Origin of the sequence: Legionella steelei (assembly GCF_001468005.1) — a bacterium.
In the GTDB taxonomy this organism is placed as follows: domain Bacteria; phylum Pseudomonadota; class Gammaproteobacteria; order Legionellales; family Legionellaceae; genus Legionella; species Legionella steelei.
In genome coordinates, this window is the sequence record NZ_LNYY01000021.1 from 750,364 (window position 1) to 808,034 (window position 57,671).

Sequence of the window (57,671 nt, forward strand, 5' to 3'; positions counted from 1 at the left end):
ACTAGGAGTGACCTTTGTTATTGCTCCATGGAATTATCCTTACCTTACCGCAGTGAATGCGATTATCCCGGCTATTATGGCCGGAAATGTTGTCTTACTGAAGCATTCAGCGCAAACACCACTTGTTGCGGAACGATTTGCCCAAGCATTTAGAGAGGCAAATCTCCCTGAAGGGGTATTTCAGTATTTGCATCTAACTCATGCAGATACAGAAAAGGTTTTGTATCACCCTGCAATAAATAATGTTGCTTTTACGGGTTCGGTTGCTGGTGGCGAGATGGTGGAGCGTGTTACGGCAGGACGTTTTTTGAATATTGGCTTAGAACTTGGGGGAAAAGATCCTGGATATGTACGTTTCGATGCTGATATTGATCACGCGGTAGAAACACTTGTGGATGGTGCATTTTTTAATTCAGGCCAATCGTGTTGTGGTATTGAGCGTATCTACGTCCACCGAGATGTTTATGAGCAGTTTGTTAATAAAGCAGTAGCGTTGACGATGCAGTATCGACTTGGACGTCCTGATGATCCGAATACAACTTTAGGACCACTCGTGCGCTCCTCTGCCGCAGAGTTTGTTCGTGGCCAGATTCGAGAAGCGTTGGCACAAGGTGCTGTAGCCCATATCGATAGCCAAAAATTTGTTATGGATCAACCCGGATCTGCGTACATGGCTCCGCAGATTTTAACGGAAGTAAACCATAAAATGCGGATAATGACTGAAGAAACATTTGGACCCGTAGTAGGTATTATGCCTGTTGATAGCGACGATGAAGCGATTGCACTAATGAATGACAGTGATTATGGTTTAACAGCCGCTGTTTTTACTCAAGATATAGAGCAGGGAATTGCCATTGGCGAACAGCTCCAAACAGGAACATTTTTTATCAATCGTTGTGATTATTTGGATCCTGCGTTGGCTTGGACTGGAGTCAAAAATTCTGGACGTGGGTGTACGCTTTCTTCTATAGGATATGAGGTATTAACCAGACCTAAGTCTTTTCATATAAAAACAAACAATTAGGGGTTATTTTACAATTCCCTCGGACTTGAACTGGGGGAATTGTAAACAGACTCCAGAAAAGGATCTATAAATGAGTACATCATCATTAAAGGCTAACTGGAATTATCCCACCTCAATAAAGGTGGGGGCAGGGCGTGCATGCGAACTTGTCGATGCGTGCCATACTCTGGGGATGAAATCCCCTTTGTTAGTCACAGACAGCAATCTTGCAAAATTACCTATGATTGAATCAGCATTAGCGAACTGTCGTAATGCGGGTTTGCATGGTGCTTTATTTTCGGATGTAAAAGCAAACCCAACAGGTGAAAATGTCTTTGCTGGCGTGGAAGCTTATCGAAGTGGCCAACATGATGGAATTATTGCTTTTGGAGGCGGTTCTGCTTTAGACGCAGGCAAAGCAATTGCATTAATGATTGGACAAAACCGTCCCCTATGGGACTTTGAAGACATTGGAGATAATTGGCAACGAGTGAATGTTGCAGGTATCGCCCCTATTATAGCACTACCAACCACGGCAGGTACTGGTTCGGAAGTTGGGCGTGCTTCGGTGATAACCGATATGCAGCACCAACGCAAGAAGATTATTTTTCATCCAAAGATGTTACCTTCCATCGTTATTTTAGATCCTGAATTAACGGTCGCTTTACCACCGAAGATTACTGCAGCAACGGGTATGGATGCATTATCTCATTGTCTAGAGGCCTATTGTGCACCCAATTATCATCCCATGGCAGAGGGGATTGCTCTTGAAGGGATACGTTTAATAAAAGAACATTTGCCGCAAGTCATGCGTAATGGCAATGATTTAGATTCCAGAACACAAATGCTTGTTGCTTCGATGATGGGAGCAACAGCGTTTCAGCGTGGGTTAGGTGCAATGCATGCGCTCGCTCATCCATTGGGTGCAATCTATGATGCGCATCATGGCCGATTAAATGCAATTTTAATGCCGTATGTAGTGCAAGCCAATCGTTCCGTAATTGAACAAAAAATAGTGCGCTTAGCGAATTACTTAGCAATTGATAATGGATTTGCTGGATTTCTGGAATGGATATTACATTTACGTCGTGAATTAGGTATCGAGCACAGTTTGCTTGAAATTGGTATTGATGCGCATGATGTGGCTCGTATTGCGACAATGGCGACAGAAGATCCTTCCGCACAAAGTAATCCAATTCTTTTTGATGATTTGCAATATAAAAATATTCTTACGGCAGCTATCCATGGGGATCCATATCCTTTGTAGACTAGTGATTAGATTGGCAGAAGCACCTTAAAGGAGCGACATGAATATTGGAATCTTGCAATGTGATCAAGTCGAGACAGAATTGGTTGCGACTTATGGCACTTATCAAGACATGTATATCAAGCTACTACAGCAAGTAGCGTCGAATTTGACATTCACTGTTTATGATGTGCGTTGTGATGAATTACCAAGTCATCTCGATGCTGCTGATGCTTATATTATTACTGGTAGCCGTCATGGTGTTAACGATGGTTTCCCTTGGATTACAGGTCTTGAAGAGTTTGTATTGCGGCTTCATGAAGCAAACAAAAAGGTTATAGGGATTTGTTTTGGTCATCAGCTTATTGCGAAAGCCTTAGGAGGTCAGGTTATAAAATCGCCTAAGGGTTGGGGGGTAGGAATGTCCGTTAATAAAATGACCCAACGCAAAGCATGGATGTCTCCATCCCTTAATCAGCTTAACTTGATTGTGAGCCATCAGGATCAAGTTTTAGTTCTTCCTTCTGAAGCAGAGGTTCTGGCTGCAAGTGATTTTTGTCCGTTTTATATGCTGCAAATTCGTGACAACCTGCTTACTGTGCAAGGTCATCCTGAATTTAGTAAAGTTTATTCCCAAGCATTGATTGAAATGCGGAAAAACAGACTTGGTGAGGAGTTAGTCGAGTGTGGATTAAAATCACTACAGCAACCATGTGATGATGCCGTATTTGCCCAATGGATTGTTAATTTTTTAGACTATTAAAATAAGATAGTGCTACAGGCTTTGACTTTTTTGTTGAAATATCAACAGGTCATGGTTGAATTTAAATTTATTTGCTAGAATCTAAAGGGATTTAAAAAAAATATTAATCTATAGGGAGAATGTAATGAATCGTTTCGCAATAATTGCAGCAACTGGGTTTTTAGCGCTTGCTTTAACTGCATGCGGTCAGCAAGGTAATAAGCAACCGACTGCTGGAACTGAAAATAATACCACTACAACAACACAACCAGCTCAACCTGCTGGTGGAACCCAAAACCAAACACAACACTAAGATTTTAACCTGGGTGACGGCGTAAGCCATAACCCAGGAATATTTCTGGTATATTTATGAATCCTTTTGACAATCTCATCAAAGAAATTGCTGCTATTTTAAAGAAAAAGAACTGGCAATTAGTTACTGCTGAATCATGTACTGGCGGACTTGTTGCAAGCTATCTCACAGACATTCCTGGAAGTTCAGTTTGGTTTGAGCGTGGATTTGTTACGTACAGTAATCTTGCTAAAGAAGAGTTATTGTCTATTCCTAAACAATTAATCGAAGAATATGGTGCAGTGAGTGAGCCTGTTGCTCAAGCTATGGCGACTGGTGCCTTACAACATAGTGCGGGACATGTGGCTGTCTCAGTTACTGGTATTGCTGGTCCAGATGGAGGCAGTCTTGAAAAGCCAGTAGGAACTGTGTGTTTTGGGTGGGCAGCTAAAGACATAAATTCTAAAGTAGTAAGAAAACAATTCACTGGAAACCGACAAGATATACGCTTGGCTGCATGCGAAGTCGTGTTATCAGGCCTTCTGTCCTATATTAAAAATGGATAAAAATTTTTACTAGGTACTTTATTTTCGTGGAACGATGCTGGTTAAATCATTAGCTATCTCGAATCCTTTTTGTTTCAGTTCAACTTGAGTACGATCTATAAAGCTTACTCTTGATTCATCTGCTGTAGGAAAAAATAGATGCTTAGCAGAACGAGTAATATTCATTACCGCGCGCTCAGCGCATAATGCCGTGGATGCGACATTAGAAATTAGTGACGGTTGTTCATGTTTACTTTGCATAGTTGCCACCCTTCGTTTGTTTTAAAATTATACCATTTAATGAAATTTAGATCAATAATTGTGATATTGACTTGGAAGAAATGCTTCTTAACAAAAGAATTAAAGATAATATTTTCTGGGGTGATTAATTTTATAATTTCTGTGTCCTGCTTAGGTTACCAGTTAAATGAAGTAGTAGGGCAAAAAGATGATTTTCTATACAACTTTGCGTGGCTCGGGCTTGAGTGAAAAAACTCATTTTAAACCTGTGAATCAATTTGCTGCTTGTTCCTATCTGTGTGATAATTTTACCCTTGCAAACTACCTGGAAAATATTATGGAAGAAAATAAACAAAAAGCATTATCAGCCGCTCTCTCGCAAATTGAACGTCAATTTGGTAAAGGATCAGTGATGCGTATGGGCGACAGCACCGTATCCCGAGACATCGAAGCCATTTCAACAGGATCGTTAGGCTTGGACATTGCATTGGGAATTGGTGGCTTACCCAAAGGACGTGTCGTTGAAATTTATGGACCAGAGTCTTCTGGTAAAACCACGCTAACTTTACAAGTTATTGCCGAGTGTCAAAAAATGGGTGGTACGGCCGCATTTATTGACGCAGAACATGCATTAGATCCAAGCTATGCACAAAAGCTGGGTGTTAATGTGGATGAGTTATTGGTTTCTCAGCCTGATACTGGAGAACAAGCTCTAGAAATTACCGACATGTTGGTACGTTCAGCAGCTGTGGATGTAATTATTGTTGACTCTGTTGCTGCATTGACTCCCAAAGCGGAAATCGAAGGAGAAATGGGGGATTCACATGTTGGTTTACAAGCTCGACTCATGTCACAAGCGTTACGTAAATTAACTGCTAATATTAAACGGTCTAATACCCTAGTTATTTTTATTAACCAGATTCGTATGAAAATTGGTGTCATGTTTGGCAGCCCTGAAACAACTACTGGTGGTAACGCATTGAAGTTCTATGCTTCTGTTCGCTTAGATATTCGCCGCATTGGGTCAATTAAGAAAGGTGAGGAAATCTTAGGAAGCGAAACACGAGTTAAAGTAGTGAAGAATAAAGTGGCCCCACCATTCAAGATGACAGAATTTGATATTCTCTATAACGAAGGTATTTCTCGTGAAAGTGAAATCATCAATTTGGGTGTTCAACTCAATCTGATTGAAAAATCTGGTGCTTGGTACAGTTATAAAGGAGAGAAAATTGGCCAAGGCAAAGATAATGTTCGCTTGTATTTGAAGGAGAATCCTCAAGTTGCAGTAACTCTTGAGCAGCTCATTCGTACTGAGCTCTTAGAGAAGAAATTACCTATGCTTGCGGCAGCCAGTGCGGAAGAATTTGAGACCGCCGATGACTAAAGCATTTGATAGTGCTGTGCGCCTGTTGTCTAGGCGCGAGCACGGTGCACTAGAACTGTATGAGAAGTTAAAACAAAAAGGATATAGTGTAGTTGAAGTAAACAACGCATTGGATGAATGCCGGCGCTTGGATTTACAAAGTGATCGACGTTTTGTAGAAATATACAGTCGTTCACGTATACGGCAGGGTTATGGACCTTTAAAAATAAGCCAGGAATTGAGCAGTAAAGGAATTGATAAGGAATTAATTCAGCAGTTCATGCGACAAGAAGAAGATAATTGGTTGACTTATGCATTAGATGTTTGGCATAAAAAAAGTAAAGGACAACTTGATCTTTCTTTTGATGAATTGCAAAAACAACAGCGTTTTTTGCTGTATCGTGGATTTGGAATGGATACCATTGTTCAAGTGAAAAAAGAATTGAAAAGATAAAAATGAGATCGTAGTCTTTGGGGAATGAAAAAAATAGCTTTGTAGCCTGGGTGCAGCGTAGCGAAACCTGGGACGTTATCCCTTGCTGTGCTTGGGATGATGAAGAGTACTGCACCCAGGCTACAGATAAAAATTAACTCAAATTGGTATTGAATTAGAAAATGAAAAGTTCTGAAATTAGACAAGCATTCTTTGATTATTTCACACAACGTGGCCATCAACTCGTGGAGTCCAGCTCTTTAGTTCCTGCTAATGATCCTACTTTATTATTTACCAATGCAGGTATGGTGCAATTTAAGGATTTATTTTTAGGACTTGAAACCCGCTCTTATCAACGGGCAGTCACTGCACAACGTTGTGTGCGTGCAGGCGGTAAGCACAACGATTTGGAAAACGTGGGTTATACAGCAAGACACCATACCTTTTTTGAAATGTTAGGTAATTTTAGTTTTGGTGATTATTTCAAGCGTGAGGCCATAAAATTTGCTTGGGAATTTTTGACTCAAGTTCTGCGTTTACCTGAAGAACGTTTGTGGGTGACTGTTTATAAAGACGATCAGGAAGCAGAAGATATTTGGCTAAAAGAAATGAACGTTTCAGCCACACGTTTCTCACGGTGTGGTGAAAAAGATAATTTTTGGTCTATGGGCGATACCGGTCCTTGCGGCCCTTGCACTGAAATTTTTTATGATCATGGTCCTCAAATCCCAGGTGGTCCTCCAGGAAGCCCTGATGAAGATGGCGACCGGTATATAGAAATCTGGAATCTAGTTTTTATGCAGTTTAATCGCGATAAAGATGGGAATCTGCATCCTCTACCTAAACCATCCGTGGATACAGGTATGGGACTTGAGCGACTTGCTGCAGTAGTTCAAGGCGTACACAGCAATTATGAAACCGATATATTCCAATATTTGATTCAATCTACTGCGCAACTTGGAAATAATATCGATTTAAACCATACCTCGCTAAAAGTCATCGCCGATCATATTCGATCATGTGCGTTTCTAATTGCTGATGGAGTGATTCCTGGCAATGAAGGACGAGGGTATGTGCTGAGAAGAATTATTAGAAGAGCAATAAGACATGGTAATAAGTTAGGTTTACCAACACCGTTTTTTTCAAAGTTAGTTGAGCCCTTAATTAAAGTCATGGGTGATGCTTATCCTGAATTGATAAAATATAAGAGCCATGTAGAGAAAATTCTTACTCAAGAAGAGAATCAGTTTGCTCGTACGCTTGATCAGGGTTTGCGTTTATTACAAGAGCAAATGCATTCTCTGGGTGGCCACGAAATATCTGGGGAAATCGCGTTTAAACTGTATGATACTTATGGTTTCCCTGTTGATTTGACAGCGGATATAGCCAGAGAACAAAATCTTTATGTAGATATGGATGGCTTTAATCAATTGATGCGACAACAACGAGAGCAATCTCAGGCAGCCAGCCAATTCAGTGTTGATTATAGTACTAGTGCACAATTAGATTACCAATCTGATTTTCATGGGTATGAAAAAAAGGAAATGGAATCAAAAATTATTGCCTTACTTCAGGAAGGAAAAGAAGTAAACACCTTAAATAAAGGTATGAAAGGGGCTGTGGTCCTTGACCATACACCGTTTTATGCGGAAAGTGGAGGGCAGGTAGGTGATAAGGGCATTTTAACTGGTGCAGGTTTACGTTTTCGTGTCGATGACACACAAAAGAAAGGCCAAGCCATAGTGCATTATGGAGAAGTAGTTGAAGGCACTGGTACTTTAGATCTGTTGGTTAAAGCACAAATTGATAATGAACGCCGCGAGGCTATTCGTTTAAATCATACCGCAACGCACTTATTGCACGCCGCACTTAAAACAGTCATCGGGCCACAAGTACAGCAAAAAGGATCTTTGGTAGATGCAGAGCGTGCGCGTTTTGACTTTTCTCATTTTGAATCATTAACTGCAGAGCAAATACAAGAAGTTGAACTATTAGTTAATGATCAAATTCGTGCGAATCATGAAGTTGTAACCCGAGTTATGGATATTGAATCGGCTAAAGAAAGTGGTGCTGTTGCTCTTTTCGGAGAAAAATATACAGATGAAGTACGTGTATTATCCATGGGAGAGTTTTCTAAAGAACTTTGTGGTGGGACACATGCACGAAGGACTGGTGATATCGGTCTATTTAAAATTGTTGCGGAATATGGGATTGCCAGTGGTGTAAGACGTATCGAGCTGGTGACTGGTCGTTATGCTTTAACCTGGGTTAATGAGCAACAATTTTTGTTGAGCGAATTAGCCTCTTTATTAAAAACCACAACAAATAATTTAGCGGATAAAATCGCACAACTCATCACTGAAAATAAAGGTTTGGAAAAAGAAATTGCCAAATTACAAAGTGAGAAAGCACAAAAATCAGGTGCTGATCTGGCAAATGAGGTGGAAAAAATCAATGGAATCAATTTGCTTGTGAAACAATTGGAAGGCGCAGACAGCCAAACCATGCGTACTACCTTGGATCAATTGAAATCAAGACTTGATTCTGCAGTGATTGTTTTATTTACCCTCGATCAAAGTAAAATGAATGTGATTGCTGGGGTGAGTAAAAATATTTTAGGCAAAGCACCTACAGCAGCTACTTTGGTAAGACATCTTTGTGGAAAGGGTGGTGGTCGAGATGATATGGCTCAGGGCGGCGGCGTTGCTCCGGATGACTTGGAGAAAAAGATAGAAGAAATTAGAGAAATGGTTCGCCACCATTCATAAATCGATTTGATGTAGCCTGGCTTTTCCCCGTAACCGTTTGGTGAATAAGATGTGGACTCTAGGCTACTTTTTGTAAAATAACCATCTATAAGGAGATGACATGAGTTTTTTACAAGAGTTTAAACAATTTGCTGTTAAAGGAAATGCAATTGATCTCGCTGTTGCAGTAGTGATTGGCGCTGCATTTGGCAAAATCATTAGTTCTTTAGTTAGTGGTATTGTCATGCCTTTAATTGGTCTATTATTAGGTGGTGTCAATGTCGCCAATAAAACGTTTACACTCGGAGATGCAGTTGTGAAGTGGGGCGAGTTTCTCCAAGCAGTGATTGACTTTACCATCATTTCTTTCTCAATTTTTATAGCAGTCAAAGGGATTTCTTTATTAAGAAAAAAAGAAGAAAAAAAAGAAACACCACCATCAAGGGAAGAAACTTTATTAGCGGAAATTCGTGATCTATTGAAGGAAAAAACAGGTACACAAAGCGAATAATGTTACCGGATTAGCACAGTGTAATTCGGAGTTCTCTGCAAACATCTTTTTCCCTTATTTTGACTGTGGAAAAGTAGGCTGGGCTGTTGTTAAGCCCAGCGTTTTTCTTGCTTACCCACTTATCATTATATATACAATTAGCAAGTGTCTATCCATGGTTGTTCCCAAGAGGGAAATATTTAGAGCGATGTTAAAACGCTAGGCTTAACAACAGCCCAGCCTACGGTTGTTTTGCGTGTTTTTGTCAACGAATTATTTAATACATGCAGGGATAATAGCGATACGAATCATCACTACAATTACATTATGCTCTAATTGGATATTAAAAAAGCTAAGTATTTGTAAATCTGCTATAATTTCATACAGAAAACCATCTTAATAAGGATAATTATGAGCGGGTTGCTGAATTTGATCGCTGTAATTGTTGTTTTTGGGTTAGTATTATGGCTAATAGATACTTTTATTCCTATGCCCCCATCAATTAAAAGCCTGTTAAATGTGCTGGTACTTATTGTACTCGTCATCTACATTTTACAATTTTTTGGATTGATAAAAACAATCTTACCTATGGTTAAGATCTTTAAATAATTACTTATGTAGGGGAAATATATATAGTTGCAGTGACATTAAAATACAACTGCTGCTTGCAGCAGTTGTATTTAATTGGTTAATTTTAATTTACTCTGTTATCTCAAACAGTGAGAGATTCTACCATACCGCAAAGACTCCTCACTCGCATCAGAATGACGAATGGCGATGTAGCTAAAAATGTATTTGCATAATAAAATACAGAAAAAATGAAATTGCATCTCTTGTTCAATATAGAATAGGAGATGCATTAATAAATAAGACTAATACTTTTGCTCTGTGCGGAGCGCTTTAAAAACTCAAAAGATACGATCAAACCTTACCCATTTTCTTATAAAGAAAGAATGGCAAACGAGTGATTATCGCCATAATCATTCGCCAGAAATAAGGATAATAAAACATTTTTTTTCGACGCATTAATCCATTCCAACATGCTTTTGCACAAGCGTCTGCAGGTGCCGCATAAAAAACTCCAGGTACGCCATAAGTTTGCTTGGTGTCAATAAAACCCAAGCGGGCGATTGTAATGTGTTGGTTGTCGCTGGCGGATTGTTGTAAGCCTTGGAGATAAATTTCAATACTTGCTTTGCTTGCGCCATAAAGACTGTTTTTGGAGCGTCCTCTACATGCTGCAACGGAACTTAGAAATAGTAAATTATATTCTTTTTGTTGACGACTCAAGTAGGTATGGATGATTAAAGATGTACTTAGAATATTGAGTTTAATGAGGTGTGTAATTGTTTCATAATTCAGATGATCGTTATTAGTGAAATCACTGTGGGCAATGAACAAATCCAATTCACGATCATTTGTTTTTAATACAGTGAGTAGTTCATCCACCTGCTCAAGCAGATCCACAATCAGCACATCACAGCTTGTTTTATATCTCAGTTTGATATCGTTCGCAATGATTTGCAGCGGGGTTTGTTGGCGGCCTACCAAGAGCAATTGATGTCCTTCATGAGCAACAATATGTGCAAATTTTTCTGCAATAATGGAGGTTGCACCAAGTATTACCCAAGTTCTTTGCGTCATTTTTTTATCCCTAATCGTTTTGCCAGATCAGAGTGCATTGTACATCCATAGTGCTCCAGTGTCTGAGAAAATTGCTGATGGTTCTCATACATACTGTGGAATTGTTCTTGATTCAAAAGCAAATCCTTCGCTAAATAAACTCGACCATTAAGCTCAGTGATTAATTGATTCATTGCACGTATCGCTTGTTTCGCCTGATTGTTATGAACAAAATCAACCGCTAAGGTAAATCCTGGTTCACAAAAAGAAAGTAATCCTTCTCCTGCTTGTGTGCATAACTTGAGGACTGCAAGAGTAGGTGTTGCTTTATTAATCCGCATTAATTGAATCAGTTTATCCAAAGTAGTTCTAACCTGCTCAGCACTAAATACTGCTTGGAATTGGATCAATCCTTTAGGACCATAAAGTCTATTCCAGTGCATGAGCTTATCAAGCGGATTATTAAATTGTTCAAGCGATAGTTTTTCATGCCCTTTTTTATTGTTAAAAAAATGCTGATTAAATAATTTCATGCTCCATGCTTTGATTAAAGAAAAGGGCACTTTAGGTACGGTATGAACTTTGGGTTTTTTATCGTTAATTGGCTCACAATAATCCGCTACCGAAAGAATCGCTCGTGGTGTTGGGTTAAGAAGATCAAGCCAGGATACTTGATAATCATGATGAATACCTTCAGTGGCCATATATTCTGTTAGTGCTTGCATGGATGCAAATGGTTTGTGTTCTGCTTGCACAAAACGAGATGCTTTTTTAAGACGGATCGCGGTACGAGTAATAACGCCTGTAAGGCCTAATCCTGCAAGCGTGGCATAAAATAAGTCACTGTTTTTTTCACGGCTGCAATGGAATTTTTTACTACCAATCAATAAATCAAACTCAATGAGATGGTGGCCAAAACTACCAGCCTGGTGATTATTTTTTCCATGTACATCGTGAGCAATTGCACCTGCCACTGTAATGTGGACTGTGCCAGGAAGAACGGGTGGAATGAAATCAGGATGTACTAAAAATAACTCTTTAAGTGATACACCACCTTGACAATGCACAATCCCTGTCTCGTGATTAAAATCGATAAAATGATTCAAGCGTCTGCTGTCGATAATAAATCCATTGGTATTAAAACAACTGTCGTTATAACTTAAACCTGAGCCTCGCACGAGTAGATTTTGTTGCGGGTTATGTGCCAGATAATCAACGAGTTGCGCTTCATCATCTGGACGTAGACAGGATGACTGACTAAAGTGTGCACGGCTAAAATTGCTGAGCGTTTGTGTTTTGCTGTGCATTTTTTTCGTGATTCAATTATTTTCAATATTAAGACTATAATTCATTTAGAAACATAATTAAAAGGAATTATGATGAAAACTTTTTTAAGCTTTTTGAGCTTCTTTTTTTCTCTTTCACTTTTCGCGGCGGATATTCCTCAGGATAATATAGGCGCACAGAAGTATGACAAATCGCAGTGCATCAACAATACGAGCCAGGATTGTATTAATTCTCAATGCTTAAACTCAGAGCAAATTGATTGCCAGGATAATTGCCGAAGAATGGCACAGGCAAAATGCCAGCAAGAGACGAATGAGTAAAATTACCTGCATTGTTTCTCGTTAATTTGAATACATTGTCAAATGATTGGCATAAAATTTTTTTGACTGTCAAATCGCCTGCATCACGGTTATTTCCATTTAAATTGTAGCCTGGGTGCAGCACCTAGGATAATACTGCCACTTAGTCTCCTCTCCCTATGAGTAGAAGGGAAACGCGCTTCATCTAATAGCAATGTAATAAAACCTTTTTTCACAAATGGCATACAGTTTGCATATCGTAGTCATTCAATAGAAAAATCATGATACTTGCTTGAATTTAATGAGTGAATTCAAGCTTAAAAATTAGTATGGATTGCTTATATGGCTGATAAAAACGTTTTATCACAAGAAGAAATAGATGCGCTGCTGAAAACTGTAGGCGAAACTCCTGAAGAAGTGCATAAAGACTCAACAGAGACTACAGGGGCTCCTGAAAAAGCTGGGCATAAAAAAGCAAAAGGTCAAAAAAAACAGGTAGCAGAAGCTGTATTTGAGACAGTAGAAACAAAAGAAAATGATGTAAAAACTCTTAACTTTACTGCTCAAGAACGCATCGTCAAAGGCAAGTTACCAGTATTAGATAGAATTTATGATCGCGCTGCGCGCTTATTTGCATCGGATGTCTATAATGTCACCGCCAAAGATTTTGAGATTAAACAAGATCCATTACTCATTATAAAGCATCGCGACTTTATGGAGAGCTTACCCAATCCAAGCTTAATGTGTATTTCTAAATTCAAACCATTACGAGGTAAAGGTATTATTCTTTTTGATAGTACTTTCGTCTACGATCTGGTCGACTATTATTTTGGTGGAAGCTCGCAATTTTTTGCTCAAAAAGACAGAACTGATTTTACTGCGACTGAGTTGCGTGTGATGGATGTCATTACCAAAAAACTCATTGCCAATCTGACTCAGGCGTGGAAGCCAATTATCCAGCTTGATATTACCAAATTTAATGATGAAACAAACCCACAGTTGGTCAATATTGCAGAACCTGATGAAATGCTGTTGGTAGCCCGTTTTTCTATGGATTTTGGCAAAGAAATTGGAACGTTCTATTTCATTTTACCTTACTCCATGGTTGAGCCGATTAAAGAGCAATTGGAGCTTGGTGCATCTCGACCTGATGATGAAATTGATCCCAACTGGGTTAAATCACTGAAAGAAGAGTTAATGAATGTTGAGTTAACTGTCAGTTCGGCAATGGCTGAAACAAAAAGTACTCTGGGGGCAGTGATGTCATGGCAAGTAGGTGACTTCATCCCTATGGACATGAAAGAAATAGTTACTTTAGATATTGAAGGGACTCCAGGTTTTACGGCAACTCAAGGTACTGCAAATGACAAACGCGCAGTAAAAATAATAAAAAATATTAGTTATTAGGGAGATAAATAATGTCTCAAGAAGCAATAGAACAACCAAAACCAGCCAATAATCTTCCTCAGGATGCAGACAGTGAGAAAATGGATTTGATTTTGGATATACCGGTATCCGTGACGGTAGAAATTGGTCGTACCAAAATGACCATTCGTAATTTACTGCAATTAAACCAAGGAGGTATTGTTGCTCTGGATCGTTTAGCGGGTGATCCACTGGATGTTTTGGTTAATGGCACTCTGGTTGCGCATGGCGAGGTTGTTGTGGTGAATGATAAATTTGGTGTGCGATTAACTGATATTGTTAGTACAGCAGAACGAATTAAGCGATTAAGATAATGCAAAGTGTACTCAGTCAAGGAGAGCTCATGCGTGTTGTGATGGGCTTATTATTGGTTTTATTGCTCATCCTTGTATTGTCTTGGGTAGTGAAGCGTTTACATGGTATGCAAATGGGGTCGGCAAAAGGATTTCAATCTGTGGCCTCTATGCTTTTGGGACCAAAGGAAAAAATCACTTTGTTAAAAGTAGGAACACGTTATTTGTTGGTTGGCTCAGGTGCTGGAAATGTCACGTTACTCCATGATTTTGGTGAACAATTGCCACCAGGCTTTGATACTACAAATAAATCTTCATTTGCAGATCTGCTTAAATCGGTTGTGAAATCATAAGATGAATAGAATGAATTTATACGTACGGAACTGGTTATCCTCTGTATGGGACTTAATGGAAATAGTAATGAGTGCTTTTAAATCCCGGGTTTCGCTGCGCCGCACCCAGGTTACATTGTTTGTTATTTTATTTTGTTGTGTTCCTGTGGCTTTGCAGGCGGCACCTTTATCCTTACCAGCAATGACAGTACAACCTGGAGCAAACGGAGAACAAACCTACAGCGTTAACCTCCAAATTTTGATTTTTATGACTTTGTTAACTGTTTTGCCTGGAATGTTGATGGCAATGACAGCTTTTACACGAATCATTATAGTGCTTTCTATTTTGCGCCAGGCTATAGGCATGGCCCAAACTCCAACCAATCAAATTTTAATTGGCATTGCTTTATTTATGACTTATTTTGTGATGTCACCCGTATTTAATAAAATTAATGATACTGCAGTACAACCTTATCTTGCAGAGACCATAAAATTTCCTCAGGCTTTAGCCAATGCACAAGTGCCTCTACGTGAATTTATGCTCAATCAGACACGCAAAAATGATTTATCCATGTTTGAAAAATTTGCGCAAAAAAATCCAGCTACGCTTGATGAAGTCCCCATGAGTGTGGTGATTCCTGCGTTCATCACCAGTGAATTAAAAACAGCATTCCAGATTGGCTTTATTTTATTTTTACCTTTTTTGATTATTGATATGGTGGTATCCAGTGTTCTGATGGCTATGGGTATGATGATGTTATCGCCTTTAATTATTTCATTACCCTTTAAGATCATGCTTTTTGTTATGGTTGATGGCTGGACACTTGTTTTAGGATCAGTGGCATCAAGTTTTGCCATGAGTTAAAGGCATGATGAAGTGAATTAAAAAGAAAGAAGAGTCTGTAAAAAGGCTATAAAATTATAGGGAAATAATATGACCCCAGAGTCTGTAGTTTCTATATTCAGTGAAGGTGTGTATTTGATGCTGTTATTGATCACCGTACTCATTCTGCCTGGTTTGATTGTTGGAGTTATCGTGTCCATGTTTCAAGCGGCAACACAAATTAATGAAACGAGTCTGAGTTTTATACCCAAATTATTTATTACTTTTTTGATGCTCGTATTTGCTGGCCCTTGGTTATTGAAGACGATGGTGAATTACACGGATTCGTTAATTACCAATATTCCTTATTTAATAGGCTAACCCCAAGATGAAGCTGGATTATCCAACAATAATAAGCATGGTAAGTCAGGTTATATGGCCCATGGGACGTATTGGTGGTTTATTGCTTACAGTACCTGTATTTTCCTCTATGTTAATACCTGGTCGCATTAAAATTATTTTGCTTTTCTTTTTAAGTTGTGTCTGCGCTTTTATGGTTCCTAAAGAGCTTTCATTCCTGAATTTCAAAGGTGTTTTTTTGGGATACATTATCCAGGAATTGCTTTTTGGATTGTTAATGGGATTTGTCTTACAACTTGTTTTTCAGGTTTTTATTTTGGGTGGACAAATTATTGCAATGCAGGCTGGACTTAGTTTTGCGGTGATGATGGACCCTACCAGCAGAGCCAGTGTTCCATTGGTTAGTCAGCTTTATTCAATGATGATGACCTTAATTTTTTTAGCGCTTAATGGACATTTGGCGGTTTTTGAGACCTTATTAGATAGTTTCAGAATGATGCCTATAGGACAGCTTTCAGTTACTCAATCTATGGTATGGAATGTTATTTTATTTTCAGGTTGGATGTTTAAACAATCATTATTGATTTCAATTCCTGCTTTATTGTCTTTACTTATTGTGAGCCTTGCCTTCGGGATTATGGCTCGGGCGGCACCGCAATTAAATATTTTTTCTTTAGGATTCCCTATAACGTTAATCATGGGAATGGTTGTGATTAAGGTGGGTTTGCCGAGTGTTGCTGCACAAATGGCTGATCTTATCAATGATGGGGTGCGTTTTATGATAGGGATGTTGCGCTGATGGCGGATCAAGAACAAGCACAAGAAAAAACCGAACAGCCCTCGGCCAAACGGCTCAGAGAAGCGCGACAAAAGGGGCAGGTTGCTCGCTCGAAAGATTTCAATACTACAGTGACCTTACTCTTTACTGCTTTGGGCTTTCTTATTTTTGGAAAGCAATTAGCACATCAAATGGCAACTATGATGCACCATGCTTTTGAGTTTGATACACGAGTTCTTATTACGCCAACAAAGAGTTTTGAGCGTTTGTTTTTTTTAGCTAAGATGGGGTTTTGGTCTTTAGTGCCCTTATTGGTTGTGATTTTTTTTATTACCTTATTGGCTCCGTTGCTTATGGGCGGTTGGGTTTTTAGTGGACAAGTCCTACAGCCCAAATTCTCACGACTCAATCTATTTCAAGGGCTTAAACGGATGGTTTCGGTGAAAGGTTTTGCCGAAATGATCAAATCGTTTTTTAAGTTCCTCATTGTTGCAGTTGTCGCCATAGCAGTACTTAAAACACAAGTTCCTGCATTATTAGCTTTAGCCCATGTTCCTGTAGAAACAGCGATTGGGAGTGGTTCTTTAATTGTTGTGAAATCATTTGTATTGATTTCCGCCAGTTTAATTTTGATTGCTGCTTTTGATGTACCTTTTCAATGGTATGAGCATCAAAAAAATATGAAAATGACGATGCAAGAATTGAGGGATGAATATAAAGAAACAGAAGGTAAGCCAGAGGTAAAAAGTGCTATTCGGCGTGCGCAACAAGAAATTTCACGCCGACGTATGATGAATGAAATATCTAAAGCAAATGTGGTGTTAACGAACCCCACGCATTATGCGGTGGCAATTAGCTACAAAGATAAGAGTCATAAAGCACCAATAGTGGTGGCAAAGGGTAAGGACTTGATTGCTTTCCAAATTAGTAATGTTGCAAAGTCACATCAAATTCCTATTATTACAGTGCCACCGTTAGCTCGCGCCCTCTATTTTTCTACCAAATTAAATGCAGAAATACCAAGGGGACTCTACGTCGCTGTAGCCCAGGTTTTAGCCTACGTGTTTCAACTGCGTGATAAGGAGCGTTATGATTATAAGCCTACTGTGTTACAGGATGTTCCTATTCCACCAGAATTAGCACGCGAAGCAGAGGAGACTGCTAATGAATAAAGCATTGCACTATATTCAATATTGGATGCGTCAAGGTTTAGGCACACCTTTGGCGCTCATCATGATGCTTGGCATGATGATGTTGCCTTTGCCGCCTTTTTTATTGGATGTGTTTTTTACTTTTAATATTGCTCTCTCTTTAGTCGTGCTGTTAGCGGTGATATACAGTGAAAGGCCTCTGGATTTTGCCGTATTTCCAACCGTCATATTGCTTGCAACCTTATTGCGATTGTCTTTAAACGTAGCCTCAACTCGTGTGGTTTTATTAAATGGTTATAAAGGAACTGATGCTGCTGGACATGTGATTCAATCATTTGGTGAAGTGGTTATTGGGGGAAACTATGCGGTAGGTCTTGTCGTATTTATTATTCTGGTTGTTATAAATTTTGTTGTGGTTACCAAGGGTGCTGGCCGTGTATCTGAAGTCAGTGCGCGCTTCACTTTGGATTCTTTGCCTGGGAAGCAAATGGCTATCGATGCTGATCTGAATGCGGGTCTAATTAATCAAGAACAGGCGATAAAACGTCGATTAGAGGTAGCGCAGGAAGCCGATTTTTACGGCTCTATGGATGGTGCCAGCAAATTCGTTCGTGGTGATGCAATTGCTGGGATTTTAATTTTGGTTGTGAACATTATTGGTGGGTTGATTATTGGTGTTTTTCAGCATGGGATGACAGTTGCAGATGCATTGCATAATTATATTCTATTAACCATTGGTGATGGCTTGGTTGCGCAAGTTCCTTCTTTAGTTTTATCAACTGCCGCAGCCATTATTGTTACGCGAGTTTCCAGTGCACAGAATATGGGGCATGCAGTTATTTCTCAATTACTGGCAAATCCACGCTCATTAGTTATTGCTGCAGCGATTATCGGGCTGATTGGTATTATTCCTGGAATGCCTCATGTAGCATTTATTTTACTTGCTGCTGGTCTGGCGGGAATTGCTTATTTGTTTCAACAACAAGAAAAAGTAAAACGTAAGGAACAACTCAGTCAGGAAAGTGAGTCGCTGGCGGTGCAAGGTCCCAATATTTCATCAGAACTATCATGGGATGATGTGAACCCTGTTGACGTGATTAGTCTTGAAGTAGGATATCGTCTGATTCCTTTAGTGGATCAGTCACAAGGAGGGGTTTTACTTTCTCGTATAAAAGGGGTGCGCAAGAAAATATCTCAAGAGCTGGGTTTTTTAATTCCTTCGGTACATGTACGTGATAATTTAGATTTAAAGCCTAACCATTACCGAATTAGTTTGGCCGGAGTTGTAATGGGCGAGGCCGCAATTCATTTGGACCGTTGCTTGGCTATAAACCCCGGACAAGTTTTTGGTGACATTGAAGGAATAAAAACCCATGATCCGGCATTTGGTATGGAAGCAGTCTGGATTAATGAGAGTCAAAAAGAACAGGCACATACCTTAGGTTATACCGTCGTTGATACCTCAACAGTTGTTGCGACCCACATAAGCCAAATATTAGAGCAAAACAGTCAGCAATTATTAGGTTATGAAGAAACACAACAGCTCTTAGATAAGCTTGCAATAAACTCACCTAAATTAGTGAAAGAGTTGGTTCCAGATGGTCTTTCCTTAGGAATGGTCAGTAAAGTATTACAAGGATTATTAGTTGAGCATATTCCACTAACGGATATACGCACTATAGTCGAAACTTTGGCGGAGTTAGCGCCAAAATCTAAGGATACTGAGTTTTTAATCAGTCAGGTACGGATTGCCTTATCGCGATTAATCACACAAAAAATCAGTGGAATTCACGAGGAACTGCCAATTATTACGTTAAAACCCGAGTTGGAACAATTATTGCAAAACATTATTCAGAGCAGTGGGACTGGAGGCGTAAACTTTGAGCCAGGAATGGCGGATAAAATGCAACATTCTTTGACACAATTAGCAATGCAGCAGCAGGCAAAACAAGAGAGTTCTGTATTAGTGGTACAACCAGGCATACGTGCAGTATTGGCACGATTTGTGCGTAATATCTCTCATGACTTTCATGTTTTGTCGTATCAGGAGATTCCTGATAACAAACAAATAAGAATAGTAGGTACAGTAGGATAGAAATGGCCACTGGGTCTGTAATATGGAACAGTAGCCTTGGAAAGAAAAAAGAAACTTAGAACATAAATTTCTCAGTTTTCCTACAATCAGACTACAATTTCTATAGAGGCATTGCGTGAATAGTAACAAATTTCTTCATAAGCAGGAGGCTTTATGAAATTAAAACGTTTTGTTGCGACCGATACACGCAGCGCTATGAAACAAATTAAAGAGACACTTGGTGACGATGCAGTCATTTTGTCCAGTCACCATGTAGAAGGTGGCGTGGAAGTTGTTGCTGCGATTGATTTTGATGAAACAATTCTTTCAACTTCAGCCGCAGTAGCTTGCGCTGAACCACCAAGCCAGGCTAATAAATTTCAAATGCAAACTCCTCTTGATGATATGCGTCAAGAAATTCAAACACTAAGGGGCATGCTTGAGGCCCAATTAAGAGGAAATGTCGGTGTTCATGAGCCTTTGCATACCATTTTGCTTCAGAAGCTCCTGTATCTGGGGGTAAGTCACACTACAGCTGCGACTTGGGCATGTTCTGTGCGGTCTGATTTGAATCAGCAAAAAGGCTGGGAAGCAGTACTGAATCTTATTTCTGAGCAATTGACCATACGTGATACCCATAGGATAGAAGAAGGTGGCGTTTACGCTTTTGTAGGGCCAACTGGTGTCGGAAAAACGACGACATTAGCCAAAATTGCGGCGAGATTTACATTGAGATTTGGGGCCGATAAGTTAGGACTAGTCACTATGGATACTTATCGCATTGCCGCACAAGAACAACTTATGATGTATGGAAAAATCTTGGGTGTTAAGGTTTGTGTTGCTCAGGATGAAGTTTCCTTAGCACGAGTATTACGACAATTAAGCGACAAAAAATTAATTTTGATTGATACCGCGGGAATGAATCCGGCAGATGAGCGAGTTGCAAAACAAATGCATGTATTAGGCACTTATTTGCAATCGATTTCTAAGGTTTTGGTTCTACCTGCAACCAGCCACTATCAAGTATTAGTGGATGCCATAAGACGTTATGAGGCAAATCAAGTTGATCAGTGTATTTTAACCAAACTGGATGAGTCATTAGCAGTAGGTGGTGCACTAAGCGCACTCATTGAGTCAGGTTTAGCAGTGAGCTATCTCACACACGGACAACGTGTACCCGAAGACATTAAAATGGCAACACGTCACCAACTAATTGAGTTGTTTGCAGAGCAGGAAGCACAGCTATTCCAGACAAACAAGGTTGGAAAAGGGCACCAAGGTGCTGGGAGAGAATATCATGTCTAAAGTAAAGAAAAATATACGTGATCAGGCTTCAGGTCTGAGGAATCTGTCACGTGCTAAACCAATTAAGGTAATTGCTGTCTCTGCCGGGAAAGGCGGAGTAGGCAAGAGCAATGTTTCCGTTAATTTGGCAGTTGGTTTGGCCCAGCTTAACAAAAGAGTGATGATACTCGATGCCGATTTAGGATTGGCAAATATCGATATTATGCTGGGATTACATACAAAGTATAATTTATCTCATGTAATACAGGGCGCCTGTCATTTAAGTGACATTATTTTGCCAGGACCAAATGGCATTAGTGTCATTCCCGCAGCTTCAGGGACAGAATTTATGACCCAACTTTCTCCACCGGAGCTTGCAGGAATCATCGATGCCTTCAATGAGCTCACCGATGATTTAGATTACATGATTATAGATACTGCAGCTGGGATTTCAGACACGGTTTTAAGTTTTGCCCGTTCATCGCAAGAATTAATTGTTGTTGTATGTGATGAACCCACTTCATTAACTGATGCATATGCTTTAATTAAAGTAATGAGTAAACGTTATGAATGGACGCGTTTTCATATTTTGGCCAATATGGTGAGAAATGAAAGAGATGGACGGGAATTATTTAACAAATTATTCAAAGTTTCCGAGCAATTTCTTGAGGTTCAGCTAGACTATTTAGGAGCGGTACCTTTTGATGAACACATACACAGGGCAGTAAAAATGCAAAAACCTGTATTAATTGCTTATCCAGATTCTGCTGCTGCTTTGGCACTTAGACAGTTAGCAGATGAAGTATCTGAATGGCCTTCCAGCTCTTTACTGGGTGGTAATACCAGTTTCTTTTTAGAGCGATTAGTAGCAGGTGAATTTTAAGGAGAATATTGTGGATGCTTTGGCTGCCTATAGCAAAGTTAATCAGCAAATCCAAGAAACGCTGGTAAAAAACCATGCCTTGTTGGTTAAGCGTATAGCGCATCATTTATTAGGACGTTTACCGCAAAGCGTGCAATTGGATGATTTAATACAAGCAGGAATGCTTGGATTGCTGGAAGCAACAAAACATTACGACTCTTCCAAAGGTGCTTCCTTTGAAACCTATGCAGGAATTCGAATTAGAGGATATATGCTCGATGAAGTAAGACGTAATGATTGGGTGCCTCGGTCAGTATATCGTAATTCAAGAATGATTTCTGAAGCAGTAAAACATGTTGAGCATCGATTAGGAAGAGAAGCTAAGGACTCAGAAATTGCAACGGAACTTGGTATTTCACTTGATGAGTATCATGAAATGTTACAAGACTCAGTGAGCAGTCATCTGTACGGTTTTGAAGACCTGGGTGTCACCGATGATGTGTTGCAAGTTCAAGATGGATATGCTGAACCTCATGTTAATGTATTTCATAATGATTTGATGAGTCGTTTATCGGAAGTCATCCGAGGATTGCCCCATAAGGAGCGAATGGTACTTTCTTTATACTACGAACAGGATCTGAATTTAAAAGAAATTGGGGACGTTATCGGCGTTAGTGAATCACGCGTATCACAGATTCTTAGCCAGGCAACACATCGGATTAAATCACGTTTACCGGAATAAAAAACAATGGATGTTTTAACTTTAATAGGGATGTTAACCAGCTTTTTAGCTATTATAATCGGCCAGGTGTTTGAAGGCGGAAGCATGCAGGCTTTAATGAATGTGTCTGCACTGCTTATCGTGCTAGGAGGAACAATTGGTGCCGTTATGGTGCAAACACCACTGAGTACCTTTAAGAGAGCATTTAATATTCTACCTTGGGTCATAAAACCCCCAAAACTCGATTTTGAACCTTGCCGTAATAAAATGTTTGAGTTGGCACGAAAAGCACGCCAACTGGGATTACTTTCTCTGGAAGAGCATTTGGAAGTTGAAAGGAACCCGCTGATTAATAAAGGATTAGAGCTATTGGTTATAGGTGTAGACAAACTCACGATTAGACAAGTTTTGGAAGATGAGATTGAACGTGTAGAAAATCATGACATGCATGCAGCACAAGTTTTTGAAAGTATGGGCGGATACAGCCCAACTATCGGAATTATCGGTGCAGTATTAGGATTGATTCAAGTGATGCGTCATTTATCTGAGCCGAGTGAATTGGGATTAGGTATCGCGGTTGCTTTCGTAGCGACTATTTACGGAGTTGGAATGGCGAATCTCATTTTTTTGCCTGTGGCGAATAAATTAAAAAGTTGTATTGCTCATAAAGTGCACTATGACGAAATGATTGTAGAAGGTTTAGTCGCCATCGCCTCAGGGGAAAGTCCAGGGATCTTGCTGTTAAAACTCAATAACTTTGGTCAGCATAAGAAAAATGAAATCACGAAAAAAAAGAAATGAACAACATAATGACCATCATCGCTGGGTTGTCTCTTATGCAGATTTTATTACCTTGCTTTTTGCATTCTTTGTTGTGATGTACGCTATTTCTTCCGTGAATGTTTCAAAATACCACTCACTTTCAGAGGGGATGAAATCAGCTTTTAATAAAAAAGATGAGGCTCGTGCGCTCAAATCAACGGATAATAAAAAAGATGGACCGCAAACCAAACAAGTTCATGGACTCTATAATGATGGACTTGATGAGTTGAATCAATCGCTATCCGAATTGGAAGATGGAAATTATAAGATTAACCGTCAAGAAGGTTGGATAGAGTTGGACATTAAATCAGGTGCTTTGTTTGAGTCCGGTGAGGCTGATTTAAAACCAGGCGCTTTTGTTAAATTAATGCGCCTGGCGAGTAAAATTAAAAAATCGTCTTCTATTATTGCTGTAGAAGGGTATACGGATAATATTCCTATAGAAACCCCACAGTTTCCATCAAACTGGGAGCTTTCAGCCATGCGTGCAGCGGCCGTTGGTCGAATTTTAAATTCATTTGGGATTTCAACACAACGTATTTTAGTAACGGGTTATGGGGAACAATTTCCAATTGCAGATAACATTACAGAACAAGGGAGAGCGGCAAATCGCAGGGTGAGTATCGTTATTGCCCCGAGTCGAAATGTTCCTCGTCTTTTTAATCCTGCATTAAGTGAGCCAACCCATCGTGTAGTCATTGGGAATAAGGAAATAAAATGATAATTTTTCTTTCATGTTTAAATGTGATTATTTTTTCATTGGTAGTAAATTACTTATTAAATCAACGCAAAAAATTAATTGATATTCAGGAAAAACTAGAGACACAACAAAAATTGATCGATCAAATTATCAAAGATCATCCCATGTTAGTGCATGCTGATTTATTGTTTTCCAAACAGTTAAAGGAAATTAATACGCAATTAATTAGTATGGATAACCAAATTCAGGATTTAGAAAATAAAAGAGAGAATGATGGCGGTTATCGGCATGCTTTACGTATTTTGGAAATGGGGGGCAATCGAGATGAAATTGTCGATAGTTGTCATTTATCCCCTGCGGAAGCTGATTTATTAATGAACTTGCAAGCCTATCGAACAGCAATGAAGACTCCATAAAGTTGTTTTTTTAACTGTATTCACGGTAAAATCCCAAGCTTATTTTTTTTGTAGCCTGGGCGAAACGAAGGGTTACCCGGGTTACGCTTCGTTTCGCCCAGGCTACATTGACTCAATTTATTATTTTTTAAAGAGACACTTATGTTAGAAGTTAACCAAATTAATCTTAATCTGGTGGATCTTGAGCAGCGAGTACACGCGCTTAGGGGGTATCTTTGACTTTGACGCTAAAAGTGAGCGTTTGGAAGAGGTTATTCGCGAACTAGAATCGTCCACAGTTTGGGATAATCCTGAAGTAGCTCAGGCATTAGGGCGTGAAAGAACGCAACTCGAAGTGGTAGTTTCAACTTTAACGCAATTAAGTCAATCCATTAATGATTTTCATGAATTATTTGAGATTGCACGCGAAGAAAATGACGAGCAAACGATAAATGAAATTGGTGAAGAATTATCCTCTATTGAACAAAAAGTCGCTGATCTAGAGTTTCGCCGCATGTTTTCGGGAGCAATGGACAATTCAAATGCGTACCTGGATATTCAATCTGGCTCAGGGGGAACGGAGGCTCAAGATTGGGCAGAAATGTTATTGCGCATGTATCTACGTTGGGGAGAACAGCACGGATTTATTACCGAATTAATTGAATGTTCACCAGGAGAGGTTGCAGGTATTAAAAGTGCTACTATCTATTTTAAGGGTGAGTATGCTTTTGGTTGGCTGCGTACAGAAAGTGGGGTACACCGGCTAGTACGAAAATCTCCTTTCGATTCTGGCAATAGACGACATACTTCTTTTGCAGCAGTCTTCCTTTCGCCCGAGGTTGATGATGATATTGATATAGAAATTAACCCGGCTGACTTACGCATTGATACGTACCGAGCATCCGGAGCCGGAGGCCAGCACGTTAACCGAACTGACTCGGCTGTACGTATTACTCATGCTCCAAGTGGGATTGTAGTACAATGTCAGAATGATAGAAGCCAGCATCGGAATAAAGATCAGGCAATGAAGCAGCTGCGCGCTAAGTTGTATGAATTGGAAATGCAAAAGAAAAATGCAGAGCAGCAGGCATTGGAAGCCAGTAAATCAGATATAGGATGGGGATCTCAAATCCGTTCTTACGTATTAGATCAATCTCGTATTAAAGATCTACGCACTGGTGTTGAAACGAGCAACACTCAGGCAGTATTGGATGGTGCATTGGATCAATTTATTGAAGCCAGTTTAAAGGCAGGAGTAGGGCAGCATGAGTGACGAACAAATAGAACATATTGATGAGAGTGAAGTTTATCTTATTCGCAAACAAAAATTAGCTGAATTACGTACAAAGGGCTTTAGCTTTCCAAATCAATTCCGTCGTGAAGATTTAGCCAAAGAACTTATAAATGATTATGATTCATTAGATAAGGAAACGTTAGCACAACAGCATGTTAAAGTAACTGTAGCTGGCCGTATTGTATTAAGACGTATTATGGGTAAGGCCAGTTTCTTCCATATTCAAGATGTTTCCGGACGCATGCAAGTCTACATTCGTGCTAATGATCTCCCTGAGCAGTATGAAGAATTTAAGCATTGGGACTTAGGCGATATAGTGGGTGTTCAAGGTGAGTTGTTCAAAACAAACACCGGTGAGCTTACGGTACAGACAGAACGTGTAGAATTATTAACGAAGTCATTACGACCCTTGCCTGATAAGTTCCATGGCTTAGCCGATCAAGAGGTGAAATATCGTAAGCGATATGTTGATTTAATTGCTAATGATGAAAGCCGTCATACGTTTTTAACGCGTTCACGACTAATTCAAGCGTTTAGACAATTTATGGATAAAAATTACTTTCTGGAAGTGGAAACACCCATGATGCATCCTATTCCAGGGGGAGCTATGGCTCGACCTTTTGTGACGCATCATCATACATTGGATATGACCATGTATTTGCGTATTGCACCTGAGCTTTACTTAAAACGTCTCGTTGTAGGTGGATTTGAGCGAGTTTATGAAATTAATCGTAATTTTCGTAATGAAGGCATTTCAACACGCCATAATCCAGAGTTTACAATGGTCGAGTTTTATCAAGCCTATGCTGATTACAAAGATTTGATGAATTTTACTGAGGAATTATTGCGTTATCTCTGTGATACAGTACTAGAAAAACGCCAGATTGAATATCAAGGTCAAATCATCGACTTTAATAAGCCATTTACACGCATGACTGTAAAAGAGTCAATTTTATATTACCACCCTGAAATCGAGGCACAACAACTTGAGAGTATTGTGAGTTGTCGGGCAATTTTGCAGAAAAAGGGCTTTGCTTTTAAAGAAACAGACGGTTTAGGCAAGTTGCAAATTATATTGTTTGAAGAAACTGTTGAACATCAGTTATTTCAGCCTACTTTTATTACGGGATATCCTACGGAAATATCACCTTTGGCACGTCGTAGCGATAATGATCCAGAAGTGACAGATCGTTTTGAATTTTTTATTGCTGGTCGAGAAATCGCCAATGGTTTTTCTGAATTAAATGATGCAGAAGATCAAGCAGAACGTTTTCGTAAGCAAGTTGAAGAAAAGGATGCGGGTGATCTAGAAGCGATGCATTTTGATAGTGATTATATTGAGGCTCTGGAATATGGATTACCACCTACGGCAGGAGAGGGTATCGGTATTGATCGATTGGTCATGTTATTTACCAACTCCCAGTCAATCCGAGATGTTATTTTGTTCCCTCATTTGCGACAATAAAATAAAATCGCTCCTCCACAAGTGGGGGTGCGATAGAGAGGAAAAGGTATATCTCTCTGATAGGCACCGCTGTCTCTTTGTTACAAAAAAAGAATCTTAGAAAAAAGTGGCCTAGTTGCTTGCACCAGGATCTTTAGATCACACTAGAAAATCCTGGTTGCAAGGAACTAGGCTACAAGTTAAGAGTTTTATAGGTCTCCCAAGTACTAAGAATAATAATAATAATCAGGAGGTTTATGTTTGTTACTCACATCCAGAAAGCAATTACATACCTTAGAGAAGCGCAGGAAATAGCCCTTTTTACTACAATGGCTGACGCTGGATTATCAGCGGCATTTCGTGCATCCCCTTTATTTTACGTCATGTTACCTTTTATAGGTTTATTATTGACTGCAAATGCTCTAATTAATGGATATCGGTTGGCAAAAGCCAGCAACCGCAATTTTGATCGCTGGTTTCTTTTCATCACTTCAGCAGCGTGTGCCGCTTTAGCAAGTATATCGCTTTATGGTGCAGCCCTATCTGTACTACTTAATTTTAGTTTTGCGGCAGGTCCTTGGTTTTTTTTCAGTAGCTTAATTGTGGCATCCAGCCATCAGTTGATGATGTTTGGACTCAATTTATTTCGAGCTTATGAATCTCCAAAAAATAGCATTCAGCGTATGCACTACATTCAAGCGGCATTTAGTAACCTGTTTGCTACGGCTTTTTTAGCTTCTGCTTTGGGGGCCGTTGTGTTTGTATTGCTCTTTCCTATTATTCCCGCTGTAGGTAGTGCCTTTTCAATTACAGCGGTGTTGTTTACTGCTTTTGATATATTGTGGCGGATGACTCCCTATGATGTAAAAAAGTTAATCAAAGGATGGCTGCATTTGAGTAAGCCGGATGCCAACCAGGATGCAATGGCACATCAGCAGGAGATTTTAAAACTCGAAAACGCTCAAGAAATGGAGCCGAAACATCATAGAATGTTTACATGTTGCGATTATAGTGCATTGATTCGCACAATGGATTTGGATGAGGCAAAACCTTATCTTCTCAGGCTTATTCAACAAAGATTACACATTTTAAGACAAAATGAGGCGCCAGAGGATGGGGCAATAAAAGATAAAATTAAACTATTAACAGCAATGTCAAAAGTAATGCACCATCCTACAGAAATATCTAAGAAAGATATGTTAAGAAAATACCCCTTAGCATTTCAAAGTTTTTGGGCTGAAAAAGGCGATGTAGAGCAGATAGTTGATGCGGTAATCGTTTTTAAGAGTAGATATCGCACTCCCGAGGTAAATCGCTCGTTGCTGAATGTGATTGGATAAAAATCTATCAAATTATGCTTCGAAAGTGGCGATTGATGAGCAAAGTCTTAATGTCTACTGCGCGATACCTAAGCGATAGTCTATATTTGTAATATAGGTCAATGAAATTATGGATCGGTAGTGAGAGGGTTCCATGGCTTTTAAATATCGGGCAATTACAGCGAATTGTGGTAATGATGCTATTGGGATGGTAGCCGGTGGAGAAATTGCGCGATTACTTGCAGAAGACAATGCCGATTTTTATGTGATCAATTGTCAAGAAGTCCACTTTGAAAATACCCAAAAACAACTTGAAGCCCTGGTTAGCGAGGGTTATAAGGTAGAGTGTTTGGGGCAAATGGCTACCCACACTAAATTGGATACACAATTTCATTCGAATACGGGAATAGCATCTTTTATTATTTATAAGAATGACTTAGTGCTAAGTAAGAAAACCCCAAGAGAAGCACGACGTAGTCCAGGCGATGGACTTTTTGAGAGACTCAGTAGTGGTCCAGGATATAACAAAGGTGGATTGGTCACTGATTTTTCCATAACTCGAAACGGAGAGTGTATCCATGCGCAAGCAGTAAGTGGTCATTTAGATGCAAGTAATATTCTGAAACGCAATCGAGATTGGCATGTTCTTCATAAAGAAACAATAAAAGAGGTGACGAATTGGGATGACCTTGTAGCGGCCTGTCCTAATTTATTGCTTTCGGGATATGATGTGAATACTCGTCATAGAGTTGATGAGCAGGGTCAAGAGGTTAATATGTGGGATGATCCGAGTAAGTATCCCGAAATACATGGCATTCATCGTGTTTCTCTTGCGGCAGCCCAGTACAGTGGCGAATCCACCTACAATCATATACGCGGTCCGGATCCAAAGCGAGTGGGCTATACAGGATATGGTATGCTTGATTTTGTGGCGATTCATGATGGTACGATATCTAAAAATGGAATTGTAGCAGATGAGCGAGTAACTCAGATTGAGCCTGAACCTGATTCTGAGCGAGATCATACTGTGGTTATCAGTCCACCTCATACTAGTTTAAAAATTAATCCTTTTGAGCAAGTTAAAAATTTAATGGCCTCTCGCTTGTATGGTGTTGCCCCTCTCTTAGCCGAGCAAATTCAAAAAATGCAGGAAAGTGATGTTGACGTTAAAGAACAACTAATAAAAATTTATCAAGATTATTTAGGCCCTGAAGGGTTTTTAGATAAAGCGATTGCTTTACATCAAAGTAAGCTGGAGTGTTTTCAGCGGCTGCATGTTTCATTGGATGAACCTTTGAAAAAAGAACTTTCAACGGTTTTATTTGGCGAGCTTGAGTGGTGTGCTGGAGATCCAAAACAATTAGCAGCAAAGCAAGAGTTAATGCAGGCATTATTGGATTCACTGGCTCAATGTGAGCATGGGGAAGGCGTCAGAGCCCGTTTAGATTGTTATAGTAAACTCAAAGAAAAAATTGATAATAAAGAAGAAATAAAAGACATAGATAACCTTTTTAAAGATGCAGCAGTAAAAGCATATCAGGACCTTTATACTTCCTTTGCAGAAAAGCAGGCGAGTAGGCCTCTTAAACATGCAATGAATAAGATATTAAAACGGCTGGATGCAATTGCGGACCATAATGATGAGGGTGTATTGAAAAACATGGATCCCAAAAAATTGGATACGCTGACTCATATTATTGCACAATGTAATAATAACTTGAGTTTATTGCAGAAGGGTGAGATGGTGGAAATGCATAAGGTTAATGAGGATTTAGTTAACCTTTCTCATAAGGCAATGGGAAGTTCCTCTTCATTATGGCGTGCTTTAGCGAGTGCTGTGAAGTTTTTTGCGTCTGTAATTGATGCAATGTCATCCGATTCAGAGCTTGCTACAAAGATAGACATTGTTCAGGATCATAATCTATCGGATTCTATAATGAAATATAAATCTGCTTTGCAAGACATGCGCCCTAAAGAAGATACCGATGACGAAAATAGAATGGACTTTGGTGGATAAGTAAAAGATAAAAAATCAGCGGTAAAGTAGCTCTTAAAGTCGCTTCACAAGTAGATTAACCTGACAGTTGATAGCATTGGCCCCCATATTTCAATTTAAAATTATGAAGATAAAGTGATGAAAAAATCAAACAAAAATAAAGTGTATGAAGCTTATGATCACATCATTGATTGGTATGATGTTCATCGTAATAAAGAGCTGGATATGGAACAATTTTATTTGGAAAAAGTCAGAGAGCATTTTCCTTGTGGTGGACGTGTTTTGGACGTTGGATGTGGTACTGGTGAGCCCATTGCAAAATTTTTTATTGAAGCAGGTTATGAGTTAACTGGTGTTGATGCGAGCAAAAAAATGATCGCGCGTTGCAAAAAAATGTTCCCAGATGCCCAATGGATTTTAACAGACATGCGTGCGATGAAATTTAATGAGCAATTTGATGTTGTCATTGCATGGCATAGTTTTTTTCATTTAACTCAAGCGGATCAAAGAAGTACGTTGAGTTTATTTTCATCCTTAGTAAAACCCAAAGGCCTATTACTTTTTACTTCAGGTCCTGAGGCAGGAGAAGTTTGGGGTGATAATGGTGGTTATGATTTATATCATGCATCACTGGATAGCAATGAGTATGAAGCAATTTTACATAAGAATAACCTACATGTAATAGTACATAAAATTCGCGATCCAGATTGTGGCGATGCAACGGTATGGGTTGCTCAAAAGAATTCATAGAGCTCTGAGTGAAGCAATGCAGAGACTGGGGAAAGTAATCACGTCGATCCCGAGTTCCGCTGCGCTGCACCCAGGCTACGGAGGGTGTTATGGTAATGATACTTGGTGTGAGTGGGGTATCAGGTGCTGGTAAATCAACACTTGCGGCTGCTTTAGCACAGGGTTTAAATGCAGTGTTAATCAGTTGGGATGAGTTTGATGAGATTTCAATTGCACCAGAAGATTACGTGGATTGGTATCAACGAGGACAAGATTATCACGAATGGAATTACTGTGAACTAGCACAGGTACTACAGACACTTAAATCAGGAGCTTCTATTGTACATCCGGTAACTCATAATGTATTGAGACCGACTGAGCTTATTATTTTTGATGCGCCTTTAGGGCGTTTGCATCACCAGACTGGGCAATATATTGATTTATGTTTTCATATTGACGTTCCTTTAGATATTTCTTTATGCCGAAGGGTGTTACGCGATTTTAAAGAGAATAACAAAGGGAAAGCTGAGCTTTTGGAGGAGTTGGTATTTTATGTAAATGAGGCAAGAGCTTTATTTTTTGATGAAGATCTGAAAAGAAAGGCCAATTTGATTGTCGATGGTATGCTGAAAACAGAGTTGCAAGTACAATTAATAAAACACTTTTTAAGTCGTAGGAAAATAGGCAATGCAAGCAAATCCTATTATTGAATTGAGTCTTTGGTTGGAACGTGAACGAGAGGCAGGAGCACCTAATCCAAATCACGCTGTTTTGTCATCTACAGCGATAGATGGTGCTGCACATAGTCGAGTTGTTGCGGTTCGTGAGATTTCAGACGAAGGAATTTTATTCTTTACCCAAAAAGGTACTCGCAAGGTAATGGAATTAAAAAGTAACCCCCGTGTAAGCCTTGTTTTCTGGTTGGAACTTTTGCAAAGAGAAGTTATTATTGAAGGTAATGCGCAATTTTTAAATGATGCAGAGAATAAAAAATATTGGGAAACGTACCCGCAATGGGCGCAAATTCGTTTTTTAAGCTACGCAGCCACTTCAATGCATGCAATTGAGAGCAAAGAGGTCCTTGAAGGAAAACGCCAAAAGATTGAGGACTCGTTTCATGGTGAATCAATCCCTCTAAGTCCCGAGTATTGTGGTTTTCGTATACAACCTCAACGTTTTGTGTTCTATGCATATCGACAGGATGAATTATCGGATGTTTGGGAATATGGTTTAAAACAAAATCAATGGTATTTACAACGCTTATCGCCTTAAAAAATAACCGTGAACTATTACTCAAAAAATATTGTTTACTAAACTTTTCTAGTTGGCATGCTGCTTAAAGTGAGGTAGTCACTAGTGACTGCCTCACTAAATTTCAATGCTTTTATTTATGTGATGGTAAAGAGTTATGCTCTAACCTCATATGAGCTTGTGTGACACAATCGAGGCAACATTGTGTTACTTTTTCATAATCATCAGCAGTTAATACGGTTTCCAAATGTTTAAATAATTGCTCAACAAGTTCTTGAGGTTCTAAACCTAGAAAGGAAACATTCGTTTGACTTATGGCCATAAATTGATTTCTTAGATGGCTAATGAATTTTTCAGGTGATGTCTTATGGAAAAATGAACGTACGAACGGTCTTAAAAGAGGTGCGTAGGTCTTTGATAATTGGCCTAATTTTTCTGTCGCTTCAGAAGTTGTTTTTGCCTCTTTGACACATGCCAATGAAAATAACTGTACCGCGATTTGAATGGCTGGATTAAATTGTTGATCTTTAAAAATTGAACTTTCTTTCTGTAACTTTATTGCTGCAAATAACAAAGCATGAGCAATTTTTTCGAGAGCTTTTTTAGTTTTTTTGGCATCTGAATAGTCGCTGCGTGTATGGAAGTATGCACTAGACCATTGATTAAATTCAGTTAAAAACTTCCTACTGTCTGTTGTAGATTTGGATGGTGGTTGGGTCCAAAAAATTTGCGGTGTAAAATTAGGTTCTGACATAGGTGGAACCATAGTGTTTTCGTCATTAAGTTCCATAGGGGCTACCTCAGCGACATAAGCACTTAAAAGGTCTAAACCAGTCAACTCAGAGCTTGGATTGCTATTCTCAGTGTTTGAAGTACTTGTTTGATTGTCACTTGTATCTTTTTTGTTTCTCTTTGCTTGGGATAAATCTTCTGTGTTTTCATCTGCTTTGCCATCATCCACAGGGACAGCCTCAAGTTGACGACGCTTTGTTGTTTGTGGAGGTAAGTTATCTAATAAATTTTTTGCTAATGTAAACCCTTCATCGATAGAATGTAAGAGTGTATCATTGATTGAAAGTTGACTTCTAAGCGTAGAGTCTTTGTAATACTTCGCCAAAGTCCTTTTAAAGTAAGTATATTCATTAAGAATCTCTCTTAACTCTCTACGCACCCAGGCTATATTTTGCGAATTATTCTTTATTTCTTTCTCAATAAAAAAGAGTCGCATTTCAGCTTCAAGAAATTTGATTTTATGTAGTTGAAATTTGGCGATAAGTAACTGTTCTGAGTGTTCCTGATTTAATAGAGCAGGAGGAAGTGACTCATTGGCATTAATAATTCTCTGAAAGCAGCCTGCCGCCTTATTTAAAAGAATAAGTAGGTCATTCAGGTTGGTTGTATTTTTATTTTCAAGTGCATATTGAATGTAGCTGTCTGCAACAATTAAGAGAACCTGGTTATTTTGCAGCAAATCAAAAGCAGAGATTCTTTTAAAAAGTTTTTTTAAATAGGAGTCAGGTATCTCTTCAAATAGGCTAATATTTGCAGCCAATAACTTTATCTGTTCTGCATCAGATATATAAGTATTAAAATTAGTAAGTATTTTTTTATGTAGTTTCGTTAATCTGGACATAAATAGCCTTTGTTTTAGACAGTCAACAGTTCAATGCTGCACTCGTTTATTTGGAGTGGGTGGATTTTAATTGATAATGGTGAAAAAAACATCGGCAAAATGAGTTTTTTTTGCAAAATAGCTCGTTAAGTGGATTTTAATTCAGGTTGATCTTTTAAAGCCCAACCTGTTTGAGCGTTACATTCCAGAGTAATTAGGACCACCACCTCCTTCAGGCGCATTCCAGACAATATTTTGTCGAGGGTCTTTGATATCGCAGGTCTTACAATGAATGCAATTTTGAGCATTAATTTGTAATCTGGGACCATGTTCTTCTTCAACAATTTCATATACTCCTGCAGGACAATAACGACCTTCAGGGAATGCATAGGTTTTTAAATTGACTTCTATTGCCAATTGAGGTTTTTTTAATACGAGATGGCAGGGTTGATTTTCCTCATGATAGGTATTGGATAAAAAGACAGATGAAAGCCTATCAAAGGTAAGAACTCCATCAGGTTTAGGGTAGTCGATTTTCTTGGCTTTGTTGGCTGGAATCAACGTATTGTGATCGGCATGATTGGTTAGGGTCCATGGTGAGTGGCCACGTGTAATATAAGTTTCAAGTGCTGCATTGAGCAAACCTGGAATTAAGCCGTATTTAAATCCTGGTCTGATGTTGCGTACAGAACGAAGCTCACCATGCAGCCAAGAGTTTTTGACTTTTTGAGGGTAAGTAGTTAGTTCAAATTGGGGCGTGTTTTCTTGCTGCAATGCCTCGAAACATGCTTCAGCTGCAAGCATGCCCGATTGCATTGCGGTGTGTATTCCTTTTATTTTAGGAACATTAAGAAAACCAGCCGCATCACCAATTAATGCACCACCTGGAAAAGTAAGTTTCGGTAAAGATTGCCACCCACCTTCATTCAGTGCACGTGCACCATAGCTGATTCGTTCGCCTCCAGTTAAAACAGGCTGAATTAATGGATGTGTTTTGAGCCGCTGAAATTCCGCGAAAGGATTTAGCCAGGGATTTTTATAATCCAAACCCACAACAAAACCAATGGCAACACGATGATTCGATAAATGATACATAAATGAACCGCCGTAGGTTGCGTGGTCCATTGGCCAACCTATAGTATGAATGACTTTTCCGGGTTGATGTTGTTCTGGTTTGACCTGCCAAATTTCTTTTATACCCAAACCGTACGTTTGTGGGTTGGTTTTGTCTCTAAGATGATAGCGCGCCATTAGGCCTTGGCTAAGTTGCCCACGACATCCCTCAGCAAGCAACGTCTGTTTCGCAAGTAAATGCATACCTGGTTGGTAATTATTGGTTTTTTCTTTATTTTTATCGAGGCCCACGTTCCCAGTTGCCACACCAATAACTTGGTTTTGATCATTATAAAGCGCTTGCACGGCAGCAAAACCAGGGTAGATCTCACAACCCAGAGATTCAGCTTGTTGCGCAAGAAACATGCAAAGCTCACCCAGGCTAATAATATAATTGCCTTCATTATGCATTGGTTTGGGCGTAGGTAGTTTGTAGGCACTTTTTTTAGATAGAAAGTAAAACAGATCTTCAGTTACTGGAGTATCTAAAGGCGCATCCTGCCAGGTTTCTGGGAGAAGCTCTTTAAGGCTTCTAGGCTCTAAAACTGCTCCAGAAAGAATATGAGCTCCAACTTGAGCGCCTTTTTCCAAGATGCACACCGATAATTCTTTTTGGGCGGCTAAGGCCAATTGTTTCAATTTAATCGCGGCAGATAACCCCGCCGGTCCTGCACCGACGATGATTACATCAAATTCCATGGTTTCGTGTTCCACACGCGCTCCTAACTGTGATTACAAAGGATAAAATAATCGCTTTTCTATGCCTTAAGATCAAGATTTATATTGAAAATTAGTGAGTCGATGTAATAAATTAAAAATACACAACTAAGGGCAGTATCATGAGTGTTTGTAGCTTGGATGCAGCGAAGCGGAACCCGGGGATTAGTGCCCGACTTTTTATCTGCAACCTGGGTTACGGCTTTGCCCTAAGCCTGGCCTCATTGATTATCTAAATATATAAAATCTAGGGGCTAGAAAATGAAGTAACAGAATGTTGCAAAATAAGCTAAACTCATGTGTAGAAAATCCAAAAGGAGCTTGTGCATGAAAACAATACTTGGTCTCTTGCTTCTCAGTTGTTCCATGATGGCCTCCGCAAATGATAATTCAACCATGGACGTGAGTGTAAATAATCCCAATTTTGTAGTGACTTTACCAGCAAATCCAACGACAGGATTTCAGTGGAAGGTTGTCCGTTATGATAAAAATCTATTAATTCTTAGCAACAGTGCTTATGAAGGAACGAAGACTAATCTTATTGGTGCTGGTGGGCAAATGCATTTCACTTTTGAATTAAAGAAAGGGAAAAGTTACCCTGAAAGTACTGTGCTTGTTTTTAAATATGCGCGCTCCTGGGAGCCTAAAACTGCAACAATTAAAAAAATTAAAGTGAACTTTGTAAAAAAAGATGGAAACTAATGGTGGGTGGCACCTGGGTGCTCAGCACCCAGGCTACAAGACATCATCATGCTTTTTTAAAAGGCAAATATCTTGGTTCCCAAAACATATCTGCTACTAATTTTTCCAAATCGGCATCATGATTTTTTTGCGCAAGTCCGGAATCTATAGCACAACGTGCTACGGCTACTGCAATTTCTTTAGCAACAGTTTGCGCATCATCTAATGAAGGCAATAATGGTAAGTAGCTTTCTTTTTTGCTTGGTGCAAACTTACACAAAGCATGGGCCGCAGCCAAGATCATGTCTTTTGTTAATTTTGTTGCATTAACAGCAAGAACACCTAATCCTATTCCTGGGAAAACCAGTGCATTATTGCATTGGGCAATTTGCACCATGCGATTATGGTATTCAACTGCAGGGAAGGCTGTTCCCGTAGCAATTAATGCTCTTCCTTGGCTCCATATTAAGATATCAGCCGGTTTTGCTTCACACTTTTCATCAGGATTAGATAACGGAAAAATGATAGGACGTTCACAGTTGACGGACATGGTTTCAATGATGTCTTGAGAGAATGCTCCTGGCTGAGCGGAACAACCAATAAGAATAGTGGGTTTCACATGTCTTACTGTGTCAGTAAGTGATGGGTGTTGTTTTTCATTAATCGCCCATGCTTCTATTTCTTTAGGGGTACGTGCGTAGTATTTTTGTGCTTCGGTAAGGTCTGGGTCTGTGTTGAGTAATAATCCTTGGCGGTCAATTAACCAGAAGCGTTGATAAGCTTCTTCGGGACTAATCCCTTCGCGAACCATCGCATCAACAATTTGATCACTAATCCCTGTTCCTGCTGAACCTGCACCAAAGACAACAATGCGTTGTTCATGTAATTTTGAACCTGTTACATCACAGGCTGCTAATAATGCCGCTAAGGTAACTGCACCAGTACCTTGAATATCATCATTGAAGGTACATAATTGATCTTGGAATTTTTCCAGAATGCGTCGCGCATTACCACGACCAAAATCTTCCCAGTGTAAAAATGCATTGGGAAATTGTTTGTGGATTTCATGAACAAAGGTGGAAATGAAGTCATCATATGCTGCGGGATTGATGCGTGGATGACGACATCCTAGATACATAGGATCATTGAGCAGTTCCTGATTGTTCGTACCGACATCAAGGAAAACGGGGAGGGTACGAGTGGGCTCAATTCCACCACATAAACAATAAACCATGAGCTTAGCAACAGGAATATCCATTCCTCCGATTCCTTGATCACCAATACCTAAAACTCCTTCACCATCTGTTACGACGATCACATCAATTTCAGGATTAGAGCGATTCTTTAATATTTCTTCTATTTGATTTTTATCTGAATGAGAAATATACAATCCTCGAGGTTGTCTGTATTCATGGCTGAAACGTTTCACCGCGGTGCCTACTATAGGCGTATATATTGTAGGCAGCATTTCGCCTAAATGTCGGTTAATCAATTTATAGAAAAGAATCTGATTTTTATCATGTAAATTGTTTAAATAAATATTTTGTTGTAAGCGAGTGGTATAACTTGAATATTGCAAATAGGCGCGTTTGACTTGTTCATCCAGTGTTTCAACTCGATGAGGAAGTTTCCCTAACAGTCCGAACTCTTTTCTTTCCTCATTTGTGAAAGCTGTCCCTTTATTTAATTGGGGCGTAGTGAGGAGCGGTTTCCCACAAAGAGAGGTTTCAATATATTGCTCTCCTGTTTGTGGATCACGTAGCAATTTAAAATCAAGCATGGTTATCTCATAAGATGGCGTTAGCAGTTGTCTAATGATAATATCGCTTTTTCGTCGTTTATAATAGGTTGAGTATGAATAAATATTTGGCAGTGCTACTCGTAATTTTAGGGCTAGCATCGTGTTCGACTAAAGATGAACATTATTACAAATCGCACCCCAATGAATTGCAGCAAGCGATAAAAAGCTGCCCACAAAGACAGCCGCAGGGATTGACCTGTGAGCAGCTAGAAACTCTTGCTAGCCGCATGAATAAACTAGCATATCAATTACAACTTAGTCCTCAAGGTTTTGGGAAAAAAATCATGGCCTTGCAAGAGACAATTGCGAAACAACGAGCACAATTAAAAGCCGAAACCACTAATGAAAATTTACAAGCCGATTTAACTCAAAATGAACGTGACTTAGCTGATTATTTAGCTGTAGTTAGATGGTTTGAATCACCGACGAGTTAAAAATGAACGTATTGATAAGCAATGATGATGGGGTTTTTGCACCTGGAATTAACATATTAGCTAAAGAATTATCTACTTTTGTAAACATAGATGTCGTTGCTCCAGACAGAAATAGAAGTGGTGCAAGTAATTCTTTGACTTTATCTCAGCCAATAAAAGTCAAAAAATTGGATAATGGTTATTATAGTGTTGAAGGTACTCCAACTGATTGTGTGCATTTGGCAGTCACTGGTTTTTTAAGTACTGAATTTGACATGGTTGTGTCTGGAATTAATGAGGGAGCTAACTTAGGCGATGATATCCTCTATTCGGGCACTGTAGCTGCCGCAATGGAAGGACGTTATTTGGGCTTGCCTGCTCTTGCAATTTCTATGGTAGGAGATAACATCCAGCATTATGAAACAGCAGCAGTTATCGCCAAGCAATTGGTGATGAAGTTGGGTCAACACAGTCTTCCTTCTCAAACCATTTTAAATATTAATATTCCTGATGTGCCCTTGGATAAATTAAAAGGATTGCAAGTGACTCGATTAGGAACGCGGCATGGTGCTGAACCTGTTGTAAAAGATCAAGATCCTAGAGGGCGGCCTATTTACTGGATCGGTTTGCCTGGACCGCAAGCAGACGCAGGTCCTGGAACAGATTTTTATGCGATAAGTGAAGGGTATGTTTCAATCACACCACTTCATTTGGATATGACGAATTACAAAATGTTTGATCAACTGGCTAATTGGCTCGATGGGGTTTGCATTGAATAAAACAATTTGTTTGAGGTAATAAATGATAGTTACACTGTGCAAAAGATTTTTATGTCTTTTCCTTGTCATGACCTTAGTGGGTTGTGGGAGTAATTTAGCTCCAGTTACTGAGTTGAAGTGGAATCCTTGGCGACAAAAAGTTTATATTGTGAAGCGTGGCGACACACTTTTTTCCATCGCTTTCCGGTATGATACTGATTTTAGAACTCTGGCTCGCTTGAATCATATTTATCCTCCTTATGCCTTAAGAGTCGGGCAGGTAATCAACTTGCAAGGTATTGTTCCTCGGCACAGACAAACAGCACGTCGGCCAGTGCCAATAAGGCATTATTATGTTGCTCCTAAAGCAAGACCTTCAGTAATTTATTCGCCTGCAAATAGATATGCCCGTTCCTCCTCTGGATGGTTGTGGCCTGTGAGCGGACGTGTGATCACATCATTTGTTCCAGAGCAGGGCAAAAAAGGCATAAATATTGCTTGTAAAAAAGGTGAGAAAGTCATTGCCGCAGCAGGAGGAGTAGTTGCCTATGCTGGAAGTGGTTTGGCTGGCTATGGTAACTTAATTATTATTAAGCATAATCATGAATATTTAACTGCTTATGGTAATAACGCGCGAATTATGGTTTCCGAGGGACAGCATGTAAACGCAGGGCAAATAATCGCAGAAGCAGGGGTTATTGACCGCAAGTATACGGGTGTTCATTTTGAAATCAGGAGATCAGGTGTACCAGTCAATCCTTTGAATTATCTACAAAAAGGTTGACAGATAGCTTATAGTTATAGCAACAATAATCTTTGTTTTGAAGTATAATGTAGTTATGGAATAAATTTGGCAACATGACTAACACTATGGTGAAAAAGAATGCACGAAGACGATGAGTCAATTAAAGAACCAGAAATTAAGGACGGAGATTGGCCTGAGCCAGATGATGAATCGCTCTTAGCGGAAGAGGAGATTGATTCGCTTCTTGAAAAAGATGGTGAGGATGAAGAGCTTCATGATTTTACGGATGATATCGCCTTCCCAACTTTTCGTGGCAAAGCTGCACTTAAAATGATGGATGCGACTCAACTGTATTTGAGTGAAATTGGATTTTCTCCTTTACTCAGTGCTGAAGAAGAAGTGCACTATGCAACTCTTGCTTTGAAAGGGGATGTTGCTGCTCGCAAAAAGATGATTGAATCCAATTTACGTCTCGTTGTTAAAATTTCACGTCGTTATCTGAATCGTGGTTTGCCTCTTCTTGATTTAATTGAAGAGGGAAATTTAGGGTTAATGAAGTCTGTTGAAAAGTTTGATCCTAAACGTGGTTTTCGTTTTTCCACTTACGCCACATGGTGGATTAGACAAACGATTGAACGCGCGATTATGAATCAAACGCGAACAATTCGTTTACCTATCCATGTAGTTAAAGAACTGAATGTATATCTTAGAGCGGCAAGACAACTCACACAAAAATTAGATCATGAACCTTCACCTGAAGAAATTGCAGAAATGGTTGATAAACCTCTGGAAGATGTGCAGAAGTTGTTGGGGTTAAACGATAAAGTGACTTCTGTAGATACTCCAATAGGTTTTGATGAAAATAAATCACTATTGGATACTATTGCTGATGAAAACAGTGTAAATCCTGCAGAACTCTTAACTAATGAAAACTTGCGATTGCATATAGAGTCTCTACTAGATAAATTGACTGAAAATCAACAACAGGTTATTGCAAGAAGATTTGGCTTAAGAGGGTTTGAAAAAGCAACTCTTGAGGATGTGGGTAAAGAAATAGACTTAACGCGAGAGCGTGTTCGACAAATTCAAGTCGAAGCATTAAAGACATTGCGGGGCTTGTTGGAAAAAATGGGATTAACACAGGAAGATTTGTTCTAAACGTCCAATTACAAAAGTATGCCAGTGAACTGTTTATTGTAGCCTGAGTAAAACGATGGTTCAAATTTCGTTTTGTCCAGGCTATTTCTATTATTAAAACCTGAAAATAAGGAGTGTGGTTGTAATGAAAAAAATGATTTTATCTGCATTGATTGTTTTATCATCAGCGGCTCATGCAGAACAATTAGCAACATTTACCGACATTGCTGATTCAATATCTCAAGGAAAAAAAATTACACTGGTAATGAATATTCAAGAATGCAATGCTCAAAAAGCACCTGCGAATTCTATTGTTGCCTCAGTTCAACCTACTGCTTTTCTTGTTATTGATAATAATCGAATTGCTACTTCGCTGAAGCATTTTACACTGGATAATCCTCTTGCTCGCAACAATCCTGTATTTGAATTTGTTAAATACAATATAAATGCGGATGGAAGTGTTTCTATAAAAAATACAGTAATGAATGCTCGCAATTATCAGCAACTTGCAAGCTTTCAAATTGACTGTGCTTTAAATAAAGGATTTAAGGTTTTTGGTTAAACATTTTTAATGTAGCCTGGGTGTAGCGAAGCGAAACCCGGGCTAAAAATCAGAAGGACAATGTTTAAGAACATTCAAAATTTGCTTTAAGTCCTTGCCAGCAGTGCGCATAATCTTTTTGCAGCTGAGGAATGCGCATTGCCTGCTCTGTAACCAGCCATACATCTCTAGTTTCAAACATGAAGGCCAAAGTATTTAAATAAGGTTCAGGTGTAAGTTTTTGCGCTACCGCATTTTCATAACTTATTTGATCTGGTCCATGCGGGGTCATGCAATTGTGGATACTTACTCCTCCCGGTGAGAATCCTTCTTTTTTCGCATCATATTCACCACGTACAAGCCCCATAAGTTCATTCATGTAATTTCGGTGGTAATAAGGCGGTCTAAATGTATGCTCAGAAACCATCCATCGAGGTGGGAAAATGACGAAGTCTAAATTGGCAACGCCGGGTGTGTCACTTTCTGAAGTTAATACGGTAAAAATACATGGATCAGGATGATCAAAACTTACTGTATTTATTGTATTAAATAAGCTTAGATCATAACAATAGGGCGCATAATTACCATGCCATGCGACTACATTAAGAGGGGAATGATTGCATTTTGCCATCCATAATTTATTTTGATACTTACATATAAGAGTGGCTTCGGTAATACCTTGTTCAAATGCTGCAACTGGGTATTGAAAATGTCGAGGGTTCGCCAATCCATTTGCGCCTATAGTCCCTAATTGAGGTAGAGTAAGCGGGCTACCGCTGTTTTCACAAAGATATCCTTTGGTTTCCGCATCAACAAGCTCCATTTTAAATTTAACACCGCGAGGAATGACGGCTATCATACCAGGGCATACATTAAGTTTCCCAAACTCAGTATGTAAATTGATTTCACCGGAGTAAGGAACAAAAAGCATTTCTCCATCATTATTTGCAAAGTATTTATTTTGCATGGAACGAGTGCAATGATAAATGTACGCATTCACATTAATACTTCCAGCAAGATGAAACATTCCTTCTACAAAATCAAAGTTCTCTTCTTTAAATAGGTCTATAGGGGACCAACGCAAGGGATTGGGGGACTGTTCCGCATGATACGGTTTAAACAGTTCCATTTCGTGGGCTTGATAAGTGCCTTGAACTACAGAAGGTAATATTCGGTAAAGCCAACTATGTAAGTTATTCTGTCTTGGACGTGTAAAAGCCGTGCCACTTAATTGTTCAGCATAAAGTCCTAAGTTACAGTGTTGTGGTGAATTTTGGCCGCTGGGTAAAGCACCTGGAACTGCTTCAGTTTGATGATGATTACCAAATCCTTGCAAATACACTGTTGATCTCCTTTAGCGTTATGATTCACTGAGTAGTCTGCTGTCTTGTAGTGCGGAATAACACCGTGTAATCCGCGAGACTATGCCCTTATCCCAAGCATAGCGAGGGATCTCCATAATGTACCACCGCGTTATTTTGGAGATCCTCGTTGCACTTGGGATGACGACAAGACAAAATTAAAAACTTAATGCTGGTGGCTACTATAGTCTAAAAAAGTTAAAAATGTCGAGTCCAAATGTACGTTAAGTTATTCTTTTTAACAAAAGAGCATGTATAATTTATGCAAAATTAAATAAGGTTTTGGGGTAACATTATGGCAGGTCATAGTAAGTGGGCAAATATTAAATTCCGTAAAGGAGTGCAAGACGCAAAACGTGGAAAAATATTCACTAAATTAATTCGTGAAATTACTGTCGCAGCTCGTATGGGAGGAGGTGATGAGTCTTCCAACCCACGATTAAGAGACGCAGTAAAAAAAGCGCTGGCTGCGAATATGAAGCGCGATACAATTGATAATGCCATCAAACGAGGTGTTGGTGGACTCGATGGCGACGCAATGAGTGCTATGCGTTATGAGGGGTATGGACCTGGCGGGGTTGCAGTACTTGTAGATTGTTTATCAGATAATAAAAACCGAACTGTATCCGACGTACGCCATGCATTCACGAAAAACGGTGGAAATTTAGGGACAGATGGTTCAGTATCTTATCTCTTTACCAATCAGGGAGAGATTCTTATGACTTCTGGACAGTCTGAAGAGCAGGTTATGGAAATTGCCATAGATGCAGGAGCAAATGATGTTTCTGTAGATGAAGGACAAATTGAAGTGATTACACCAGTTGAGGCATATCATAGTGTATTAAATGCACTTACTGAGGCGGGTCTAGAAATTGAGCAATCACATTTAACTATGCGAGCTCAAACTTTGGTTTCTATCGATGATGAGTCAGCAGAAACCCTATTGAAATTAATTGACATGCTGGAAGACTTAGATGATGTTCAAGAAGTATACAGTAATGCTGAGTTCTCAGAAAAATTATTAGAATCAATAAATTAATGACCATCATTTTAGGGATAGATCCCGGATCACGGATTACCGGATACGGTTTGATAAAAGAATCAAACCGTAAAATCGAATACATTGATAGTGGCTGTATACGTACTAACCCAGATGGTGAATTAAGCCAAAAATTATTGCAAATATATGATGGTATTTGCCAATTAATGGACCATTATTCGCCTGCCGAAGTAGCGATCGAACAAGTATTTATGCATGAGAATCCCAATTCAGCTTTAAAGTTAGGACATGCTCGTGGTGTTGCTATGGTTGCAGCAGCATCCCACCGTGTGAAAGTCAGTGAATATTCAGCGCGTGCAATTAAACAAATGATTGTGGGTTATGGTGCTGCAGAAAAAGCTCAAGTAAGTCATATGGTAGTGCATCTGCTTGCATTGAATAAGGCACCCCAAAAAGATGCTGCGGATGCATTAGCTATAGCGATATGTCATAGTCATATGCGTCATAACGTATCATCTATGATAGGCAGGCAAGGATTAAGGAGAAGAAAAAGATGATTGGTTGGTTGGATGGGCATATTATTGATAAGCATCAACCAGGAAAATTGGTTCTTAATGTCCAAGGTGTTGGATACGATGTGGAAACATCATTAAATACCTTTTTTCAGTTGGAGAGCATTAATAGTTCGGTAGGATTGCACATACATACGGTAGTTCGTGAGGATGCTTTATTACTGTATGGTTTTCTGGAGCGACAAGAAAGAGAGTTGTTCAGAGCTTTAATAAAAGTAAATGGCATTGGTCCAAAAGTTGCCATGTCAATACTTTCTAGTACTACACCAAATGAGTTTATTCAATGTATTCAACAAGAAAATGCTTCCTTTTTAATGAAATTGCCTGGTATAGGTAAAAAAACTGCAGAGCGTTTAGTTATTGAAATGCGTGATAGTATAAAACAATTTTCTGTGTCCGTTGCTAACTCGCTCAGCAAAGCAATTCCAATGATGAGCGGGCCGGATGAAGCAGTGAGTGCTTTGGAAGCTTTAGGCTATAAACCTCAAGAGGCATTAAAGGCCGTCAATAAAATAAATGATGGTTCTAAAAGTTGTGAGCAGCTAATTCGTGATGCACTACAAGTTTTAGCGATTCGATAATTGTAGCCTGGTAACAGCGCAGTGGAACTCCGGATGATTAATGCTAAATTCCCGGGTTCCGCTGCGCTGCACCCAGGCTTCAATGAACAAAAAAAGATTCACTATTATTCTTTAATAGGTAAAAAGAATCGTACAATTAAACCTGTGCCTTCTTTTGGCGTATCCATCATCAGTCTTCCACCATGCAACTCGGCAATTTGTTGAACTATTGCCAAGCCAAGACCGCTTCCTGGACTCTTATTTCCGAGGACACGGAAAAAACGTTCGAAAACACGTGGTTGTAATTCTGAAGGAATACCTGGGCCATTATCACTAACTTCTAGCATTATTTCGTTCTGCCGCTTGGCTAAACGCACTATAATCCGACCATGTTCATTACAGTAACGTATGGCGTTATCTACAAGATTGCGAATTAATATTCCTAGAGCAGTTGAATTGCCATAAATAGTTAAGTTTTCCTCATCGCTTTCAAATTCAAGGTCAATTTGTTTTTCCACAGCAGCTGGTGCAAGCATGGCCAGTATTTCTCGGGTTAGCCTACTTAGATTGACCTCATCCTTTTCTTCCATGTGAGCTGCTTCAGGCACAAGACGGCTCATAGTCAGTAACTGCTGGACTATATGTGTACTACGGTTAACGCTGGCAATAAGCTTTTGTAATGCCTGATTTTTTTCTTCTATATCATTAGAATGTAAGGCAACTTGTGCTTGTGTTTTAAGTGCAGCAAGTGGGGTGCGCAGCTCATGTGCCGCATCTGCAGCAAAACGCTTTTCGCGTTCAAATCCTTCTTTCAGTCTAAAGAATAATTTATTCAATTCATCGATGACAGGTTTAATTTCTTCGGGCACTTCGTGTAAATCGACTGGTTCAAGATGGCTGGGAGCACGGTTGGCAACTTCTTCGGCAACTTTATCCAGGCTATCTAATCCTCGACCAATAATAATCCAAATTAACAAGCCAGATAACGGAAAGGTTAAAAGCATGATATAAAGATCATCTTGAGCAATTCGATGGCCAAGCTCATTTCGCGTATCATAGCGCTCAGCTAAAACAGTGCGGATTCCTGCTTTATCATTGTATGTAGTAAATACACGCCAATCCTGGTTTGATATTTTTTTATCACTAAATCCATCAACTTCCGAGGTTAAAGGAATTTTTGGTGCTGAAGATGAGTGTAACAGTAATTTTCCGCCATTGGTCCAAACCTGAAAATTAAATTTATCGAGATAATTTTCTGGGGGTTCTTCATTTAAAAATCTTTTCTGATAGTAGGTATCAATTTTTTGCGGGATTGTTTCGAGTGCTTCTTGAATTTTAGCAAGAGGACGCTGGTGGAGGTCCTCTCCCAATAAAGCTTGATATGAAAGCGCAGAAACTGCCATTAGACTATCCAAATGTTCCTGAATATCCTTTTGATCAAGGTAATAGTTACCTATAGCAGTTAATGTGGTCGTTATCGTAATGGCCAACAACAGATTGATGAGAAGAAATTTTCTTATAGATGATTTCACGATACAGCGATACCATCATTTTTTTCTGCCATATATCCAACGCCTCTAATGGTTCTAATAAAGTTGGCATTAAGCTTTTTGCGTAAATTATGTATATGAACTTCTAATGCATTACTGTCTACATCCTCTTCCCAGCCATAGATGCTTTGCATGAGTTGTTCGCGTGATAAAACTTGGCCGCTGTTTTCTAGAAGTTTCTGTAACAGTGCGAATTCTCGGCGTGGAACATTAACTAAAACATCATCAACAAATACCGAATGAGCAGCGGGATCTAGGGTAATATTTCTATATTGCAGAACTGAATCAGCTCGTCCCTGTGAGCGCCTGACTAAAGCTCTGATGCGTGCACTGAGTTCATTGAGATCGAAGGGTTTTATTAGATAATCATCTGCGCCACTATCCAAACCTTTTACACGGTCTTCAACTGATTCTCGGGCAGTTAAAATAATAACGGGAGTAGGATTGCCGTCATGGCGTACACTTTGTAGTAATGCGAGCCCAGAGAGTTTAGGTAAACCTAAATCCAAGATAATTAGTTCAAATGATTCTGATTTTAGAGCAGCGCGGGCGGCTTCACCATCTTTGAGCCAATCTACAATATAACCGAACTGGGTTAATCCTGTTTTGACCGCATCACCAAGTAATTCGTCATCTTCAACTAGCAATAGTCTCATTCTTGCTCCTATTGTTTTTCAAGGCCGGTTTCATCCATATGTTTTGTAAGATAAAAAGCTTGAATTAACACAAAAAGCAGAGTAAAACCAACCCCACCGAATAACTTAAAGTTAACCCAGGCGTCAGTATTATAATTGTAGGCAACGTAAATATTTACTGCACCCATTAGTAGGAAAAACAATACCCATGCCATATTAAGTCTATGCCAAATTTTTCCAGGTAGCGTTACATTGGCCTCCATCATTTTTTGGATCAACGGCTTACTGCCAATGTAACCTGAACTGAAAAAGACTAAAGCAGAGAGCCAATAAATACCTGTTGGTTTCCATTTAATAAACCAGGGGTTATGGAAGAAGAGTGTCGCGCCCCCCAAGACCATGATTATTGCAAGGCTAATTAAATGCATTTTTTCATAATGTTGGAATTTTAATCGATAAAAAGCGACCTGGCTTAAGGACGCAATCATAGCTATAGCAGTTGCAGTATAGATACCGAAAAATTTGTATACTATAAAAAATAAAACTATAGGAAAAAAATCAAATAGTAATTTCATATATTTTAATACTATAAAATAAGTTACTTTGAGTATAACACAAGTTTTTGTGCTCTCCTCCTTGCTTTATGCCAGAAATGTAAAATAATTGCTAATAACGGGTAATTATGTGGTTCGTAAAAACGATTAGCTAATTTCTGGAGCAGAATGATTAAGAGCTAAAATCAATAATAGTTTCTAGTTGCTTAAAAGACAAAGTTACCCAACAAATAATTTTTGTCCACTGTAGAGTGGATCATTCCGTTTAAGGCTAGGGTTTAATGCGATGATACGCTCTATTTTAGTTTGATGTTGTTGCGCTATGCTACTAAGACTGTCACCCTTTTTTACAATATATTGGATAGGTTGATTTACTTTTTTCCAGATTACAAGTTGTTGTCCTGTTTTTAAAGGTTGATTGTTTGCTAATCTATTCCATCTCTGAATATCTTGAATACTGACGTTATAAGTTTTTATCAGTTTTTGATAAGTATCATTTTCTTGAACAATGTGAATGACACGATGATTTCGTGCTGCAATGATATGATGCTCTAAAGGGATGGTTGCAGCGGCGGGTTCTTGTTTCACAACAACAGGAGTATTTTTGGTACTCGGAATTAAAATAGATTGATTGAGTCTAATTTGATTACTTGTTAGCTGATTTAGCTGTTTAATAAAACTAACTGTTGTGTGATAACGAACAGCAATATTGTCTAGGCTATCTCCTGGTTTTACTGTATGTATTTCCCAGCTTACTCGTCGTTCTTCAGGAAGGTTGGCAAGATTAAAATTGAATTGTTGTACTTTCTCAGCGGGAATAAGCAATTTAATTGGTTTATGAGGATCTGTGGTCCAGCGGTTAAATCCTGGATTTAATTTAATTAACTCTTTATAACTAATTCCCGCCATTTTTGCGGCGTGGTTTAAGTCTATTGGGCTTCCTATACTGACTTCCTCGAAATATGGAATATAGGGAATTTCGGGCAGTGTTAATTTATAGCGTCCCGGATCTCTAATGATTTCTGCTAAGGCGAGCAATCGAGGAACATAAGCTTGGGTTTCTTTGGGAACAGTTAATTCCCAAAAATTTGTTGTGCGAGCTCCTGTGGCTTTGATTGCCCGATCAATCGTTCCCTCTCCAGCATCATAGGCTGCTATGGCTAAAGTCCAGTTGCCATTAAAGAATTTATTGAGATAAAGCAGATAGCTTAGCGCGGCATCAGTGGACGATCTGACACTGCGTCTGGCGTCAAACCACCAATCTTGTTTTAGACCTAAACCAGCCCCCGTTCGTGGCATTAATTGCCATAATCCTGCTGCACCGGCCACAGAGTAAGCAAAAGGGTCAAACGCACTTTCAATCATAGGGAGGAGAGCCAGTTCACCAGGAATCCTTCTTTTTTTAACTTCATCAATAATATGATAAATGTAGGGTTCTGCTTGGCGGCATACTTTATGAATATAGCTAGGATGGGCTACTAACCATCGGATTTGTTCTTGCACTTCAGGACGTGAGGTTTCGTGATTTAAAGTGAATTCGGCACGCAATACTTCCCATACGTCAGGAGCTGCATATGCTAACTCATTAGAAATGCCAAAAAAAATGAGTAACCAGAATAAAAATAGTTTTATTTTGAAAAACTTAAATTTCAATGGCAATTACCTATGAATATTATTAGCTACTGAGTTTACTAAAATTAGTTATAGGATTAAACCCTATTTGCATTCGATTAATCCATAAAGGATTAAATCAGCTCTTTCTGCTTAATTATTTAAACAGGTTTTTTTCTTCTCTTAGAACTCTAAATATTTCTAATGAGTTATTTGATGATGCTCTATGCGCCAATGCGTATTTTTGTACTTCAGAATTATCAGTGCGTAAAAAAGGATTAATTAATAATTCTTGTTCTAAAGTTGATGGAAGGGTACACGAGCTGGGTGCGCTATGTATTTTCTGCAAGTATTTTTGAATAACAGAATTATTGGGCTCCACAGTTTGTGCAAAGCGTAAATTTTGTTGGGTGTATTCATGAGCACAAAAGATTTTTGTAGTAATGGGTAATGTTTTGAAAAGATTTAGTGACTGATGCAGTTGCTCTAAAGTTCCATCAAAAACACGTCCACAACCGGCAGAAAAAAGTGTGTCACCACAAAACAATAATTCGTGTTGGGGCTCATAATAACTAATATGACTTGAGGTATGTCCTGGATTGAATAAAATTTTAAAAATACAGCGCCCAACTTGGATGGTTTGATGTTCTTGCACGGTATGAGTTATATTGGAGATGCGAGAATCATTTGGACCATACACGATGCATGTAGGATAGGTTTTGAGTAATTGACCCACACCGCCAATATGATCTTGGTGATGATGAGTTAATAAAATGGCTCGTAGTTTCAGCTGATGTGCATGTGCAAATTGCAATACTGGCTCAGCGTCACCAGGGTCCACACAGTCAAATACCCCTGTGGTTTTATCAATAATTGCCCAGATATAATTATCTGAAAAAGCAGGAATGGGGAAAATAGTCATGAATAGCTCTCAATAATATAAGAGGAGACACCTGGGTTAAAATAAATTTTAAGTGAATTTAATATTGTTTGCATTTCTTCTGCCAAAGTGAATGGTGGATTTATAACCCACAAACCACAACCGGACATTCCTCCCATCGGAGCTGACGTCAGGCTAAATTCAATGTGTAAGGCATTTTTGGCGTTGATTTCTTTCATATATCTATTGAGTCTTTCCGTTAGTTTTTTATCGACCAATGGATACCAAAGACAATATACTCCTGTAGCAAAACGAGAGTAAGCGTGTTTTATGGCAAGGGGGATTTCCTTGTATTCTTCTTTTATTTCAAACGATGGGTCAATGAAAATCAGCCCTCTTTTTTCAGGTGGCGGCAGTAATGCTTTCATTGCAGCTACGCCATCCGTCCTACTAAAATGTACTTTTTTATTGAAGCACGGCAGTTGGCTCAGTGCTTCAAACTCTCTAGGATGAAGCTCGCAAAAATACATTCTATCTTGCATGCGTAACTTGTTTATTGTGAAAAACGGAGAGCCGGGATAGCTTCGTAATGCATCAGTAAGGTTGAGTTCTTTAATGACCTGAATGTAGTCTTGAAACACAGCGGGTAGGGCGCTTTTTTCAGACCAAATCAGTTTTATGCCTTGTTTGTATTCCTGGGTTTTTTCCGCTTGTTTATTTTTTAAATCATATAAGCCTTTTCCTGAATGAGTCTCAAGATAAAATAGAGGCTTTTCTTTACGTGTTAAGTAGTCCAGAAGACGTGTTAAAGCGAGGTGTTTGATGACATCTGCAAAATTTCCTGCATGATATCCATGTTGATAACTGAGCATGTGGTTCCTAAAACATTTTTGTGATTGTCTACTATACTCCTTTTAAGAGAGTATAAAAGGGGAAAGCTATGGCGCTTCACGAAGATTATGATGACCAATCGTTCTCTGATTATAATTATGATGAGGATATAGACTCTTCCGCGCATCGAAAAAACGTTAGACGTATGCTCGAAGAAAAGCTCGAGCGTAAGCGTTTAAAAGAAGAGTTTAAAGATGATTTTGATGAATTGAGTGGTGATTTTGATTGGGATGTTTTAGATAAATAATTTATTTTTATCCTGGGCGTAGCGTATGCGGGCCCAGGAAATAAAATGTTTTGCTTTTCTATTTATTTCTTAGCATTGCAGCCTTTAATGTATTTTCAAGCAGTGTAACTATAGTCATAGGTCCTACCCCCCCAGGTACGGGCGTAATCCATGCGACTCTGTTTACAGCATTTTTAAAATCTATATCTCCTCGTATGCTGCCATCTGCCAATCGATGAATGCCAACGTCTATAATGATTTGCTCTTTCTGAAGCCAAGAGGTATCTAGAACATCCATTTTACCTGTTGCTACTATGACAATATCCGCGATACGGACAAATTTTTCTAATTGTTGGGTGAACTTGTGGGCAATAGTGACTGTTGCTCCTGCGAGGAGTAGTTCTAGGCTCATAGGCCGCCCAACAATATTCGATGCACCAATCACAAGCGCGTGTTTTCTTTTAACGTCGATCTGATAGTGTTGCAATAAGTGCATGATGCCCAGCGGGGTACATGGGCGCAATAATGGATTACGTTGAGCAAGTCGTCCTAAATTATAAGGGTGGAAGCCATCAACATCCTTTTCTGGTTTAATGTGCTCAATGATGACGCGCTCATTAATGTGCTTAGGCAATGGTAGTTGAATGAGAATCCCATCAATTTGATCCGCGCGATTTAAATCATCGATCAGCTTCAGTAGTTCTTCTTGTGTTGTTTCTTCAGGTAAATCAAAAGAGTGAGAGGTAATACCCACATCCGCGCACGCTTTACGCTTATTCGCTACATAAACAGAAGAGGCAGGATCATTGCCAATGAGAACAACGGCAAGACCCGGGGCGCGCTGAGTTTTTTCTATGTGCTCACGCACGTGGTCTTTTAATGTATCTCGACGAAGAGAGGAGACGACTTTTCCATCAATTAAAGATGCTGACATAGTTACCCAGAAGAAAAGCAAGGTAATAAATTATGAATTAGAGGGGGTGGTAATGCAATAGGACAAACGATACTGGTAATTCATAAAATGTCATAACCTCTGGTGTAACCTGGTCGTATTAGCTGTTTAATTTGTTTCTCAATAGATTGTAGATCCAGGCAATAATATAACTGCCAATGAATGTACTTACAGCTACGGCTGCGCCACCTAACAAACATTGAAGCAAAGTAAAGTCGTAAGTAATGTATAGAGCTCCCATCGTGCCATTAAAGGGCTTTCCAGTATTAAAAATTAAAAGAATCAAGCCCATAAAAATAGTGGATACTCCAGATAAAATACCAAGAGATACTCCTAAAGACATGGGATCTATTTTGCCAAATGTCATGATAATTGCCTTATGATTCATAATAACGATTCCATTATTAATCATTATCATAGTCATTGGAAGTAGTTCATCATGTGCCATAAATTGAAAACTTGTATTCGATAGCATGTAATTTTTATCATGGCAAAAAAAGATGCGTTATATTACCAAAAAAGGTTTGCAGCAGAGTACGATTGACTCATGAGCCTGCTATGTCTATACTGGAAAATCTTTGATTTTATGGTAAATATCGTGGATGAACTTACTGAATTACTTAGGCCATCTTGGGGTGCTGAAAAATGGATTTTAGAAGGGTGGAACAAGATTACTGCGGATGAGAAACAACTCATTAAAAATAGGATAAATGAGTTATTTTGCGATGGTTTACCTTTTGAGCTTAAATCTGACAAACTTTTTTACATTTACACGTTTTCACTTTTAGCGCAGCTTGAAGTTTTAGCGGTTCAAATTCCTCTTAAGTTTGAATCAAAAATGTCGACTGCTGAATACAGAGAGCGTATGCGTCAACAATTGCTTGACGAAATATTTCATGGTTTGGTGTTTACTAAAATTGTTTATATGCTGTGTGCTCCCTACGCATCGCCACCTCCGTATAGTCCGCATATTGAACTTATTTGTAACTTTATCCGTAATGAAACGTGTCCCAAAGTAGCAATTATGTTACTTAACCTTATTGGTGAAGGATGGATCGAGGAAATTTTTGAAAGTTTACATCGTTATGGTGTCGCCCCAAAAGTATTCACAACAATTCTAGAAGATGAACATCGCCATGTGTGTGAAGCGGATTTATATCGTGATATTGGAATGCCCAATGTTGAAGAAATAAAGCCAAAAATCGCTTACCTAGAAGACCAATTGATAACTAATATTTTTATGCAATATAAATATATGTCATCAGTTAGCGCGCTGCTAGGTGTTGATGGTGTTATTCATTTTAAAGAGTCACTCAATAAAAAACATACTCAGCAACTCAGTAAAGTAAATCTCCAACCTACTGAAAATTGGAAAAATTTCATGGAGTTTACAGATGAGTTATTGCCTAGAGTTCAAATTTATACTGATGCAAATCGGGAAGTTGAAATGACTCCCATTCGTAAAGTATTTATGACTCAGTGGGATGGACCAAGTGATCCAACCATGACTGGGCAGTTTAGTATTGATATCTCATGCCTTGATTTTTTTAATAAAAAATTTGCTTCAGAAACTTTGACTACTTTGATGTTGCAGGCGGTTAGTTCATGGATGACATTATCTGATCATCATAGAAATTACTTAAGCTTTAGAAAAATCTTTCAAACCAAAGAAGCCTATGTTGGTCTGGTCGTCATGTTGCCAGGATGTGGCGATCATTTAGGTACGATTGTTTTTGAAAATTGCCATAATCTTAGTTTTTATGAGTTGTCCGCAAAAATTCGAGTCATTGTGAATATGATGGCTTATTGTTATAAAAAACGTGAACAACTTGAAAAAACAAATCCACGTGTGCAGCAACTTATGAAAGATATGGTTTATGAATATGCTTATAACACGTATCCATATCCTCTCGCTGGAACTCCTTATATCACATTAAGTAATATTGGTATTTTTGGTTATACCCAATCGGTAGCGCCTCTCCGTAAAACGGAAGCCATGAGATTTACTATAACGGAAGTTGACCGCAAACTTGTTTGGCAAAAAGATACCCAATCATTTGAGCCTAAAGATATGTTGCCAGTATCCATCAGTGCAGATCATCGTATTTTTGATGGTAATTCGACAGTTCCTAAAATGGTAGAAGAGCGGTTTCAGGCTATGTTTGCCAAAATGTCTAAAGAAAAGCCGAAATCAAAACAATTATTGCATCAGCATGAACAATTAGAATTACTTATCGAGCAATTAATTGCAACGAACATTGAAATGGGATATAAGACCTTGATGTTGCTGCAGACCTGCTGGTTTGATTTCATTTCGCTTGAAGAATGTTATGCTGTGTCTAATTATCATGATGCTGCAAAAAACCAAGATCCAACTCGAGAAACGACGCTTATCTAATGTAATCAAGTAGAAAGTTGTATATCCATGCAGCAATATAAGTACTGATGAATGTATTCATGAGTACTATTGCTGCACCAAGGCCAGCATTGGCCAAAGAGGGGTTATATGATAAATACATATTTCCAACCATGCCTACAATGGGTTTATCAGCAAAAAAAACATATGCTGCTAATCCCATAAGGAATGCAGCGATTGCCGATGGGACACTAATAGATATTCCCAAAGCAAGTGGGTTTATTTTGGTGAACTCCATGATTTTTATCCCTATTTTTAATAGTCTTAAATTGATTTCTATTATTAATCATTCTGCTTGAGATGGGAAGCTCATTTTGGCCAGAAATTTTAAAGAAATAGGTTGATGATTTCTGTGAATAATAGGAAATGATAAAGGATGATTCGAATTGGAATTCACAATTGAAATATTTCTAGATTAAATGTGTATTAAAGCGCTAATTGCTTGAATACGTAAGTAAATGATGTTAGTTTTTTTAAAACTAATTCTTATGTTCAACCCCCTAAGGGCATGGAGCGCTGATTGAAAAAAACGGCTTTATTTTCATCTTTATTTGCGCTGAGTTTACCTATGTGTGTTTATGCACTTGGTTTGGGTAAAATGAAAGTGGAGTCAGCCTTAGACCAGCCTTTTCTTGCTGAGATTGAACTCATTGATGCACGCAATGCTTCTTTAACCAATATGAGAGTGGCGCTTGCTGATCCACAAAGCTATCAAAGTTTAGGTGTTGCACGTTCCGAGATAGTCGGCTCTCTTTTTTTTGATATGAAACAAAATAAACAAGGAAAATTCGTTATAGAAGTACACTCCTCAGCGCGAATGACAGAGCCTTATATGCAACTTATTGTGGAGTTAACTTGGCCTAAAGGACAAATCTATAAAGTTTACACCGTATTGTTAGACCCACCGGGTTATAAATTAACTAATACAACGGCACAAAGCGGGTTAACTTATCAGCGAAAATTCACTAATTATCACCAAAATACAGCAGTTTCTGCTGGTGAACCGAGTGGGAAAAAGAAAAAACCAATTTATGGTCCTACCTCATCCAATGAAAATGTATGGCAAATCGCTCAAAGATATAAAACTACAGAGGCAATTTTACCGCAAATTGTTTTAGCTATTGTGGGAACAAATCCTGATGCTTTTGTTGATGGCAACTTGAATGGATTGAAAATGGGTGTCCGCCTTAAAATTCCTTCTGATAAAAAGTTCCTTGAGGTACCAGCTGATCTAGCTACTGTTGAAGTAATGGCCCATGATAAGGCCTGGAACGAAAAAACATCGATTAATCATGTGTTGGCTCCACCTTATATTACTGGGCAAGCTTCTAACGCGGTGGTTGAGTATTCACAAATACCTCCTGTGCCAAAGTTTTCTGAGCCCGAAGCTTCTATGCCAGATCGTATTTTGTCTTCAATACCATCTTTGGAAACATCAAAGCAAGTAAGCCCAGAACAAAGTAGGACACTTAAGGCTGAAATATCAATAACCAGTGCCGCGGTAGATTCTTTACGAGAGTCTAATGCTCAGATGACAGAACAATTGAGTTTTTTACACGCGCAAAATAAAAAACTGCAAGAACAATTAGATGCGCGCGATAAAGAACTTCAATTACTTCATAATCAAATTCAAACTATGATGAAAGAGCGCATGGCAATTGCAGGACAAGCCAGCTCTAGCTCGCCTAACAACCCATCTTCTGATTTTTGGTTTTTATTTATGTTATTACTTATTGGTGGTGGAGGCGTTGGTGTTGCTACTTATTATTATTTTAAACGTTCTGATCAAGCAAAAAAAGCCAGATCTACAGCGACTAACTCTTCTACCTTAGCAACATCTTCAATGCTACCTGTTATTAGCCCGAAAGAAGCGGACGGTATGCAGGAGCCACTACAGGAAGTAAAATCAGAGCCTAAATTAGAAGCGTCTGAGTCTGAGTCAAAGCCCGAACCAGAGTTAAAGACTGGGCTTGAGCTACAATCTAAACCCAAATTAAAACCAGAAAGTAAGCTAAAACCTAAACCCGAGCCTGAGATAAAACCCGAGCCTGAGATAAAACCTGAGCCTGAGATAAAACCCGAGCCTGAGATAAAACCCGAGCCTGAGATAAAACCTGAGCCTCAGATAAAACCTGAGCCTGAGATAAAACCTGAGCCTGAGATAAAACCTGAGCCTGAGATAAAACCTGAGCCTCAGATAAAACCTGAGCCTGAGATAAAACCTGAGCCTGAGATAAAACCTGAACCTGAGATAAAACCTGAACCTGAGATAAAACCTGAACCTGAGATAAAACCTGAACCTGAGATAGAGCTTGAACCCGGATTAAATATGGAGACTGAGACTAAGCCGGAGATAGTTCCTGATCTTGCATCAAGTAGCTCTGAGCAATTAGTTGAGCTTGAAGAAAAGAAGTATTTAGAGTCAACGGGTATGTCTCCAGAACATAGTTCACTTGCTATTGAGGCTGAGCCCACAGCTACAGATGAAGAGCAATTATTGGAAATGATTCCAACTGAGAATGAAAATAAACCATCTTCTCAGTCTGATGGAAACCAAAACGCGACAAGTGATGCCTCCCAGG

General features: G+C 39.0%; 60 protein-coding genes (2 of these 60 only partly in view). 44 read left to right on the plus strand and 16 right to left on the minus strand.

Annotation, left to right across the window (positions count from 1 at the left end):
- From Lste_RS17820 to Lste_RS17835, 5 genes are all read left to right on the plus strand, one after another.
- Positions 1-1,024 carry the 3' portion of an aldehyde dehydrogenase family protein gene (locus Lste_RS17820; protein WP_058512320.1) on the plus strand. 368 nt of this gene lie to the left of the window's left edge, so 1,024 of the gene's 1,392 nt are visible here — the last part of the coding sequence; its start codon lies beyond the left edge, outside the window; it ends in the stop codon at positions 1,022-1,024.
- Between the two features lie 70 nt (positions 1,025-1,094).
- Positions 1,095-2,270: an iron-containing alcohol dehydrogenase gene (locus tag Lste_RS17825; RefSeq protein ID WP_058512321.1), complete on the plus strand. Its 1,176-nt coding sequence runs from the start codon at positions 1,095-1,097 to the stop codon at positions 2,268-2,270.
- Between the two features lie 40 nt (positions 2,271-2,310).
- Positions 2,311-3,012, plus strand: a complete 702-nt coding sequence (locus tag Lste_RS17830; RefSeq protein WP_058512322.1) for a glutamine amidotransferase-related protein — start codon at positions 2,311-2,313, stop codon at positions 3,010-3,012.
- Between the two features lie 124 nt (positions 3,013-3,136).
- A complete protein-coding gene (locus tag Lste_RS19455; protein ID WP_193393443.1) occupies positions 3,137-3,304 on the plus strand; it encodes a hypothetical protein in 168 nt (55 codons plus the stop codon).
- Between the two features lie 56 nt (positions 3,305-3,360).
- Positions 3,361-3,849 (plus strand): CinA family protein, encoded by a 489-nt coding sequence (locus tag Lste_RS17835; RefSeq protein ID WP_058512323.1) that lies wholly within the window; start codon positions 3,361-3,363, stop codon positions 3,847-3,849.
- 18 nt (positions 3,850-3,867) lie between these two features.
- Here Lste_RS17835 and Lste_RS17840 read toward each other — a convergent pair whose 3' ends face one another.
- On the minus strand, positions 3,868-4,089 hold the full coding sequence (locus Lste_RS17840; protein WP_058512324.1) for a hypothetical protein: 222 nt from the start codon (positions 4,087-4,089) through the stop codon (positions 3,868-3,870).
- A gap of 316 nt (positions 4,090-4,405) precedes the next feature.
- Here Lste_RS17840 and recA point away from each other — a divergent pair, with 316 nt between their 5' ends.
- From recA to Lste_RS19690, 5 genes are all read left to right on the plus strand, one after another.
- Positions 4,406-5,452, plus strand: coding sequence for a recombinase RecA (gene recA, locus Lste_RS17845; protein WP_058512486.1), 1,047 nt, complete (start codon positions 4,406-4,408; stop codon positions 5,450-5,452).
- Positions 5,445-5,885, plus strand: a complete 441-nt coding sequence (gene recX, locus Lste_RS17850) for a recombination regulator RecX (RefSeq protein WP_058512325.1) — start codon at positions 5,445-5,447, stop codon at positions 5,883-5,885. The genes recA and recX overlap by 8 nt, the downstream gene beginning before the upstream one ends.
- Positions 5,886-6,046: 161 nt before the next feature.
- The gene (alaS, locus tag Lste_RS17855) at positions 6,047-8,632 is read left to right on the plus strand and encodes an alanine--tRNA ligase (RefSeq protein ID WP_058512326.1); all 2,586 of its coding nucleotides are present in this window, start codon (positions 6,047-6,049) and stop codon (positions 8,630-8,632) included.
- 100 nt (positions 8,633-8,732) lie between these two features.
- Positions 8,733-9,122: a large-conductance mechanosensitive channel protein MscL gene (gene mscL / locus Lste_RS17860; RefSeq protein WP_058512327.1), complete on the plus strand. Its 390-nt coding sequence runs from the start codon at positions 8,733-8,735 to the stop codon at positions 9,120-9,122.
- A 390-nt stretch (positions 9,123-9,512) separates the two neighbouring features.
- Positions 9,513-9,710, plus strand: a complete 198-nt coding sequence (locus Lste_RS19690) for a Thivi_2564 family membrane protein (protein WP_058512328.1) — start codon at positions 9,513-9,515, stop codon at positions 9,708-9,710.
- A gap of 312 nt (positions 9,711-10,022) precedes the next feature.
- On the opposite strand, the gene Lste_RS17870 is transcribed toward Lste_RS19690, so the two are convergent.
- Complete coding sequence (locus Lste_RS17870; protein ID WP_058512329.1) at positions 10,023-10,745, minus strand: SDR family NAD(P)-dependent oxidoreductase; 723 nt, start codon at positions 10,743-10,745, stop codon at positions 10,023-10,025.
- Complete coding sequence (locus tag Lste_RS17875) at positions 10,742-12,031, minus strand: FAD-binding oxidoreductase (protein ID WP_058512330.1); 1,290 nt, start codon at positions 12,029-12,031, stop codon at positions 10,742-10,744. Before Lste_RS17875 ends, Lste_RS17870 begins: the two co-directional genes overlap by 4 nt.
- Before the next feature lie 69 nt (positions 12,032-12,100).
- Between Lste_RS17875 and Lste_RS19005 the strand changes: the two genes are divergently transcribed.
- From Lste_RS19005 to Lste_RS17985, 22 genes are all read left to right on the plus strand, one after another.
- A complete protein-coding gene (locus Lste_RS19005; protein WP_237760523.1) occupies positions 12,101-12,331 on the plus strand; it encodes a hypothetical protein in 231 nt (76 codons plus the stop codon).
- Positions 12,332-12,652: 321 nt separating this feature from the next.
- Complete coding sequence (fliM, locus tag Lste_RS17885; protein ID WP_058512332.1) at positions 12,653-13,717, plus strand: flagellar motor switch protein FliM; 1,065 nt, start codon at positions 12,653-12,655, stop codon at positions 13,715-13,717.
- Positions 13,718-13,728: 11 nt separating this feature from the next.
- Complete coding sequence (gene fliN, locus Lste_RS17890) at positions 13,729-14,049, plus strand: flagellar motor switch protein FliN (RefSeq protein WP_083504015.1); 321 nt, start codon at positions 13,729-13,731, stop codon at positions 14,047-14,049.
- On the plus strand, positions 14,049-14,381 hold the full coding sequence (gene fliO / locus Lste_RS17895) for a flagellar biosynthetic protein FliO (RefSeq protein WP_058512333.1): 333 nt from the start codon (positions 14,049-14,051) through the stop codon (positions 14,379-14,381). Before fliN ends, fliO begins: the two co-directional genes overlap by 1 nt.
- Before the next feature lie 67 nt (positions 14,382-14,448).
- Entirely contained in the window at positions 14,449-15,225 is a 777-nt protein-coding gene (fliP, locus tag Lste_RS17900) for a flagellar type III secretion system pore protein FliP (protein ID WP_058512334.1), read from the plus strand.
- Positions 15,226-15,294: 69 nt separating this feature from the next.
- On the plus strand, positions 15,295-15,564 hold the full coding sequence (gene fliQ / locus Lste_RS17905; RefSeq protein ID WP_058512335.1) for a flagellar biosynthesis protein FliQ: 270 nt from the start codon (positions 15,295-15,297) through the stop codon (positions 15,562-15,564).
- 7 nt (positions 15,565-15,571) lie between these two features.
- Positions 15,572-16,342, plus strand: coding sequence for a flagellar biosynthetic protein FliR (gene fliR, locus Lste_RS17910; protein ID WP_058512336.1), 771 nt, complete (start codon positions 15,572-15,574; stop codon positions 16,340-16,342).
- Positions 16,342-17,493, plus strand: a complete 1,152-nt coding sequence (flhB, locus tag Lste_RS17915) for a flagellar biosynthesis protein FlhB (protein WP_058512337.1) — start codon at positions 16,342-16,344, stop codon at positions 17,491-17,493. The genes fliR and flhB overlap by 1 nt, the downstream gene beginning before the upstream one ends.
- On the plus strand, positions 17,486-19,567 hold the full coding sequence (gene flhA, locus Lste_RS17920) for a flagellar biosynthesis protein FlhA (RefSeq protein WP_058512338.1): 2,082 nt from the start codon (positions 17,486-17,488) through the stop codon (positions 19,565-19,567). Before flhB ends, flhA begins: the two co-directional genes overlap by 8 nt.
- Positions 19,568-19,720: 153 nt before the next feature.
- Positions 19,721-20,851, plus strand: coding sequence for a flagellar biosynthesis GTPase FlhF (gene flhF, locus Lste_RS17925; protein WP_058512339.1), 1,131 nt, complete (start codon positions 19,721-19,723; stop codon positions 20,849-20,851).
- A complete protein-coding gene (locus tag Lste_RS17930) occupies positions 20,844-21,713 on the plus strand; it encodes a MinD/ParA family protein (RefSeq protein WP_058512340.1) in 870 nt (289 codons plus the stop codon). The genes flhF and Lste_RS17930 overlap by 8 nt, the downstream gene beginning before the upstream one ends.
- 10 nt (positions 21,714-21,723) lie before the next feature.
- Positions 21,724-22,434 carry an RNA polymerase sigma factor FliA gene (locus tag Lste_RS17935; RefSeq protein ID WP_058512341.1) on the plus strand — a complete coding sequence of 237 codons (711 nt, stop codon included), beginning with the start codon at positions 21,724-21,726 and terminating at the stop codon, positions 22,432-22,434.
- A gap of 6 nt (positions 22,435-22,440) precedes the next feature.
- Positions 22,441-23,214: a flagellar motor protein gene (locus Lste_RS17940; protein ID WP_058512342.1), complete on the plus strand. Its 774-nt coding sequence runs from the start codon at positions 22,441-22,443 to the stop codon at positions 23,212-23,214.
- Positions 23,189-23,956: a flagellar motor protein MotB gene (locus Lste_RS17945; protein WP_058512343.1), complete on the plus strand. Its 768-nt coding sequence runs from the start codon at positions 23,189-23,191 to the stop codon at positions 23,954-23,956. Before Lste_RS17940 ends, Lste_RS17945 begins: the two co-directional genes overlap by 26 nt.
- Positions 23,953-24,351 carry a DUF2802 domain-containing protein gene (locus tag Lste_RS17950; RefSeq protein WP_058512344.1) on the plus strand — a complete coding sequence of 133 codons (399 nt, stop codon included), beginning with the start codon at positions 23,953-23,955 and terminating at the stop codon, positions 24,349-24,351. Before Lste_RS17945 ends, Lste_RS17950 begins: the two co-directional genes overlap by 4 nt.
- 141 nt (positions 24,352-24,492) lie before the next feature.
- A protein-coding gene (prfB, locus tag Lste_RS17955; RefSeq protein WP_157070793.1) for a peptide chain release factor 2 occupies positions 24,493-25,603 on the plus strand; the annotation gives its coding sequence in 2 pieces (ribosomal slippage) (positions 24,493-24,567 and positions 24,569-25,603; 1,110 coding nt in all).
- The gene (gene lysS / locus Lste_RS17960; protein WP_058512345.1) at positions 25,596-27,089 is read left to right on the plus strand and encodes a lysine--tRNA ligase; all 1,494 of its coding nucleotides are present in this window, start codon (positions 25,596-25,598) and stop codon (positions 27,087-27,089) included. The genes prfB and lysS overlap by 8 nt, the downstream gene beginning before the upstream one ends.
- A gap of 236 nt (positions 27,090-27,325) precedes the next feature.
- Positions 27,326-28,408, plus strand: a complete 1,083-nt coding sequence (locus Lste_RS17965; protein WP_058512346.1) for a hypothetical protein — start codon at positions 27,326-27,328, stop codon at positions 28,406-28,408.
- Positions 28,409-28,541: 133 nt separating this feature from the next.
- Positions 28,542-30,404 (plus strand): hypothetical protein, encoded by a 1,863-nt coding sequence (locus tag Lste_RS17970; protein ID WP_058512347.1) that lies wholly within the window; start codon positions 28,542-28,544, stop codon positions 30,402-30,404.
- 117 nt (positions 30,405-30,521) lie between these two features.
- On the plus strand, positions 30,522-31,133 hold the full coding sequence (locus Lste_RS17975) for a class I SAM-dependent DNA methyltransferase (RefSeq protein WP_058512348.1): 612 nt from the start codon (positions 30,522-30,524) through the stop codon (positions 31,131-31,133).
- An 89-nt stretch (positions 31,134-31,222) separates the two neighbouring features.
- Positions 31,223-31,822 (plus strand): AAA family ATPase, encoded by a 600-nt coding sequence (locus Lste_RS17980; protein WP_058512349.1) that lies wholly within the window; start codon positions 31,223-31,225, stop codon positions 31,820-31,822.
- Complete coding sequence (locus tag Lste_RS17985) at positions 31,800-32,384, plus strand: pyridoxine/pyridoxamine 5'-phosphate oxidase (RefSeq protein WP_058512350.1); 585 nt, start codon at positions 31,800-31,802, stop codon at positions 32,382-32,384. Before Lste_RS17980 ends, Lste_RS17985 begins: the two co-directional genes overlap by 23 nt.
- A gap of 112 nt (positions 32,385-32,496) precedes the next feature.
- Here the strand turns inward: Lste_RS17985 and Lste_RS17990 are convergent, their stop codons facing one another.
- Positions 32,497-33,996 carry a hypothetical protein gene (locus Lste_RS17990; RefSeq protein ID WP_058512351.1) on the minus strand — a complete coding sequence of 500 codons (1,500 nt, stop codon included), beginning with the start codon at positions 33,994-33,996 and terminating at the stop codon, positions 32,497-32,499.
- Positions 33,997-34,173: 177 nt separating this feature from the next.
- Positions 34,174-35,802, minus strand: a complete 1,629-nt coding sequence (locus tag Lste_RS17995; RefSeq protein WP_058512352.1) for an electron transfer flavoprotein-ubiquinone oxidoreductase — start codon at positions 35,800-35,802, stop codon at positions 34,174-34,176.
- 330 nt (positions 35,803-36,132) lie between these two features.
- Between Lste_RS17995 and Lste_RS18000 the strand changes: the two genes are divergently transcribed.
- Positions 36,133-36,507, plus strand: a complete 375-nt coding sequence (locus tag Lste_RS18000; RefSeq protein WP_058512353.1) for a protease inhibitor I42 family protein — start codon at positions 36,133-36,135, stop codon at positions 36,505-36,507.
- Between the two features lie 46 nt (positions 36,508-36,553).
- Here Lste_RS18000 and Lste_RS18005 read toward each other — a convergent pair whose 3' ends face one another.
- Positions 36,554-38,266, minus strand: coding sequence for an NAD-dependent malic enzyme (locus tag Lste_RS18005; protein WP_058512354.1), 1,713 nt, complete (start codon positions 38,264-38,266; stop codon positions 36,554-36,556).
- A 74-nt stretch (positions 38,267-38,340) separates the two neighbouring features.
- Here Lste_RS18005 and Lste_RS18010 point away from each other — a divergent pair, with 74 nt between their 5' ends.
- The 5 genes from Lste_RS18010 to Lste_RS18030 all read left to right on the plus strand — a co-directional run bounded on the left by Lste_RS18010 (position 38,341) and on the right by Lste_RS18030 (position 41,902).
- Positions 38,341-38,721 (plus strand): EexN family lipoprotein, encoded by a 381-nt coding sequence (locus Lste_RS18010; RefSeq protein WP_058512355.1) that lies wholly within the window; start codon positions 38,341-38,343, stop codon positions 38,719-38,721.
- A 2-nt stretch (positions 38,722-38,723) separates the two neighbouring features.
- Entirely contained in the window at positions 38,724-39,479 is a 756-nt protein-coding gene (gene surE / locus Lste_RS18015; RefSeq protein ID WP_058512356.1) for a 5'/3'-nucleotidase SurE, read from the plus strand.
- Positions 39,480-39,501: 22 nt separating this feature from the next.
- A complete protein-coding gene (locus Lste_RS18020; RefSeq protein WP_058512357.1) occupies positions 39,502-40,242 on the plus strand; it encodes a peptidoglycan DD-metalloendopeptidase family protein in 741 nt (246 codons plus the stop codon).
- Between the two features lie 99 nt (positions 40,243-40,341).
- A complete protein-coding gene (gene rpoS / locus Lste_RS18025; protein ID WP_058512358.1) occupies positions 40,342-41,361 on the plus strand; it encodes an RNA polymerase sigma factor RpoS in 1,020 nt (339 codons plus the stop codon).
- 124 nt (positions 41,362-41,485) lie between these two features.
- Positions 41,486-41,902, plus strand: coding sequence for a VirK family protein (locus tag Lste_RS18030; protein ID WP_058512359.1), 417 nt, complete (start codon positions 41,486-41,488; stop codon positions 41,900-41,902).
- A gap of 64 nt (positions 41,903-41,966) precedes the next feature.
- Here the strand turns inward: Lste_RS18030 and hmgA are convergent, their stop codons facing one another.
- Positions 41,967-43,223 carry a homogentisate 1,2-dioxygenase gene (hmgA, locus tag Lste_RS18035; protein ID WP_058512360.1) on the minus strand — a complete coding sequence of 419 codons (1,257 nt, stop codon included), beginning with the start codon at positions 43,221-43,223 and terminating at the stop codon, positions 41,967-41,969.
- Positions 43,224-43,537: 314 nt separating this feature from the next.
- On the opposite strand from hmgA, the gene Lste_RS18040 reads away from it, so the two are divergent.
- From Lste_RS18040 to ruvA, 3 genes are read left to right on the plus strand one after another with little or no spacing between them, the layout of a single operon-like run.
- Complete coding sequence (locus Lste_RS18040; protein ID WP_058512361.1) at positions 43,538-44,281, plus strand: YebC/PmpR family DNA-binding transcriptional regulator; 744 nt, start codon at positions 43,538-43,540, stop codon at positions 44,279-44,281.
- Positions 44,281-44,799, plus strand: a complete 519-nt coding sequence (gene ruvC / locus Lste_RS18045; RefSeq protein WP_058512362.1) for a crossover junction endodeoxyribonuclease RuvC — start codon at positions 44,281-44,283, stop codon at positions 44,797-44,799. The genes Lste_RS18040 and ruvC overlap by 1 nt, the downstream gene beginning before the upstream one ends.
- Positions 44,796-45,395, plus strand: coding sequence for a Holliday junction branch migration protein RuvA (gene ruvA / locus Lste_RS18050; protein WP_058512363.1), 600 nt, complete (start codon positions 44,796-44,798; stop codon positions 45,393-45,395). The genes ruvC and ruvA overlap by 4 nt, the downstream gene beginning before the upstream one ends.
- 104 nt (positions 45,396-45,499) lie before the next feature.
- Here the strand turns inward: ruvA and Lste_RS18055 are convergent, their stop codons facing one another.
- From Lste_RS18055 to Lste_RS18080, 6 genes are all read right to left on the minus strand, one after another.
- Positions 45,500-46,906, minus strand: a complete 1,407-nt coding sequence (locus tag Lste_RS18055; protein WP_058512364.1) for an ATP-binding protein — start codon at positions 46,904-46,906, stop codon at positions 45,500-45,502.
- Positions 46,903-47,580 carry a response regulator gene (locus Lste_RS18060; protein WP_058512365.1) on the minus strand — a complete coding sequence of 226 codons (678 nt, stop codon included), beginning with the start codon at positions 47,578-47,580 and terminating at the stop codon, positions 46,903-46,905. Before Lste_RS18060 ends, Lste_RS18055 begins: the two co-directional genes overlap by 4 nt.
- Positions 47,581-47,588: 8 nt before the next feature.
- Positions 47,589-48,134 carry a septation protein A gene (locus tag Lste_RS18065; RefSeq protein ID WP_058512366.1) on the minus strand — a complete coding sequence of 182 codons (546 nt, stop codon included), beginning with the start codon at positions 48,132-48,134 and terminating at the stop codon, positions 47,589-47,591.
- A gap of 198 nt (positions 48,135-48,332) precedes the next feature.
- Positions 48,333-49,766, minus strand: coding sequence for a lytic transglycosylase (locus tag Lste_RS18070; protein WP_058512367.1), 1,434 nt, complete (start codon positions 49,764-49,766; stop codon positions 48,333-48,335).
- Between the two features lie 115 nt (positions 49,767-49,881).
- On the minus strand, positions 49,882-50,646 hold the full coding sequence (gene gloB, locus Lste_RS18075) for a hydroxyacylglutathione hydrolase (RefSeq protein ID WP_058512368.1): 765 nt from the start codon (positions 50,644-50,646) through the stop codon (positions 49,882-49,884).
- A complete protein-coding gene (locus Lste_RS18080; RefSeq protein WP_058512369.1) occupies positions 50,643-51,476 on the minus strand; it encodes a 23S rRNA (adenine(2030)-N(6))-methyltransferase RlmJ in 834 nt (277 codons plus the stop codon). Before Lste_RS18080 ends, gloB begins: the two co-directional genes overlap by 4 nt.
- Before the next feature lie 68 nt (positions 51,477-51,544).
- Here Lste_RS18080 and Lste_RS18085 point away from each other — a divergent pair, with 68 nt between their 5' ends.
- Positions 51,545-51,742: a PA3496 family putative envelope integrity protein gene (locus Lste_RS18085; RefSeq protein ID WP_058512370.1), complete on the plus strand. Its 198-nt coding sequence runs from the start codon at positions 51,545-51,547 to the stop codon at positions 51,740-51,742.
- A gap of 58 nt (positions 51,743-51,800) precedes the next feature.
- Here Lste_RS18085 and folD read toward each other — a convergent pair whose 3' ends face one another.
- Complete coding sequence (gene folD / locus Lste_RS18090; protein ID WP_058512371.1) at positions 51,801-52,655, minus strand: bifunctional methylenetetrahydrofolate dehydrogenase/methenyltetrahydrofolate cyclohydrolase FolD; 855 nt, start codon at positions 52,653-52,655, stop codon at positions 51,801-51,803.
- Between the two features lie 118 nt (positions 52,656-52,773).
- A complete protein-coding gene (locus Lste_RS18095) occupies positions 52,774-53,061 on the minus strand; it encodes a hypothetical protein (RefSeq protein ID WP_237760525.1) in 288 nt (95 codons plus the stop codon).
- 210 nt (positions 53,062-53,271) lie between these two features.
- On the opposite strand from Lste_RS18095, the gene Lste_RS18100 reads away from it, so the two are divergent.
- Positions 53,272-55,071 (plus strand): 2-oxo acid dehydrogenase subunit E2, encoded by a 1,800-nt coding sequence (locus Lste_RS18100; RefSeq protein WP_058512488.1) that lies wholly within the window; start codon positions 53,272-53,274, stop codon positions 55,069-55,071.
- Here Lste_RS18100 and Lste_RS19010 read toward each other — a convergent pair.
- On the minus strand, positions 55,064-55,327 hold the full coding sequence (locus Lste_RS19010) for a hypothetical protein (RefSeq protein ID WP_083504017.1): 264 nt from the start codon (positions 55,325-55,327) through the stop codon (positions 55,064-55,066). The two genes, Lste_RS18100 and Lste_RS19010, sit on opposite strands and share 8 nt — an antisense overlap.
- A gap of 282 nt (positions 55,328-55,609) precedes the next feature.
- Here Lste_RS19010 and Lste_RS18110 point away from each other — a divergent pair, with 282 nt between their 5' ends.
- Positions 55,610-57,671: the 5' portion of a motility hub landmark protein FimV gene (locus Lste_RS18110; protein ID WP_058512373.1), read on the plus strand. It continues 347 nt past the right edge of the window; only the first 2,062 of its 2,409 coding nucleotides appear in the window; it begins with the start codon at positions 55,610-55,612; the stop codon falls past the right edge of the window.

Excerpts from the sequence above, each read along its gene's own strand:
- Lste_RS18020 (WP_058512357.1), top strand. The coding sequence starts at position 39,502 with ATGATAGTTACACTGTGCAAAAGATTTTTATGTCTTTTCCTTGTCATG.
- Lste_RS18060 (WP_058512365.1), bottom strand. The coding sequence starts at position 47,580 with ATGAGACTATTGCTAGTTGAAGATGACGAATTACTTGGTGATGCGGTC.
- Lste_RS17975 (WP_058512348.1), top strand. The coding sequence starts at position 30,522 with ATGAAAAAATCAAACAAAAATAAAGTGTATGAAGCTTATGATCACATC.
- fliP (WP_058512334.1), top strand. The coding sequence starts at position 14,449 with ATGAGTGCTTTTAAATCCCGGGTTTCGCTGCGCCGCACCCAGGTTACA.
- Lste_RS17990 (WP_058512351.1), bottom strand. The coding sequence starts at position 33,996 with ATGTCCAGATTAACGAAACTACATAAAAAAATACTTACTAATTTTAAT.
- Lste_RS17825 (WP_058512321.1), top strand. The coding sequence starts at position 1,095 with ATGAGTACATCATCATTAAAGGCTAACTGGAATTATCCCACCTCAATA.
- Lste_RS18010 (WP_058512355.1), top strand. The coding sequence starts at position 38,341 with ATGAATAAATATTTGGCAGTGCTACTCGTAATTTTAGGGCTAGCATCG.
- Lste_RS18095 (WP_237760525.1), bottom strand. The coding sequence starts at position 53,061 with ATGAATCATAAGGCAATTATCATGACATTTGGCAAAATAGATCCCATG.
- Lste_RS17980 (WP_058512349.1), top strand. The coding sequence starts at position 31,223 with ATGGTAATGATACTTGGTGTGAGTGGGGTATCAGGTGCTGGTAAATCA.
- Lste_RS17875 (WP_058512330.1), bottom strand. The coding sequence starts at position 12,031 with ATGCACAGCAAAACACAAACGCTCAGCAATTTTAGCCGTGCACACTTT.
- Lste_RS19010 (WP_083504017.1), bottom strand. The coding sequence starts at position 55,327 with ATGGAGTTCACCAAAATAAACCCACTTGCTTTGGGAATATCTATTAGT.
- Lste_RS18030 (WP_058512359.1), top strand. The coding sequence starts at position 41,486 with ATGAAAAAAATGATTTTATCTGCATTGATTGTTTTATCATCAGCGGCT.
- Lste_RS17840 (WP_058512324.1), bottom strand. The coding sequence starts at position 4,089 with ATGCAAAGTAAACATGAACAACCGTCACTAATTTCTAATGTCGCATCC.
- surE (WP_058512356.1), top strand. The coding sequence starts at position 38,724 with ATGAACGTATTGATAAGCAATGATGATGGGGTTTTTGCACCTGGAATT.
- ruvC (WP_058512362.1), top strand. The coding sequence starts at position 44,281 with ATGACCATCATTTTAGGGATAGATCCCGGATCACGGATTACCGGATAC.
- recX (WP_058512325.1), top strand. The coding sequence starts at position 5,445 with ATGACTAAAGCATTTGATAGTGCTGTGCGCCTGTTGTCTAGGCGCGAG.
- Lste_RS18085 (WP_058512370.1), top strand. The coding sequence starts at position 51,545 with ATGGCGCTTCACGAAGATTATGATGACCAATCGTTCTCTGATTATAAT.
- flhF (WP_058512339.1), top strand. The coding sequence starts at position 19,721 with ATGAAATTAAAACGTTTTGTTGCGACCGATACACGCAGCGCTATGAAA.
- fliM (WP_058512332.1), top strand. The coding sequence starts at position 12,653 with ATGGCTGATAAAAACGTTTTATCACAAGAAGAAATAGATGCGCTGCTG.
- folD (WP_058512371.1), bottom strand. The coding sequence starts at position 52,655 with ATGTCAGCATCTTTAATTGATGGAAAAGTCGTCTCCTCTCTTCGTCGA.
- Lste_RS17950 (WP_058512344.1), top strand. The coding sequence starts at position 23,953 with ATGATAATTTTTCTTTCATGTTTAAATGTGATTATTTTTTCATTGGTA.
- Lste_RS17985 (WP_058512350.1), top strand. The coding sequence starts at position 31,800 with ATGCAAGCAAATCCTATTATTGAATTGAGTCTTTGGTTGGAACGTGAA.
- Lste_RS18080 (WP_058512369.1), bottom strand. The coding sequence starts at position 51,476 with ATGCTCAGTTATCAACATGGATATCATGCAGGAAATTTTGCAGATGTC.
- gloB (WP_058512368.1), bottom strand. The coding sequence starts at position 50,646 with ATGACTATTTTCCCCATTCCTGCTTTTTCAGATAATTATATCTGGGCA.
- flhA (WP_058512338.1), top strand. The coding sequence starts at position 17,486 with ATGAATAAAGCATTGCACTATATTCAATATTGGATGCGTCAAGGTTTA.
- Lste_RS17940 (WP_058512342.1), top strand. The coding sequence starts at position 22,441 with ATGGATGTTTTAACTTTAATAGGGATGTTAACCAGCTTTTTAGCTATT.
- rpoS (WP_058512358.1), top strand. The coding sequence starts at position 40,342 with ATGCACGAAGACGATGAGTCAATTAAAGAACCAGAAATTAAGGACGGA.
- fliR (WP_058512336.1), top strand. The coding sequence starts at position 15,572 with ATGAAGCTGGATTATCCAACAATAATAAGCATGGTAAGTCAGGTTATA.
- Lste_RS19005 (WP_237760523.1), top strand. The coding sequence starts at position 12,101 with ATGATGAAAACTTTTTTAAGCTTTTTGAGCTTCTTTTTTTCTCTTTCA.
- Lste_RS17830 (WP_058512322.1), top strand. The coding sequence starts at position 2,311 with ATGAATATTGGAATCTTGCAATGTGATCAAGTCGAGACAGAATTGGTT.
- lysS (WP_058512345.1), top strand. The coding sequence starts at position 25,596 with ATGAGTGACGAACAAATAGAACATATTGATGAGAGTGAAGTTTATCTT.
- Lste_RS17965 (WP_058512346.1), top strand. The coding sequence starts at position 27,326 with ATGTTTGTTACTCACATCCAGAAAGCAATTACATACCTTAGAGAAGCG.
- Lste_RS17945 (WP_058512343.1), top strand. The coding sequence starts at position 23,189 with ATGAAATCACGAAAAAAAAGAAATGAACAACATAATGACCATCATCGC.
- Lste_RS19455 (WP_193393443.1), top strand. The coding sequence starts at position 3,137 with ATGAATCGTTTCGCAATAATTGCAGCAACTGGGTTTTTAGCGCTTGCT.
- Lste_RS17870 (WP_058512329.1), bottom strand. The coding sequence starts at position 10,745 with ATGACGCAAAGAACTTGGGTAATACTTGGTGCAACCTCCATTATTGCA.
- Lste_RS18040 (WP_058512361.1), top strand. The coding sequence starts at position 43,538 with ATGGCAGGTCATAGTAAGTGGGCAAATATTAAATTCCGTAAAGGAGTG.
- Lste_RS18000 (WP_058512353.1), top strand. The coding sequence starts at position 36,133 with ATGAAAACAATACTTGGTCTCTTGCTTCTCAGTTGTTCCATGATGGCC.
- mscL (WP_058512327.1), top strand. The coding sequence starts at position 8,733 with ATGAGTTTTTTACAAGAGTTTAAACAATTTGCTGTTAAAGGAAATGCA.
- Lste_RS17970 (WP_058512347.1), top strand. The coding sequence starts at position 28,542 with ATGGCTTTTAAATATCGGGCAATTACAGCGAATTGTGGTAATGATGCT.
- Lste_RS19690 (WP_058512328.1), top strand. The coding sequence starts at position 9,513 with ATGAGCGGGTTGCTGAATTTGATCGCTGTAATTGTTGTTTTTGGGTTA.
- ruvA (WP_058512363.1), top strand. The coding sequence starts at position 44,796 with ATGATTGGTTGGTTGGATGGGCATATTATTGATAAGCATCAACCAGGA.
- recA (WP_058512486.1), top strand. The coding sequence starts at position 4,406 with ATGGAAGAAAATAAACAAAAAGCATTATCAGCCGCTCTCTCGCAAATT.
- alaS (WP_058512326.1), top strand. The coding sequence starts at position 6,047 with ATGAAAAGTTCTGAAATTAGACAAGCATTCTTTGATTATTTCACACAA.
- Lste_RS18065 (WP_058512366.1), bottom strand. The coding sequence starts at position 48,134 with ATGAAATTACTATTTGATTTTTTTCCTATAGTTTTATTTTTTATAGTA.
- fliN (WP_083504015.1), top strand. The coding sequence starts at position 13,729 with ATGTCTCAAGAAGCAATAGAACAACCAAAACCAGCCAATAATCTTCCT.
- Lste_RS17930 (WP_058512340.1), top strand. The coding sequence starts at position 20,844 with ATGTCTAAAGTAAAGAAAAATATACGTGATCAGGCTTCAGGTCTGAGG.
- flhB (WP_058512337.1), top strand. The coding sequence starts at position 16,342 with ATGGCGGATCAAGAACAAGCACAAGAAAAAACCGAACAGCCCTCGGCC.
- fliO (WP_058512333.1), top strand. The coding sequence starts at position 14,049 with ATGCAAAGTGTACTCAGTCAAGGAGAGCTCATGCGTGTTGTGATGGGC.
- Lste_RS17835 (WP_058512323.1), top strand. The coding sequence starts at position 3,361 with ATGAATCCTTTTGACAATCTCATCAAAGAAATTGCTGCTATTTTAAAG.
- fliQ (WP_058512335.1), top strand. The coding sequence starts at position 15,295 with ATGACCCCAGAGTCTGTAGTTTCTATATTCAGTGAAGGTGTGTATTTG.
- Lste_RS18005 (WP_058512354.1), bottom strand. The coding sequence starts at position 38,266 with ATGCTTGATTTTAAATTGCTACGTGATCCACAAACAGGAGAGCAATAT.